This is a genomic window from Nocardiopsis sp. iso_186, from assembly GCF_056173365.1.
Genome location: NZ_CM149670.1, coordinates 4590834 through 4648504 on the forward strand (window position 1 = coordinate 4590834; position 57671 = coordinate 4648504).

Annotated in this window: 51 protein-coding genes and 1 pseudogene (2 of these 52 cut by a window edge); 24 read left to right on the plus strand and 28 right to left on the minus strand. The window is 68.7% G+C overall.

Features of this window, described 5'->3' with window-relative positions; translation table 11 throughout:
• Together AC0VYP_RS20190 and ychF are read right to left on the minus strand one after the other, a co-directional pair.
• A protein-coding gene (locus AC0VYP_RS20190; protein WP_475474313.1) for a conjugal transfer protein crosses the window boundary here: on the minus strand, positions 1–271 show its start. The gene continues 707 nt to the left of window position 1, outside the view; the window shows 271 of its 978 coding nt (coding positions 1–271); it begins with the start codon at positions 269–271; its stop codon lies off the left edge, out of view.
• Between the two features lie 311 nt (positions 272–582).
• On the minus strand, positions 583–1677 hold the full coding sequence (gene ychF, locus AC0VYP_RS20195; RefSeq protein WP_475471248.1) for a redox-regulated ATPase YchF: 1095 nt from the start codon (positions 1675–1677) through the stop codon (positions 583–585).
• A 222-nt stretch (positions 1678–1899) separates the two neighbouring features.
• On the opposite strand from ychF, the gene AC0VYP_RS20200 reads away from it, so the two are divergent.
• From AC0VYP_RS20200 to AC0VYP_RS20210, 3 genes are all read left to right on the plus strand, one after another.
• Positions 1900–2856, plus strand: a complete 957-nt coding sequence (locus tag AC0VYP_RS20200; RefSeq protein WP_285757634.1) for an FkbM family methyltransferase — start codon at positions 1900–1902, stop codon at positions 2854–2856.
• A gap of 108 nt (positions 2857–2964) precedes the next feature.
• Complete coding sequence (locus AC0VYP_RS20205; protein ID WP_475471250.1) at positions 2965–4395, plus strand: DNA recombination protein RmuC; 1431 nt, start codon at positions 2965–2967, stop codon at positions 4393–4395.
• Positions 4396–4427: 32 nt separating this feature from the next.
• Positions 4428–4940 (plus strand): DUF6542 domain-containing protein, encoded by a 513-nt coding sequence (locus tag AC0VYP_RS20210; protein ID WP_285757636.1) that lies wholly within the window; start codon positions 4428–4430, stop codon positions 4938–4940.
• An 8-nt stretch (positions 4941–4948) separates the two neighbouring features.
• Here the strand turns inward: AC0VYP_RS20210 and AC0VYP_RS20215 are convergent, their stop codons facing one another.
• On the minus strand, positions 4949–5947 hold the full coding sequence (locus AC0VYP_RS20215) for a 4-hydroxy-3-methylbut-2-enyl diphosphate reductase (RefSeq protein ID WP_285757637.1): 999 nt from the start codon (positions 5945–5947) through the stop codon (positions 4949–4951).
• A gap of 276 nt (positions 5948–6223) precedes the next feature.
• On the opposite strand from AC0VYP_RS20215, the gene AC0VYP_RS20220 reads away from it, so the two are divergent.
• The 4 genes from AC0VYP_RS20220 (at position 6224) to AC0VYP_RS20235 (ending at position 9104) form a co-directional block, all read left to right on the plus strand.
• Positions 6224–6871 carry a hypothetical protein gene (locus tag AC0VYP_RS20220; protein WP_475471253.1) on the plus strand — a complete coding sequence of 216 codons (648 nt, stop codon included), beginning with the start codon at positions 6224–6226 and terminating at the stop codon, positions 6869–6871.
• 262 nt (positions 6872–7133) lie between these two features.
• Entirely contained in the window at positions 7134–7550 is a 417-nt protein-coding gene (locus AC0VYP_RS20225) for a patatin-like phospholipase family protein (protein ID WP_475471254.1), read from the plus strand.
• A 79-nt stretch (positions 7551–7629) separates the two neighbouring features.
• Positions 7630–8859, plus strand: a complete 1230-nt coding sequence (xseA, locus tag AC0VYP_RS20230) for an exodeoxyribonuclease VII large subunit (protein WP_285757639.1) — start codon at positions 7630–7632, stop codon at positions 8857–8859.
• Positions 8856–9104 (plus strand): exodeoxyribonuclease VII small subunit, encoded by a 249-nt coding sequence (locus AC0VYP_RS20235; RefSeq protein ID WP_475471256.1) that lies wholly within the window; start codon positions 8856–8858, stop codon positions 9102–9104. Before xseA ends, AC0VYP_RS20235 begins: the two co-directional genes overlap by 4 nt.
• 23 nt (positions 9105–9127) lie before the next feature.
• Here the strand turns inward: AC0VYP_RS20235 and AC0VYP_RS20240 are convergent, their stop codons facing one another.
• The 3 genes from AC0VYP_RS20240 to AC0VYP_RS20250 all read right to left on the minus strand — a co-directional run bounded on the left by AC0VYP_RS20240 (position 9128) and on the right by AC0VYP_RS20250 (position 10901).
• Positions 9128–9547: a hypothetical protein gene (locus AC0VYP_RS20240; protein ID WP_285757641.1), complete on the minus strand. Its 420-nt coding sequence runs from the start codon at positions 9545–9547 to the stop codon at positions 9128–9130.
• A gap of 116 nt (positions 9548–9663) precedes the next feature.
• Positions 9664–10227 (minus strand): DUF4245 domain-containing protein, encoded by a 564-nt coding sequence (locus AC0VYP_RS20245; RefSeq protein WP_285757642.1) that lies wholly within the window; start codon positions 10225–10227, stop codon positions 9664–9666.
• 71 nt (positions 10228–10298) lie between these two features.
• The gene (locus AC0VYP_RS20250; RefSeq protein WP_475474314.1) at positions 10299–10901 is read right to left on the minus strand and encodes a TetR/AcrR family transcriptional regulator; all 603 of its coding nucleotides are present in this window, start codon (positions 10899–10901) and stop codon (positions 10299–10301) included.
• 156 nt (positions 10902–11057) lie between these two features.
• Here AC0VYP_RS20250 and glpX point away from each other — a divergent pair, with 156 nt between their 5' ends.
• The gene (gene glpX / locus AC0VYP_RS20255; protein WP_285757643.1) at positions 11058–12083 is read left to right on the plus strand and encodes a class II fructose-bisphosphatase; all 1026 of its coding nucleotides are present in this window, start codon (positions 11058–11060) and stop codon (positions 12081–12083) included.
• A 199-nt stretch (positions 12084–12282) separates the two neighbouring features.
• Positions 12283–13842, plus strand: a complete 1560-nt coding sequence (locus AC0VYP_RS20260; protein WP_285757644.1) for an acyltransferase — start codon at positions 12283–12285, stop codon at positions 13840–13842.
• A 134-nt stretch (positions 13843–13976) separates the two neighbouring features.
• Here the strand turns inward: AC0VYP_RS20260 and AC0VYP_RS20265 are convergent, their stop codons facing one another.
• Entirely contained in the window at positions 13977–14792 is an 816-nt protein-coding gene (locus AC0VYP_RS20265; RefSeq protein WP_432707438.1) for an ABC transporter permease, read from the minus strand.
• A gap of 2 nt (positions 14793–14794) precedes the next feature.
• Positions 14795–15751: an ABC transporter ATP-binding protein gene (locus AC0VYP_RS20270; RefSeq protein WP_475471259.1), complete on the minus strand. Its 957-nt coding sequence runs from the start codon at positions 15749–15751 to the stop codon at positions 14795–14797.
• Positions 15752–16188: 437 nt separating this feature from the next.
• Here AC0VYP_RS20270 and AC0VYP_RS20275 point away from each other — a divergent pair, with 437 nt between their 5' ends.
• The 3 genes from AC0VYP_RS20275 to AC0VYP_RS20285 all read left to right on the plus strand — a co-directional run bounded on the left by AC0VYP_RS20275 (position 16189) and on the right by AC0VYP_RS20285 (position 19367).
• Positions 16189–17241 (plus strand): lytic polysaccharide monooxygenase auxiliary activity family 9 protein, encoded by a 1053-nt coding sequence (locus AC0VYP_RS20275; protein ID WP_475471261.1) that lies wholly within the window; start codon positions 16189–16191, stop codon positions 17239–17241.
• Between the two features lie 86 nt (positions 17242–17327).
• Positions 17328–17924: a DUF1707 SHOCT-like domain-containing protein gene (locus AC0VYP_RS20280; protein WP_285757650.1), complete on the plus strand. Its 597-nt coding sequence runs from the start codon at positions 17328–17330 to the stop codon at positions 17922–17924.
• A 225-nt stretch (positions 17925–18149) separates the two neighbouring features.
• Positions 18150–19367 (plus strand): MFS transporter, encoded by a 1218-nt coding sequence (locus tag AC0VYP_RS20285; RefSeq protein ID WP_475471263.1) that lies wholly within the window; start codon positions 18150–18152, stop codon positions 19365–19367.
• Here the strand turns inward: AC0VYP_RS20285 and AC0VYP_RS20290 are convergent.
• Both AC0VYP_RS20290 and AC0VYP_RS20295 read right to left on the minus strand, forming a co-directional pair.
• The gene (locus AC0VYP_RS20290; protein WP_285757654.1) at positions 19364–20242 is read right to left on the minus strand and encodes an ABC transporter permease; all 879 of its coding nucleotides are present in this window, start codon (positions 20240–20242) and stop codon (positions 19364–19366) included. The two genes, AC0VYP_RS20285 and AC0VYP_RS20290, sit on opposite strands and share 4 nt — an antisense overlap.
• Entirely contained in the window at positions 20239–23232 is a 2994-nt protein-coding gene (locus tag AC0VYP_RS20295) for an alpha/beta fold hydrolase (protein ID WP_475471266.1), read from the minus strand. Before AC0VYP_RS20295 ends, AC0VYP_RS20290 begins: the two co-directional genes overlap by 4 nt.
• A gap of 133 nt (positions 23233–23365) precedes the next feature.
• Here AC0VYP_RS20295 and AC0VYP_RS20300 point away from each other — a divergent pair, with 133 nt between their 5' ends.
• Positions 23366–24754: a class II fumarate hydratase gene (locus AC0VYP_RS20300; protein ID WP_285757658.1), complete on the plus strand. Its 1389-nt coding sequence runs from the start codon at positions 23366–23368 to the stop codon at positions 24752–24754.
• 69 nt (positions 24755–24823) lie between these two features.
• On the opposite strand, the gene AC0VYP_RS20305 is transcribed toward AC0VYP_RS20300, so the two are convergent.
• A complete protein-coding gene (locus AC0VYP_RS20305; protein ID WP_285757659.1) occupies positions 24824–25510 on the minus strand; it encodes an aggregation-promoting factor C-terminal-like domain-containing protein in 687 nt (228 codons plus the stop codon).
• A 446-nt stretch (positions 25511–25956) separates the two neighbouring features.
• Here AC0VYP_RS20305 and AC0VYP_RS20310 point away from each other — a divergent pair, with 446 nt between their 5' ends.
• On the plus strand, positions 25957–31590 hold the full coding sequence (locus AC0VYP_RS20310) for an SCO7613 C-terminal domain-containing membrane protein (RefSeq protein ID WP_475471268.1): 5634 nt from the start codon (positions 25957–25959) through the stop codon (positions 31588–31590).
• An 85-nt stretch (positions 31591–31675) separates the two neighbouring features.
• Here AC0VYP_RS20310 and AC0VYP_RS20315 read toward each other — a convergent pair whose 3' ends face one another.
• The 3 genes from AC0VYP_RS20315 to AC0VYP_RS20325 form a co-directional block, all read right to left on the minus strand.
• On the minus strand, positions 31676–32941 hold the full coding sequence (locus AC0VYP_RS20315; protein WP_475474317.1) for a PhoH family protein: 1266 nt from the start codon (positions 32939–32941) through the stop codon (positions 31676–31678).
• 354 nt (positions 32942–33295) lie between these two features.
• The gene (locus tag AC0VYP_RS20320; protein ID WP_285757662.1) at positions 33296–34057 is read right to left on the minus strand and encodes an isoprenyl transferase; all 762 of its coding nucleotides are present in this window, start codon (positions 34055–34057) and stop codon (positions 33296–33298) included.
• Between the two features lie 192 nt (positions 34058–34249).
• Positions 34250–34843 carry an RNA polymerase sigma factor gene (locus tag AC0VYP_RS20325; protein WP_285757664.1) on the minus strand — a complete coding sequence of 198 codons (594 nt, stop codon included), beginning with the start codon at positions 34841–34843 and terminating at the stop codon, positions 34250–34252.
• 159 nt (positions 34844–35002) lie between these two features.
• Between AC0VYP_RS20325 and AC0VYP_RS20330 the strand changes: the two genes are divergently transcribed.
• The gene (locus tag AC0VYP_RS20330) at positions 35003–36391 is read left to right on the plus strand and encodes a serine/threonine-protein kinase (RefSeq protein WP_475471269.1); all 1389 of its coding nucleotides are present in this window, start codon (positions 35003–35005) and stop codon (positions 36389–36391) included.
• A gap of 56 nt (positions 36392–36447) precedes the next feature.
• Here the strand turns inward: AC0VYP_RS20330 and AC0VYP_RS20335 are convergent, their stop codons facing one another.
• Together AC0VYP_RS20335 and AC0VYP_RS20340 are read right to left on the minus strand one after the other, a co-directional pair.
• Positions 36448–37083, minus strand: coding sequence for a hypothetical protein (locus AC0VYP_RS20335; RefSeq protein ID WP_285757666.1), 636 nt, complete (start codon positions 37081–37083; stop codon positions 36448–36450).
• Between the two features lie 171 nt (positions 37084–37254).
• Positions 37255–39264, minus strand: a complete 2010-nt coding sequence (locus tag AC0VYP_RS20340; protein ID WP_475471271.1) for a thioredoxin domain-containing protein — start codon at positions 39262–39264, stop codon at positions 37255–37257.
• 196 nt (positions 39265–39460) lie between these two features.
• On the opposite strand from AC0VYP_RS20340, the gene AC0VYP_RS20345 reads away from it, so the two are divergent.
• The gene (locus tag AC0VYP_RS20345; protein WP_475471273.1) at positions 39461–39661 is read left to right on the plus strand and encodes a hypothetical protein; all 201 of its coding nucleotides are present in this window, start codon (positions 39461–39463) and stop codon (positions 39659–39661) included.
• Positions 39662–39697: 36 nt separating this feature from the next.
• Entirely contained in the window at positions 39698–39883 is a 186-nt protein-coding gene (locus AC0VYP_RS20350; RefSeq protein WP_475471275.1) for a Uma2 family endonuclease, read from the plus strand.
• A 195-nt stretch (positions 39884–40078) separates the two neighbouring features.
• Here the strand turns inward: AC0VYP_RS20350 and AC0VYP_RS20355 are convergent, their stop codons facing one another.
• From AC0VYP_RS20355 to mca, 7 genes and pseudogenes are all read right to left on the minus strand, one after another.
• Positions 40079–40285, minus strand: coding sequence for a hypothetical protein (locus AC0VYP_RS20355; protein WP_475471277.1), 207 nt, complete (start codon positions 40283–40285; stop codon positions 40079–40081).
• 155 nt (positions 40286–40440) lie between these two features.
• A complete protein-coding gene (locus AC0VYP_RS20360; RefSeq protein WP_475471279.1) occupies positions 40441–41361 on the minus strand; it encodes a nucleotidyl transferase AbiEii/AbiGii toxin family protein in 921 nt (306 codons plus the stop codon).
• A gap of 27 nt (positions 41362–41388) precedes the next feature.
• Complete coding sequence (locus tag AC0VYP_RS20365) at positions 41389–42474, minus strand: type IV toxin-antitoxin system AbiEi family antitoxin domain-containing protein (RefSeq protein WP_475471281.1); 1086 nt, start codon at positions 42472–42474, stop codon at positions 41389–41391.
• Positions 42475–42716: 242 nt separating this feature from the next.
• The gene (locus tag AC0VYP_RS20370) at positions 42717–42866 is read right to left on the minus strand and encodes a transposase (protein WP_475471282.1); all 150 of its coding nucleotides are present in this window, start codon (positions 42864–42866) and stop codon (positions 42717–42719) included.
• A 350-nt stretch (positions 42867–43216) separates the two neighbouring features.
• Positions 43217–43303, minus strand: a pseudogene (locus AC0VYP_RS20375) (DUF255 domain-containing protein); the annotation flags it as partial.
• Between the two features lie 57 nt (positions 43304–43360).
• A complete protein-coding gene (locus AC0VYP_RS20380) occupies positions 43361–43585 on the minus strand; it encodes a hypothetical protein (protein WP_475471284.1) in 225 nt (74 codons plus the stop codon).
• Positions 43582–44460 (minus strand): mycothiol conjugate amidase Mca, encoded by an 879-nt coding sequence (gene mca, locus AC0VYP_RS20385; protein WP_475471285.1) that lies wholly within the window; start codon positions 44458–44460, stop codon positions 43582–43584. Before mca ends, AC0VYP_RS20380 begins: the two co-directional genes overlap by 4 nt.
• A 167-nt stretch (positions 44461–44627) precedes the next feature.
• Between mca and AC0VYP_RS20390 the strand changes: the two genes are divergently transcribed.
• The 3 genes from AC0VYP_RS20390 to AC0VYP_RS20400 all read left to right on the plus strand — a co-directional run bounded on the left by AC0VYP_RS20390 (position 44628) and on the right by AC0VYP_RS20400 (position 46509).
• Positions 44628–45059 (plus strand): DUF4307 domain-containing protein, encoded by a 432-nt coding sequence (locus AC0VYP_RS20390; RefSeq protein ID WP_285757673.1) that lies wholly within the window; start codon positions 44628–44630, stop codon positions 45057–45059.
• A 182-nt stretch (positions 45060–45241) separates the two neighbouring features.
• Positions 45242–45742 (plus strand): transcription elongation factor GreA, encoded by a 501-nt coding sequence (gene greA / locus AC0VYP_RS20395; protein WP_285757674.1) that lies wholly within the window; start codon positions 45242–45244, stop codon positions 45740–45742.
• A 182-nt stretch (positions 45743–45924) separates the two neighbouring features.
• Entirely contained in the window at positions 45925–46509 is a 585-nt protein-coding gene (locus AC0VYP_RS20400; protein ID WP_285757675.1) for an RDD family protein, read from the plus strand.
• A gap of 29 nt (positions 46510–46538) precedes the next feature.
• Here AC0VYP_RS20400 and AC0VYP_RS20405 read toward each other — a convergent pair whose 3' ends face one another.
• Together AC0VYP_RS20405 and AC0VYP_RS20410 are read right to left on the minus strand one after the other, a co-directional pair.
• Positions 46539–47924 (minus strand): hypothetical protein, encoded by a 1386-nt coding sequence (locus AC0VYP_RS20405; RefSeq protein WP_475471287.1) that lies wholly within the window; start codon positions 47922–47924, stop codon positions 46539–46541.
• Between the two features lie 116 nt (positions 47925–48040).
• Positions 48041–49201, minus strand: coding sequence for an FIST signal transduction protein (locus tag AC0VYP_RS20410; RefSeq protein ID WP_475471288.1), 1161 nt, complete (start codon positions 49199–49201; stop codon positions 48041–48043).
• 216 nt (positions 49202–49417) lie between these two features.
• Between AC0VYP_RS20410 and AC0VYP_RS20415 the strand changes: the two genes are divergently transcribed.
• Positions 49418–50833: a sigma 54-interacting transcriptional regulator gene (locus tag AC0VYP_RS20415; protein WP_285757678.1), complete on the plus strand. Its 1416-nt coding sequence runs from the start codon at positions 49418–49420 to the stop codon at positions 50831–50833.
• A gap of 18 nt (positions 50834–50851) precedes the next feature.
• Positions 50852–52816, plus strand: a complete 1965-nt coding sequence (locus AC0VYP_RS20420) for a vWA domain-containing protein (protein ID WP_475471290.1) — start codon at positions 50852–50854, stop codon at positions 52814–52816.
• Positions 52817–52909: 93 nt separating this feature from the next.
• Here the strand turns inward: AC0VYP_RS20420 and AC0VYP_RS20425 are convergent, their stop codons facing one another.
• The 3 genes from AC0VYP_RS20425 to AC0VYP_RS20435 form a co-directional block, all read right to left on the minus strand.
• The gene (locus AC0VYP_RS20425; protein ID WP_285757680.1) at positions 52910–54055 is read right to left on the minus strand and encodes a cystathionine gamma-synthase; all 1146 of its coding nucleotides are present in this window, start codon (positions 54053–54055) and stop codon (positions 52910–52912) included.
• Between the two features lie 71 nt (positions 54056–54126).
• Positions 54127–54774 (minus strand): acyltransferase, encoded by a 648-nt coding sequence (locus tag AC0VYP_RS20430; RefSeq protein ID WP_285757681.1) that lies wholly within the window; start codon positions 54772–54774, stop codon positions 54127–54129.
• A 120-nt stretch (positions 54775–54894) separates the two neighbouring features.
• Entirely contained in the window at positions 54895–56262 is a 1368-nt protein-coding gene (locus AC0VYP_RS20435; protein WP_285757682.1) for a cystathionine beta-synthase, read from the minus strand.
• Between the two features lie 275 nt (positions 56263–56537).
• Here AC0VYP_RS20435 and AC0VYP_RS20440 point away from each other — a divergent pair, with 275 nt between their 5' ends.
• Both AC0VYP_RS20440 and AC0VYP_RS20445 read left to right on the plus strand, forming a co-directional pair.
• Positions 56538–57569, plus strand: coding sequence for an SGNH/GDSL hydrolase family protein (locus AC0VYP_RS20440; protein WP_285757931.1), 1032 nt, complete (start codon positions 56538–56540; stop codon positions 57567–57569).
• 65 nt (positions 57570–57634) lie between these two features.
• Positions 57635–57671, plus strand: partial view of an acetyl-CoA C-acetyltransferase gene (locus tag AC0VYP_RS20445; protein WP_475471293.1) — the start only. Its footprint extends 1187 nt past the window's final position; the window shows 37 of its 1224 coding nt (coding positions 1–37); the start codon lies at positions 57635–57637; its stop codon lies off the right edge, out of view.

The following is a 57671-nucleotide window of genomic DNA, read 5'->3' on the forward strand; positions in this document are numbered from 1 at the left end:
TCACCGTGGCGGTCTCGGGCGGCGCTTCCTGGGCCGGCTGGTTGAAGCCGGCGCGAAACGGCATCCAGATGCCGTTGAAGAGCACGACGAGGATGAACGCCCAGAGCACGGCGCGTCCGACCCACACCCACCAACGGCCGCCCGCCCCCGCCTTGGGCCGCCGTGACCTGCCTCGTTGGGCCGGCTCGGCGTCGAAGGTCTCCTCCGCCTCCACGCCGGGGGTGTCCGCTTCCAGGACACCGCCGCGCCCCGCGGCCGACCTGCGAGCCATCATGCCTCCATCCACCCAAACACGGGCATGCCACTTGGAGCAGTCGAATTCCGTCCTTCGCCTGTCTACCCCATCTTCTATGGTGCGGCATGACTCTGGATCTACGACCGCATTACGGGGCCGTGTTTCCTACCAACCCAATCCATGTACCCGGCCCAGCTTTGCCACAAAGCCGCACAGCTGGGTAATTCCTCACTGAACGGATGTATTCGGTGAGGTCAACTACCGGATTGATGATTGACCGGAAAGGGAGGAATCGCTGTTCAGTTAGGAAGCTGTGGCCTCGGTGGTCGGCGCGGGCCGGACACGGGTCAGACGTTGAAGCGGAATTCCACCACGTCACCGTCGTTCATCACGTACTCTTTGCCCTCCATCCTGACCTTGCCGGCGGCCTTTGCCGCCTGCATCGACCCCGCTCCGACCAGGTCGTCGAAGGACACCGTCTCGGCCTTGATGAAGCCGCGCTGGAAATCGGTGTGGATGACCCCGGCCGCCTCCGGTGCGGTGGCGCCCTTGTCGATGGTCCAGGCGCGCGCCTCTTTGGGGCCGGCCGTGAGATAGGTCTGAAGCCCCAACGTGGCGAACCCGACACGGGCCAACTGGGCCAGTCCTGATTCGGTCTGCCCCAACGACTCCAGGAGCTCGGCCGCTTCGTCGTCGTCCAGTTCCGCGAGCTCGGCCTCGATCTTGGCGTCGAGGAAGATCGCCTCGGCGGGAGCGACCAGCTCCGACAGTTTGGCGCGGAGCGCCTCGTCGGCGAGTTCGTCGGTGTCCAGGTTGAACACGTAGATGAACGGCTTGACGGTCAGCAGGTTGAGCTCGCGCAGGTGAGCGAGTTCGATACCGGCGGCCGGACCGCCCGAGGACAGCGGCTTGCCCTCGTTGAGCACCTGGCTCGCGGCCTCGGCGGCCTCGAGGACCTGCTTGCGCTCCTTGTCCTTGGCGTTGGTGCGGGCTTCCTTGGACAGGCGCGGAAGGGCCTTCTCCAACGTCTGGAGGTCGGCGAGGATGAGCTCGGTGTTGATGGTCTCGATGTCGCGCGAGGCGTCGATCTCACCGTTGACGTGCGTAACGTCCGGGTCCTCGAACTCCCGGATGACCTGACAGATCGCATCGGTCTCGCGAATGTTGGCGAGGAACTTGTTGCCCAGCCCCTCCCCCTCCGAGGCGCCGCGGACGATACCCGCGATATCCACGAAGGTGACGGTTGCCGGAATGATTTTGGCGGAACCGAAGATCCCCGCCAGGGTGTCGAGTCGCGTGTCGGGAACCCCGACCACGCCGACGTTGGGCTCGATGGTGGCGAACGGGTAGTTCGCGGCCAGAGCATCGTTCTTGGTAAGGGCGTTGAACAGCGTGGACTTGCCGACATTCGGCAGGCCGACGATCCCAATAGACAGACTCACGGGGCTTGAGTCTAGGTGCTCGTCCCGCCGGTCCCCAACGGGCCGGGTCAGGATCCGCTGTCCGCCCGACCCGCTTCCACGGGTTCACCGGACGCGAATGTTCTTTGAAAGGATTCGCCTGCGCGTCCGGCCAGCTCAGAGATAGCGTCATTGTCCAGGGCACGGCCAGGAGGCGTGCCGGTGTCCGGACGGTGCGGTCCGGACCGCGAGGTGGGGGGTGGAATGGTTCCCGATCCGGTTCGGGCGTTCGTACGCCGTCATCCGAACGTCAGGTACGCGACGCGCTGCCTGCGCTCACACCTGCCCCAGGTGTTGGGCGGGCTCGACGCCACCCTGCTTCCGCCCAGGGTGCGGTCCTTCGATCTGGTGCTGCCACGGCGCGAAGGCGGCGAATCCCTCGGCCCGGATCTGTTGTCGCTGTCGGTCCCCGGCGATTACTGGGTACCGCGCCGACTCCAGGCATTGGGGTTGGCCGGATACCGGCCGGAGATCGTCAGCTGCTTCCTTTCCGTGCTGGATTACGCCCGCCCCGGAGCGGTGCTCGATATCGGCTCGGGTGTGGGCCTTTACTCACTGTTGGCCGCCGCCCGGAGCCGCCGCCGCGTCTACGCGTTCGAACCGACCCCCGATGTCGCCGCCACCGCCGGCGCGATCGCCGCGGCCAACGGCCTCGCGGTGCGGGTGGAGGAGACCGCGCTGAGCAACCACACCGGAACCGGTTGGCTGCGTCTGTCAGCGGTCTCCGAAGCGTCGAACTCGCTGACATCGGGGTTTCGGCCGGAGCTGGGCCGCGTGGAGGTTCGGGTGGACACGGCCTCCCGTTGGCGGGAGCGCGACAACATCGTGCCTTCCGTCCTGCGCATCGATACCGGCCCCACCGAACCCGACGTCATCGCCGGCGCCCTGGAGATCCTGCGCCGGTTCCGCCCGTGGATCATGTGCGGGGTGGTTCCCGACCACGGGGTCGAGGAGCGGCTGATGGCACTGCTGGAGCCCCTGGACTACAGCTGGCACCATCTGTGTGGCCCTCCGCCCTATCCCGCCGGCACAACCATCACGGCGTCGCGCACACCGCGCGAGCGCACCTGGCTGTTCGCTCCCGAAGCGCCGGAACCGGCTTTCTGGGAGAACGTCCGGTTGTGGGGCGATGCACTGAAAACCTGTACGCCGAACGCCTGAGCGAGCTGCCCGGCAGCGCTCCGGCGCCGACGTGCCCGTCGAACCGGGGCCGGCCCCCTGCGCGTGGCGCGGGGACCAAAAGCTCCGGAGTTGAGACCATGGCGGGTTATGGATGGGTTTTATGTGCTCCTCGTACTGTTCGTGGGCCTGGGTGTCGGTGCGGCACTGGGCTGGTTGCTCGCCCGGTCGCGCACTGCCGGGGCCGAGGCCCGTGCGGAAGCGGCCGACGAGCGGGCGGCCTATATCGAGGAGCAGTTGGCGGAACGGTTCCGGGCCTTGTCGGCACAGGCGTTGGACGCCACCAACCAGCGGTTCATGGAGATCGCCGAGGGACGGCTGCGAGCGGCGAACCTTGAGGCGGGACACGATCTGGACCAGCGCCGCCAGGCCATCGAACACCTGGTGGCCCCGTTGAAGGAAACCCTGTCCCGGGTCGAGGGGCAGTTGCACGAAGCCGATTCCGGGCGGCGTGCCGCGCATGCGGAGCTGGCGAAACAGGTCGAGATGGTCCGGGAGGGCTCGGACCGGTTGCGTGATCAAACCGGTGCCCTGGTCACGGCTCTGCGCCGCCCGGAAGCGCGGGGCCGGTGGGGTGAGTTGCAGTTGCGCCGGGTGGCGGAGCTGGCGGGAATGGCCGCCCACTGCGACTTCGAGGAGCAGGCGAGCGTCACCACCGACAACGGGGTGCAGCGCCCCGACATGGTGGTCCGGTTGGCCGGCGGCAAGAACATCGTCGTGGACTCCAAGGTCTCGTTGGCCGCCTATCTGGAATCCGTCGAGTCACCGGATTCCACCACCCGTTCGAGCCGCTTGGAGGCACACTCCCGGCACGTGCGCACGCATGTGGACCAACTGGCCGCGAAGGCGTACTGGGCGGCGTTCAGTCCGGCACCGGAGTTCGTGGTGCTGTTCATCCCCGGAGAGGCGTTTTTAGCCCCTGCGCTGGAAAGGGATCCCGGCCTGCTGGAGTACGCGATGGCCAAACGGGTCCACATCGCCACCCCCACGACGTTGATCTCGCTGCTTCGCACGGCACAGTACGCGTGGCAGCAGGAGGCACTGAGCGCCAACGCGCGCGAGGTGTTCGAGCTGGGAAAGCAGCTGCACGGACGGTTGGCCACATTGGGTGGGCACGTGGAGACGCTGGGCAAGTCGCTTTCCCGGACCGTGGCGGTCTACAACCAGACCGTGGGCTCCCTGGAGACCCGTGTCCTGGTGACGGCTCGGAAGTTCGGGGAGCTCGGGCTGGTGGAAGGCGAACTGGATCGCCCGCGGGGCGTACAGGATCAGGCCAGGGCGCTCACCGCCGCCGAACTCACCGAAGAGGCCGCACGAGGACGCGGGGACAACCTCGGGGGGTGGCCGAGCGTCGAACACGCAGCAGAGCAGTTCGCCGGAACCACTCCCGAATCGGATGAAGAGGGTTTTTCTCCTCAAGAGGAGTTGTACGGCACGAAGTCGAGCGGTGGTCGCGACGATGAAAACGACGACACGACACACCAGAGAGAGCCGGATTTTTCACATGAGGTGACACACTGAATACCGTGAGTCACACAAGGGAGCGCACGGTGATGACGACACGCGACGTGGACGGCGCACGGACACCGCACCGGACCGAACGTCCGAAACGCCGTAGCGAACACATATCACCCGCCGGAGCGGCGGCCGTACGCCTCACCGCTCGCGGCGCGATCGTCGGCATGGTCCTTTTCAGCTTCGCCTCGGCGCTGGTCGCCAGCCTGACCGAACTGCCCGTGATCAACGGGATCGGCTTCCTGCTGGCCTGCGCATCGGCCGCGTTGCTGGTGCGCTCCGGCGACCTGCTGTCCCTGAGCGTCAGCCCTCCATTGGCCTACTTCACCGCGGCGTTGAGCGCCGAAGCCGTTTTGACCCTGGGCACCGAGGGTTTCGTACGGGGCGTGGCCATCGGCATGGGCACGCGGCTCGCCGAGGTCGCGCCGTGGCTGTTCGCCGGGACCGCACTGGTCCTCGTGGTCACCATCGTGCGCGGCCTGCCCGCCAACGTCCGCGAGCTCGGCGACGAGCTCAGCGGGCGCAGGAACAGGATGGCGCAGCGCAAGTAGGCCCGGGGTCAGGCCGGCGAGAGCGGCAGCAGCTTGTGGGCGATCGAGCCGTCGTTGTTGCGGCGGGGCCGCAGCTCCTTGGGGAGGGCGAAGGTGAGCTTCTCCCGTTCGGTCTCGATCTCCTCGACGTCGGTGTAGCCGTGCTCGGCCAGACGGTCCAGGACTTCCCTGACCAGGATCTCGGGTACCGACGCCCCGCTGCTCAGGCCGACGGTGCGCACTCCCTCGAACCACTCGTCCTTGAGGAACGTGTGGTTGTCCACCAGGTAGGAGGCGTCGGCGCCGGAGTCCAGCGCGACCTCGACCAGGCGCACCGAGTTGGAGGAGTTGGCCGAACCCACCACGATGAACAGGTCGCAGTCGGGCGCGATCTCCTTGACCGCCGCCTGGCGGTTGGAGGTGGCGTAGCAGATGTCGTCGCTGGGCGGGTCGATGAGGTTGGGGAACTTGGCGCGCAGCGCCTCGACCGCCGCGTTGGTCTCGTCAACCGACAGCGTGGTCTGGGACAGCCAGGAGACCCGGTCCGGATCGCGGACCTCGATGGCGGCGACCTCGTCGGGGCCGTCAACGATCTGGATGTGCTCCGGGGCGTGGCCGCTGGTGCCCTCGACCTCCTCGTGACCGGTGTGCCCGATCAGGATGATGTCGAGATCGTCCGCGGCGAAGCGCTGTGCTTCCTTGTGCACCTTGGTGACCAGGGGGCAGGCGGCATCGATGGTCTTGAGGCCGCGCTCGGCGGCTTCCTCGTGCACCATCGGCGAGACCCCGTGGGCGGAGAACACCACGGTGGCCCCCTCGGGCACCTCCGAGGTCTCCTCGACGAAGACGGCACCCCGTTCTTCCAGAGAACGCACGACGTGCGTGTTGTGCACGATCTGCTTGCGCACATAGATCGGGGCGCCGTACTGCTCAAGGGCCTTCTCGACCGTGATGACGGCGCGGTCAACCCCGGCGCAGTAACCACGGGGCTTGGCGAGCAGGACACGGCGGCGATTCGTCGCAGACATGCCACCATCCTACGGGCCCTTCGGGACGCCCGCTGCGAACTGTGACACTGCGCACCGTAGCGGGCGCTGGCCTCGCCGCAAGGACACGGTGTGGAGCCAACCCGGTCCCGAGGTGGTGAATTCACGCCTGCCACCCCTGCTGGCAAGCACGGAACTCCCCTATTCTGAGCTATCTGCTCAGTGAAATCACCGTGTCGGTAGTTCGCGTATCCCGAATGGCGACCGCCCCGCATGCACCCCCACCCAGCCAGCGATTTTCAGGAGTCCCCGAGTCCCATGTCGAAGCCGACCCTCGTCACCAAGATCACCGACGCCCTCAAGCGAGCCTTCGGCGGGTCCAGCCAGCCGGTGGCTTCCAGCAAGCCCGAAGACGCCGCCGCGCCCGGCGCCGTGACTCCTGACACCGCCCCGTCAGGGGCTGTCCCCGCCGACGCCGCGCCTTCCGAGGCGGCCGGCGAGTTCACCACCGAGGCGGCCTCCTCCGAGGGGCAACGGCCCGCTGCCGAGTCCCCGGCCGCCTCGACCGAACCGGTTTCACCCGCCGCTCCGGTGGCCGAGCCCGTCGGCAGTGCCCAGCCTGCGCCCTCGCCCGTGGAGGAGAGCGCGCAGACCGCGCCCGCAGAGGACGCAGAGGACACCGCCTCCCCCGCAGAGACCGTTGCGGAAGAGACTTCCGCCCTGGTCCAGCCGGAGGAGAAGGCGGAGATCGTCGAGGCGCTGGACGTGGCAGAGGCCCCCACCGGCGCATCCGACACCGCGGTCTTCAGCGCGGTCCACGCCGCCGCGGCCGAGGGCGCCCGGATCTCCGAGGGTGACATTCCGCTGCCCGTGCCCAACTACGAGGCGCTGACCCTTCCGTCCGTCCGGGCCCGGTTGCGCAAGCTCACCCTTGAGGAAGTGCGTCAACTTCGCACCTACGAGTGAACGAACGACAACCGCGCCGAGTTCGTGCGCATGTACGACAACCGGATCGCCAAGTTGGAGGCCGAGGCACAGGCCTAGGGAACGTGCCCCCATCGAGGGTCGAACCCTTGCGGGACCCGGTTGCGCGACCGCGCGTCGCCACCGGGTCCCACCGCTTTTTTCGGGCCCGTGTCCTGAAGGGCCTCCGCCTGGTGCGGTCGTCCGCGTTCTCCTGTGGTGGGGCGGGTCGGGCACGTTTCGGAGCGGAAGGGCCGATCTGCTCGTGGGCAAGGCACTCGTACTCGGTGGCGGCGTCATCGGGATCGCATGGGAGCTCGGGCTGCTGGCGGGCCTCCGTGAGACGGGCGTGGACCTGACCGACGCCGACCTCGTGGCCGGCACCTCGGCCGGATCGATCGTCGGAGCACAGATCCTGTCGGGCACAGACCTGGACGACCTCTACCGTTCCCAACTCGTCCCACCCGGGAACGAGCGGCCCGCCCGGATCAGCCGCCTCGCACTCGCCAGATCGGGCTGGGCTGTACTCCGCTCCCCCGCCCCCGAGACCGGCCGCGCGCGTGGGCAGAATCGCCTCACGAACGGCGCGGGTCTCGGAGGCCGAGCGCACAGCGGCCATCGCGGACCGGTTGCCCGGCCCCGCGCGGGTCGCGGCCCGCGCGGCCGAGACGTGGGGGGCTGACTCCGATCCGGCTTCCCGTGCCGGACACCCGGGGCGGCTACCCCTGCGCTGTCGCCACGTGGGCCTAGGCTCGGATGCCATGGGGATGGAGAGCACACCTGAGGCACCGCAGCCGGTCCGCGTCGTCATGCAAGCGGTCGGCGGCTGGGTCGGGCGGCTCGGCCGGATCTGGGTGGAGGGCCAGATCGCGGAGCTGAACCGCCGCGGCTCGATGGTCTACATCACGCTGCGCGACCCGGTCGCCAACGTCTCGGCACGGGTCACCTGTCCGGTACGGGTCCTGGAGGCGGCCGCGCCGGCCCCCCAGGCGGGAGCGCGCGTGGTGATTCACGCCAAACCCGATTTCTACGTGCCGCGGGGCACCTTCGCGCTGCAGGCGTTGGAGATCCGGCACGTCGGTCTGGGCGAGCTGCTGGCCCGGTTGGAGCAACTGCGAACGACGCTCGCGGCGGAGGGGCTGTTCGCGGAGTCCCGCAAACGGCGTCTGCCGTTCCTGCCCGGCGTGGTCGGGCTGGTGTGCGGTCGCGAGTCCGCCGCGGAACGCGATGTCCTGGAGAACGGACGGCGCCGCTGGCCGGCGGTGCGTTTCGAGGTACGCGAGGTCGCGGTCCAGGGTGACCGGGCGGTGGGCGAGGTGATGGCGGCCGTCAAGGATCTCGACGCGCGTCCGGAGGTGGACGTGATCGTCATCGCACGCGGCGGCGGTTCTCTGGAGGACCTGTTGGCGTTCTCCGACGAGGCGCTGGTGCGCGCGGTGTCGGCCACCGGGACCCCTGTGGTCAGTGCGATCGGCCACGAGCAGGACAGTCCGTTATTGGACCTGGTCGCGGACGTGCGGGCCTCCACGCCGACCGACGCCGCCAAGAAGGTCGTACCGGACGTGGGAGAACAACTCCAGCTGATCCGGCAGTTGCGGGACCGCGGACGCCGGGTCCTTCAAGGGGGGGTCGCCCGTGAGGAGGCGTGGCTGGCGGGGATGCGTTCGCGCCCGGTGCTGGCCAGCCCGCTGCGCGAGGTGGACAGGCAGGTGGAACAGGTCCTGGATGCGCGTGACCGTGCCCGACGGGCGTTGACGACGGCACTGGACCGAGCCGCCGACGGCCTCGCTCATACGGGGGCCAGGCTGCACGCACTGTCGCCGGCTACGACGCTGGCGCGCGGCTACGCCATCGTGCAGCGGGCGGACGGGTCCGTGGTCCGTTCTGCAGAAGAGGTGGGGACCGGCGATCCGCTGCGGCTGCGCTTCGCCGAAGACGAACTGACCGTGACCGCCGGCGAGGCGGCACCGGAGGAAGGGGACGATCGATGACGGAGACCACAGAGGCAGGGGCGACCGAGCCTGAGCTCGGCTACGAGGAGGCGCGGGAGGAGTTGAACACGGTCGTGCGGCGCCTTGAGTCGGGCGGCCTGACGTTGAAGGAATCGTTGGCCCTGTGGGAGCGCGGGGAGGAACTGGCCAGGACTTGCGAGTCGTGGCTGGAGGGAGCCCGCGCCAGGCTCGCCGTGGCCTTGGCCGAGGACACCCCTGGTGGGGGGGACGACGCACCGTTCTGACCGTGGGACGAGCCTGGAAGGGGTCACCGTTCGGGGAAGAACTCTCCCAGGTCCTTGGCCGGCTGGGCCGCCTCTTGGGCCTGGGCCTGCGCGGCGGCCGAAAGGTCGGCGGCCTGGCCCTCGACTGCGGCTGCCGGGTCGGCGAAGGCGTCCTGGGCGGTGCCGTACTGCTCGGTCAGCCCCGCCTCGAACTGCCCGGCCTGATCACCGAGTGCGGCCCCGGCATCCGCCGCATAGTCACCCGCCATCGCTCCGGGGTCGGCGAAGGCGTCCTGGGCGGTGCCGTACTGCTCGGTCAGCCCCGCCTCGAACTGCCCGGCCTGGTCACCGACCTGGGCGGCTGCGTCACCGAATCCGGCGGTGGTGGTCTCGGCGGTCTCCCCGACGGTTTCAGCCGCGCCGGTGACCATGCCTTTGAACCAATCGAATAGTGCATCGAACATCTGGAAATCAACTCCGTAATTACTGGTTGACCTCAGATATACCCCGCTGCACCTCAAAGCGAGGTTAAAGCAGATCCGAAACAGGAACCCGAATGGCCGCTAGGGGCAGCGGACCGCTACTCCGGCTTTTGTTGCGCGGCCAGCGACTGCGCGAGTACTTCCAGCTCGTCGTATTGAGAACTGCCCGAAACAACTCGGGTCGCGCCCTCAGCACGTCTGACGATGGCACGCTCGCCCTCTGACTTGCTGTAATAACGCTCCCATTCTTCGCCGTTCACCGTCGATTCACCGTCCGGTGTACCACCGCGGCTGGTCTCGGCGATGAACGTGGCCGGATCGGCGTCACTGATGCTGAATGCGGCATGCCGGTCCCGTGGGGTGGCGAACCCCAGTGACCAGCTGACCGGCTCTTTGGGGTCCTCTCCCGGGAGCGCCCCGCCGGTCTCCAGCCGTGAGCTGGTGGGGACCCATCCGTCCGGCAGGTCCCGCGGCGCGTAGGTACGGTAGGGGGCGACCTCGGCGAGGGTGAGGGCGTCGGCGGTGTAGTCGATGCTCGGGATGTGCTCCACGGAACGGCCGTTGACCACGAAGGCCATGGCGCCCACGATGAGCACGATCACCCCCAGGACAATCGCGTATCCGGTAAAAGTGCTGTTGGCGCGGCTGCCACCACTGCTCATGCGGTGTACTCCGCTTCGTGACTGCGTTCGGTCATGGTCCGACCAGCTTGCCCGATGTCGGCGGGGCGTCCTTACCGGGGTGGGGTGAGGCGTCCGAGCGTGTTGACCACCTGGTCGGCGAGGGCGCGGGCCGCGGTCACGTCCTCCCGGCGCACGACCTCGCTGACGGCGAGGGAGATCGAACCACTGACGATCAGCAGGAGTGCCTCGTTGACGGGCTCATCGGCCTTGCGGTAAAGGGCGACGTTGCGGTCGGTCCACTCGCGCAGCCGGGTGCGCATGGTGGCCTCGAAACCCGGTGGGCTGTCCCCGCTGAAAAACAGCCAGGTGAGCTCACGCTCTTCGATGCAGCCCTCCAGGTAGGCCCGGGCCGAGCGGTTCATCAATCGGGCCGGATCGGTCTCACCGGCGGCTCTCGCCAGGGCTGCGGCCTGGTGCGTGCGTTCCTGCTGCCGCTGCTGGAACTCTTCGTAGAGTGCGATGTAGAGATCGGCCTTGCCCCCGAAATGGTGATAGAGACTGCCGACGCTGGCCCCCGCGTGGGCGACGACCTCGCTGACCCCGGCCCGGTCGAAACCGACCGTGCGGAACACGTGCGACGCCGCTACGAGCAGCGCGCTGCGCGTGGCAGCGCCGCGGTGCGAGATCCGTACCGGCTTTTCCACCTTCTCCACAGTCAACCCAATCGTCCTCGATCGCGTGCGGGGGGCTCGCCTAGGGTTGAGAGTACGCGAGCCGCCTCCCGAGCGAACTCCACCCGGGACCGAAGCTGAGAAAATCAGCAGGTCCCTCGCTTGCCGGGGCGCCCGAGCTGACCCGAAAGGCCGATCATGACCACTCCGAACGCTCCTGTGCCGACCCCCACCGACGCCCCCGATCGCAACCTCGCGTTGGAACTCGTGCGGGTCACCGAGGCCGCGGCGCTCGCCGCCGCCCGTTGGGTCGGCCGCGGGGACAAGAACGGGGCCGACGGTGCCGCAGTACGCGGGATGCGTCACCTGATCAGCACCGTCTCGATGGATGGCACGGTCGTCATCGGCGAGGGTGAGAAGGACAACGCGCCCATGCTCTACAACGGCGAACGCGTGGGCGACGGCACCGGCCCCGAATGCGATGTGGCGGTGGACCCGGTGGACGGCACCCGCCTGACCGCGATGGGAATGCCGAACGCCGTGGCCGTACTGGCCGTGAGCCCACGCGGTTCGATGTTCGACCCTTCTGCCGTGTTCTACATGGAGAAGCTGGTCACCGGGCCTGCCGCGGCGGCGGAGGTGGACATCGACGCGCCCGTCGCCGACAACATCCGGGCCGTCGCCGCGGCCAAGGGCGGCACACCGCAGGACGTCACGGTCGTGATCCTGGACCGGCCGCGGCACGAGCGGCTCGTGCACGAGGTACGCGCCACCGGGGCACGGATCAAGTTCATCATGGACGGCGATGTCGCCGGTGCGATCATGGCTGCCCGGGCCGGCACCGGGGTGGATCTGCTCCTGGGAATCGGCGGTACGCCCGAGGGCATCATCACGGCATGCGCGATCAAGTGCCTGGGCGGTGTGATCCAGGGACGGTTGTGGCCGACCGACGACGACGAGCGCCGCAAGGCGCAGGAGGCCGGGCACGATCTGTCCCGGGTGCTGACCACCGACGACCTCGTCTCCTCCGACGACGTCTTCTTCGCGGCCACCGGGATCACCGACGGCGAGTTGATCGACGGCGTTCGTTACGCAGCGGGCGGGGCGACCACCGACTCCCTGGTCATGCGGGGGCGGAGCGGGACCACCCGCCGGGTCATGAGCGAGCACCGCCTGAGCAAGCTGGCGACCTACAGCGGCATCGATTTCAAGACCGCAAACTAGCGATCGGCAACGGAAGTCCCATCGGTGCGGGCGCCGCCCGCACGTTCGCACTGCGGCTCCACGGACACGCGGGGCCGCAGCGGGTGCGGTCTCTGCCGATCACTTTTCGAAAACGATGTGCGTCCTGGGGGAACCCCGGCCCTCTACGGCGGGTCCTACCGGCCTAGACACGAAAGATCCCGTGCAGTCCGGAGGTTCGATGTCCTACCCCGACCCGCCCAACCAGCCTCCGCAGCAGTGGGGGCAGCAGCCCGTGCAGGGGCAGCCCGGCTACGGATACCCGCCGCAGGGCCCCCCTCCGGGACACGTCTACCAACCGGCTCCCGGGCCGGCACCGCGCAAGAAGAGCATCTGGCTGGTCCCGGCCTCTGTGGTTGTGGCCCTTGCTCTGATGGGGACGACGGTGTGGGCCTCGACCGCACTGGTGAACAACCTGTTCGGTGGCCCGCAGCCCGAGACCGTGCTGCCCGGGTCGTCGCTGATGTTCGCCAAGGTGGACCTCAAGCCCACCGGCGGACAGTGGGCGTCCTACGCGCAGTTCTACAACAAACTCCCCGACTCCGTCCGCGATGAGCTGGGCGGTTCCGAAGAAGACCCCGCGCGCGCCGTCGTCGAGGAGGCGTTCCCAGAGCTGGACTACGTCAACGACGTGGAGCCGTGGCTGGGCCAGCGCTTCGGTTTCGCGGTGTGGGAGGGGCCCGACAGCGCACCGGTGTTCGCGGTGGCCATCGCCGCCGAGAACGAGGGGAAGGCCACGGAAACCCTGGAGAAAGTACACGCGGAGTCCCAGGACTTCTCCTTCGTCGTGAAGAACGGGTTCGCGCTCGTCACGACCGACGACGCCTCCCTGGCCGACCTGGACGGCCAGATCGCCCAGTACGGCACGCTGGACAAGAACGAGACCTTCGCCACCGACATCGACGAGATCGGGGAGGGGGTGGCTACCCTGTGGGGCGACATCGGGGGGTTGAGCAAGAGCGCGCTGGGCGCCTCCAACGGCAGTTTCGACGACTTGGCCCAGGTCGGCGACCTCGATGGGCGTGTTGCCGCCGTCCTGCGCCTGGAAAGCGACTACCTGGAGTTCCGCGCCGACGCCTACGCGTGGACCGTGGACGGCGAAGCCATGCTGTCCGGTGAGGTTCCCGCCGGCGGGATCACCGCGTTGAACGACCTTCCCGACAACTCGGTGATCGCAGTTGGCGGTGACGGGCTGGACGCCCTGGCCCAGCAGGTGTGGGAAACCAACTCCGACACGATCGAATCCTCCCCGGACTTCGCCGATGCGAACGAGGCATTCCAGCAGATGGGAGTGGCGCTTCCCGGCGACTTCACGAAGTTGTTGGGGACAACGACCGCGATCGGTTTCACCGATATCGGCGACGACTTCTTCGGCTCCGGTGACGACGGGTCCTTCGAGGTCCGGCTGGCCGGTGCCGACCAGGGAATCTGGGAGGAATTCGCGGCGGGGACGGCTTCCGGCGGCTACACCACCGGCCCCGGGGTGTCTGCCGACGGCGACACGACCGTGTTGTCCTACGGGACCGCCGGCACCGGACGGCTGGGGGACGATCCAGTGTTCCAGCAGACGATGAAGGGCCTGGAGGGAGCGCACATCGGCTTCTACATGGACGGCCGCTACATCGCCCAAGAGGCCGAGGAGGCCAACCCCGAACAGTGGGGCGGGATCGGCGGTGCGGTGGAACTGAGCGACGGCGGCGGCTCCTCGACCATCCTGCGGTGGGTTCCCAGCCCTTCCTGAGCCAACCGGGGACAGCTGCCGGCCCGGCGCCGGCTCCCCGTGGTCCCGGTCGAGCAGTCGGCGGCCGGGACCACCGGCAGGGGCGCACCCGGGGGGCGCTGATCGCCGTTTCCGGGGTCGCCTCACGCGTGTTACTAGTCGATGAGCCTGCGCTGCATCATCGTGACCGCCAGGATCCAGGCGACAGCAGTGAAGACGCAGAGCGCTGCGGCGTGCCCCAGGAAGGGCAGCAGCCCGATTTCGAAGGCGGTTCCACGCACCAGTTCCACACAGTGGTAGAGCGGGTTCAACGCGGCTATCGTCTGCGCCCAGCCCGGCAACTGGTCGATCGGGAAGAACGTTCCGGCGACGAGGAACAGCGGGGTGATTACGCCCGAGATCAGGTAGTCCATCATCCGGATCGACGAGATCAGGGCCGAGAGCAGGATGCCCAATAGGGCGAAGCCGAATCCGGTGACGAGGGCGATGAACGGGACGAGCAGCATCGCCGGGGTGGGCTTCAACCCGAAACCGATCGCCACCAGGAGCGGAGCGCACCCGTAGACGCCTGCTTTCAGGGCGATCCACAGGGCCTCGGCGGTGATGACCTCTCGGACGTCCACCGGTGCCGCCAGGATTCCCTCATAAGAATGCTGGAACTCGCGTCGCACGAACGTGTTGATCATGCCGGGGAACATCGACGTGAACAGGACGGACATCGCGACGATGCCGGTCCCGAGGAAGTCGATGTAGTCGTAGCCGGCGATGCTGCCCACCAGAGCGCCCATACCGAAGCCGAAGGCGAGCAGGTACAGGATCGGCTCGACGATCGCGGCGAATGTGACCGGCCCCCAGGTGCGCCGGTACAGCGCCCATTCCCGGGCGAGGACACCGGTGATGGGGGCGAGTTCGAAGCGTCCGGGGCGGGACTCGGAGCGGAGGCCGCGCTGGGCTGCCGCGTGTTCGGCCATGGTCATTCGACTCGCTCCCCCGTCAGTGCCACGAACACGTCTTCGAGGTTGCTGACCCGTCGTGTGCCTGCGCCGAGACGGTCGCGAAGCGAGTCGGGCAGGTCTTCGGCGCGCAGGACCGACAGCGCCGATCCGGTGCGTCGGGTGCTGAACCCGGCGGCGTGCACCATGTCCTCCAAGGAGGCGATCTTGTCCAGGCTCACCGCGTACTCCTCGACCAGTTTCCCGGCGAACTCGGTGATGAGTTCGGCGGGGGTGCCACGGTTGATCACCCGTCCTTTGGCCATCAACGCCACCTCGTCGGAGAGCCGTTCGGCCTCCTCGATGTAGTGGGTGGACATCAGGACCGTCACACCGTCGTCGCGCAGTCCCGAGATGAGTCCCCACAGTTCCTGTCGGACCTGGGGGTCGAGACCGACCGTCGGCTCGTCCAGCAGGACCACGCGGGGACGGTGGACCAGCCCGCGGGCGATGAGCAGCCGGCGGCGCATCCCTCCGGAAAGCTTGCCGGTGAAACTGTCCTTCCGGTCCTTTAGATGGGCGAGCCCCAGAGCCTGCTCAACGCACTGGGCGCGTTCGCGGCGCGGGACCCGGTAGAGGTGGGTGAAAACGCGCAGGTTCTCCTCGACGGTCAGTTCCTCGTCGAGGTTGTCGTGCTGGGGGACGACCCCCATGAGCGAGCGCGCCCACTTGGATTCCTGCGGGATCGGGTGGCCCAGGATGCTGATGTGCCCGGAGTCGGCGCGGCTTTGGGCGGTCAGCATCCGCATCGTGGTGGATTTTCCCGCTCCGTTGGGGCCGAGCAGACCGAGCACGATGCCTTCCGGGACGTCGAGGTCGAGTCCGTTGACGGCGGTCAGGGTACCGAAGCGCTTCACCACCCGGCGCAGCGAGATGGCTGCGGGAGGGGTGTCCGCGTGCTCTTCGGAGAACGGTTGGCGTAACCGCGACGAGGTCATGCGCCCCACCGTAGATGGCATGCCCACGAATTTTCCAGCGGTTTCCAGGGGGCCGGGACCACATCCCAGGCCTTTACCCGAAGAGACGGAAAATGCAAATCAGACTCTCGACTTTAAAACACCTCAAAAGGGATAAAAAAATAGGAAACCTCCTTTATCATTAACACTCAAAAAACACAAATATCCTGCTCAAAGCACCCTTTCTTCTTCAGTTACCGCAGAAGATATCGAATGTGTATAGTCCTCTCTCACACCTTTCGGGTGGGCTGGAATCACGTTCGAGCAGTCCCGGATTCCCCGGACCGCTTCCCCTGCCGACGTCACAGGGGGGCGGCGTACACGGCTCGGCACACCCCGGAAGGTTGTCCTCCAGCCCGGACGACCGTGCGGACCCGCTTCCCGCACGGCTCCCCCTAGTCCAACTGAGGAGTCCCCCAATGAATCCGCGACGTGCGACACGAGCCCTGGCCGTACTGGCCACCGCTCCCCTGGCCGTCATCGGCCTGGGCACAGGCGTGGCCCACGCCCACGGAACGATGGGCAGCCCCGCGAGCAGAATCGCGGCCTGCCATGCCGAAGGCCCCGAAAATCCCCAGTCGCAGGCGTGCAAGGACCTGGTCGCGGCCAACGGCTCCCAGGCGCTCTACGACTGGAACGGGGTTCGCGACGGCGAGGCCGACAGCAACCACCGGCAGAACATCCCCGACGGCCAGCTCTGCAGTGGCGGCGACCCCGCTTTCTCCGGCCTGGACAAGCCGGGAAACTGGGCCGCGACCAACCTCGCCACCAGCGGTGACTTCGCTTGGGAGTACACCGTGACCGCCCCGCACAAGGGGTACATCGAGCTGTACGTGACCAAGGACGGCTACGACCCCGGCCAGGCTTTGAAGTGGTCGGACCTGGAAGAAGAACCCTTTCACCGGGTGGACGACCCGCAGCCGGTCGCCGGCACGTACGACCTGACCGGCCCCCTGCCCCAGGGCAAGAGCGGACGGCACGTCATCTACGTGATCTGGCAGCGCACCGACAGCCCCGAGGCGTTCTACTCCTGCTCCGACGTCGATTTCGGCGGAACCGGCCAGGGGCTGCCCACCATCACCCCCGTGGGCGGCATGGACCCGGGCGACGAGCACGCCGAGCACGGCGGACAGGCGGGTGAGGGCACCGGCGGCACGACCCCGGAACCGGTCGGTCCCCCCGCCGAAGAGAAGGAGACGAACGACGGCTCCGGGACGACCGACGGCGGTCAAGCCTCCCCCGAATCTTCGGCATCCCCCGAAGCACCCGCGGGCGACTCCCAGCCGCCGCCCGTTGACAGCCAGGGCACGCATGACGGACACAACGCCGCACACAACGGGGAACAGCTTCCGGTGACGGGATCGACCATTACCGGCCTGTTCCTCAGCGCGCTGGTCGCCATGCTGGGCGGGGCCGGACTCGCGTGGTACGCGCGGCGCCGCCGTGCCGCCGGCGCGCACCGCGCCGCCTGACCGGCCCCGGGCCACCGGCCGACCGGTGACCCTCCGCTGGGTGTGCGGCCTCCCCCGCACACCCAGCGGCACAGTAGGTTGAAGGGGTGAATGAGGGTCTACCCGCTTCCAAGCTGCGCGCCTCCGATGCCGACAGGCAGCGTGTACTGGACGTGCTGCGGGCAGCAGCCGAGGACGGCCGACTGGACCTGGAGGAGTTCACCGAGCGCAGTGACCGGGTGCACGAGGCGCGCACCCTCGGCGAACTCCCCCCGATCACCAGCGACCTGCTACCGGCCGAACGTCAGCCCCTCCGGTTGGAGACCGCCCCCGTCTCCGCGTTCTTCGGAAACGACACCCGTGCGGGACGCTGGGTGGTCGCACCGCAGCAGTATGCCTACGCCCTTTTCGGGACCGCCGAGATCGACCTTCGCGACGCGCTTCTGGTGCGCAACACGGTTCGGATGACGGCCTCCGCGCTGTTCGGCCGTGTCCACGTGCGGGTGCCCGAGGGGATGGAGGTGCGGGTGACCGGGTGGTCGTTTCTCGGCCGGCGCATGACCACGACCCGACCGTCCCCCGTGGCCGACGCTCCGGTTCTGGAGGTGGAAGGATTCTGTTTGTTCGGTTCGGTGCACGTCAGCGCCCCCCGGCGCAGACGGCCCTGGCTACGGCGGGCCAGGAAGCGACCCGAACTCGGCTGACCCCGAACCACTGCTTCCAGGTCGCGGCAGGGGCGGCCCCACCCGGTGCAGCAGAGGGAAGGGCCCGTGACCCGACGTCCAGTACGTACTTCGTGCACTACCGACCGCCCTTCTCCTCCGGCGGCCGAGCAGCGGTGACGCAGGCCCCCTCCTGATTTCTCTGGTCGAGGCGGCCACCACGGGTTAGCTTATGTGAATTAGATTCACATTTACCGTGGAGGTCCGATGGCGAATTCCACGACCGCGGTCGATCGACGCGCCCGGATTGCCGGATACGGAGTCTTCCTCGTCACCGGCCTGTTGTTCGCGACGCTGGTCACCCGGATTCCCACCCTCCAGGATCGGTTTGCCCTCGGTGAGGGCCAGTTGACGGTCGTACTGGCCCTCGTCCCCGTCGTTGCGGGGGTGGGCAGCGCGGTGGCCGGCGTCCTCTCCCCCAGGGTGGGAAGCGCCGCATTGCTGCGCGTGGCCCAACCGGCGTTGGCGCTGGCCATCGTGGGAGTGGGTGCGGCTCCTGGGCTTCCATGGCTCTACACCGCCAATTTCTGCGTCGGTCTTCTCCTCGGTGTGGTGGACGCGGCAATGAACATGCAGGCCGTCGCAGTGGAGCGCGCCTACCGTAGGAGCATGGTGACCGGTTTCCACGGTGTGTGGAGCGTCGGAGCGATTTTGGGTTCCCTGTGGGCGGCCTTCACCGCAGGTCTCGCCCCGACCGGTGCACTCGGGATGTTTGCCGGGGCCGGCCCGGGACTGGCAGGGGCCTTCGCGGTGGTGGCCGGGATCGGCGTACTGGTCAATCTGGCTGCCGGACCTTTGCTGTACCGGGGGCGCGCCGTCCCGCAGGCCGCATCGGGTGGATGTCCTGCGCCCCGTGTCCCGTGGCGACCGATCATTGTGATCGGGACCGCGTTGGCCATCGTCTACATCGCCGACTCCGCGGTGTCCACCTGGAGCGCCGTTTTCATGACCGGAGCTCTGGCTGCTGGGGCACTGGCCCCGCTTGCCTACGGTGCCTACCAGGTGACGACCGTTCTCGGCAGGGCGGTCGGGGACTTCATGATCCGTCGGTACGGTGCACCGTCGGTGGTGCGAACCGGTGCGGTGCTGGCCGTGCTCGGCCTGTTCGCGATCGTGTCCGCCAGCCGGCCCTGGCCCGCCCTGGTGGGGTTCGCACTGGCCGGACTGGGTGCCTCGGTGATCGTGCCGACCAGTTTCTCCGCAGCAGGCGCCCTCGACCCGCATGGCACCGGGGTGGCGGTCGCCCGGGTCAACATCTTCAACTACGTGGGATTCGTCGTGGGAGCGATCCTGATCGGGACGGTTGCCGAACTGGCCGACCTGCGAGCCGCGTTCGCCGTCCCGATGCTGCTGCTGTTGGTGGTCGTCCCATTGGCGCCGCGGTTCTCCCCTTCCCCGTTGCGGGCCTCCCGCGATGAAGGCTAGGAGACCACGTCCTTACGGGAGAAGTGGCGAAACGCCCAGGCGAAAAGAATCAGCGCGTAGGAAACCGAGACGGCTGCCCCTTTGATCATCGAGTCCACCGGGATGTCGGTGAGCATCACGTCGGCCCAGGCGAACGACCAGTAGGCGGGCAGGAATTCTCGGACGGCGCCGAGAGCGTCTACTGCCTCAAGGATGTTGGACATGATGATCAGTCCGACGGCGCCGCCCACCGCCCCCAACGGCGAGTCGGTGGCAACCGTGAGCGCGAATGCCGTCCCCGAGACGACAAGTAGGTTGACCAGCGCGTAAAGGACGATCAGGCCGAGGCGTCCCAACGATTCGGTTGTGGACAGCGGGGGGCCGCCCAAGGGCAGGACCAGGGGGTCGAGGCCGTAGAAGACCGCTCCCGCGAGGAGAGCGGTCAACGGCAGCAGAACGACGGCCATGGTGACCATGGCGAGCGCCACGAGGAGTTTCTGCCGCAGCAATCGCATCCGGGGTACCGGGGCAGCCAGCAGGTAGCGCAGCGACGACCAGTTGGCTTCGCTGGCCACCGTGTCGCCGAAGAACAGCCCGGCAACGACCACCAGCAGGAAGCCGGTGGAGACGAACATCGTGAACACCGCGAAGTTGACCGCGCCGGTCGTGGCGATGTCGGTCATGCTGGTGAACAATCCGGACGACTGCTGATCGGGTTGCTCGTCGGCGGATCCGGTGTCCACCGCGAAGGCGAGCACCAGGATCCAGGGCAGCAGGAACAGGAAACCGAACGCCAACTGCGTGCGACGGCGGCGCAGCTGGCGGGCGAACTCCACTCGAAGCGGCAGGGTGCGGCCCACGCGGTATCCCTGCGTCGGCGTCGTGTGCTCGGTCATGGGCGTTCTCCGGCTGCCGCGTCTGCGATCAGGGACAGGAAGGCGTCCTCCAGGCGACGGTGCGGGGTGACCCGGTCCACGGCGATCCCCATTCCGACGAGTTCGGCGACCAATGCGGCGACGGTGATCCCCTCCAGGTGCACCAGTAGTCCGTCGGCACCGACTTCGGCGGCGCGAACGCCGTCGAGGGCGCGGACCCGGACCAGGGCGTCCTCAGGAGCAGGCGTGCCGACCAGGATCGCCGTACCCGCGCCGACGATCTCCTCGACGCGACCGGCCGCGACCTTGCGCCCCTGGTCCATGACGACCACGTGCGTACAGGTCTGCTCGACCTCGGCGAGCAGATGACTGGACACGATGACGGTGCGCCCGGTGGCCGCATACTTGACCAGGACGTCGCGCATCTCGCGGATCTGGGGTGGGTCGAGGCCGTTGGTGGGTTCGTCGAGCACGAGCAGATCGGGCAGACCGAGCATCGCTTGGGCGATGGACAACCGCTGGCGCATTCCCTGGGAGTAGGTGCGCACCGGACGGTCCAGGGCAGAACCCAGGGCGGCGATCTCGACCGCCTCGGCCATGTGCGCCTCGGTGTCGGGACGCCCGATGGCCTTCCAGTACAGGTCGAGGTTGGCGCGCCCGGACAGGTGCGGGAGATTCCCGGGCCCCTCCACGAACGACCCGAGTCGGGCCAGCGCCGAGGTTCCCGGGACGACCCGGTGTCCGAAGATACGGATCTCGCCGGCATCGGGGCGCACCAGGCCCATGAGCATGCGCAGCGTGGTGGTCTTGCCCGCGCCGTTGGGGCCGAGCAGCCCCAGCACCTGTCCGCGCTCGACCTGGAAGGAAAGGTCGTTCACAGCGAGGTAGCCGTTGGCGTAGCGCTTGGTCAGCCCTTGGATGCGCAGCGGGACGTCGGCGAGGTCGGGATCGGGCCGCCCCGCGCTCCCGGCCCGCCGGGCGGTGGCCAGGAGGCCCATCGCGACGGCCAGAGCGGCGAGGGGGAGGGCCCAGACCCAGACGGGCAACGGGGGCGCGGAGGCGACGAGGTCAGGGCGGACCGGAACCTCGACACCGGCATCGGCCAGTGACACCACCGAGGTGACGCTCTGCGCGGGGACGGCATAGGCCATATCGCTGGTGCTGACCGCGAGGCGCAGTTTGTGGCCGCTGGCGAAGGAGTGGTTGACCCCGGGCAGCTGGATCGGGACCTCGGTGCCTTCGGGGGTGGCCTGGACCCGGACGGGGGCCACGAGCTGGCGGGGAAGGGTGGCCCGTCCGTCGTAGTCCACGTCGTAGAGCTTGGCGAAAAGGACCGTCTCGCCGTCCCCCACCACGTTGACGCGCACCGTCGGGGCTCCGGTGACGTCCACCCCGGCGGCGCCAACAGGCTCGGACTCGAAGAACGCCGTCTGACCGGGCATGTCGAAGGCGAAGCCGCCCAGACCGCCCAGGGATCCCAGGCCGGTCAACGCGGAGAGACCGGGGAGAGCCGAGATCGCGGCCGGCGAACCTCCGGGTGGGGAGGAGACGGGCTGCGGTGTGTTGGACAGTTCGATGCGCTCTCGGTCACCGTCGGCCAGAGGGACGTACTCATCGGACTCGGCGTGCCGGACCTCGGCCGTGCCTCCGCCGGCGGTGAGGCCGCCGGCTCGGCTGACGGTGAAAACGGGCACCGGATCGGCATCGGCGCCGGCGAGGTGGACGTCGAACCAGCGTTGGATGCGCTCCCGTATGTACGGGGCCTCGGCGTCGCCGCCGTCGTGCCCGCCCTCGGTCCACATGACGGAGGTCTCGACACCGTTGGCGCGCAGGTCCGCAACCGTGGCGTCGGCCTGGTCGAGCGGGAACAGCGAGTCGTTCATGCCCTGGACGACCAGGGTCGGGGCGGAGATGTCGGCGGTCGAGGCGGCCGGGCTGTGCCGGGTGAGCAGTTCACGAATCTCGGGGGTGGCCGTCCCCTGCTCGGCGACCTGCTCGTAGAGCGCGCAGATCTCGGGCTGATAGCGGCCGCAGCGCACGGAATTACCCAACTGGTCCAGGTTGACCGGGGTGTCGAGGGTGTCCGCATCGACATCGGGCTGGGGGGTCGGCTGCTGGGCGGCCGGGGTGTCCGATCCTGCGGCCTCGGGGGCACCGTCGTCCTGCTGTGCGGTGGAGTCGGTCGGTGCGTCGAACCCGCCGAAGCCGCCCGCGCTGAAGAGCAGGCCCGTCCACATCCGCTTGTAGACGCCCTCGTCGTCGGTGTCCACCGAGCTCTCGGGGAAGATCGCCTCGGTGAGGTCGTGGTAGGTGCTCTGCGGGGCGATGGCGTCGATGCGGTCGTCAACGCCCGCGGCCATCAAGGTGACCGCGCCGCCGTAGGAGGAGCCGGCCATGCCCACACGGGGGTCGCCCTCGGCGTCCAAGGACACGTCGGGGCGCTTGGCCAGCCAGTCGATCAGATGTGAGACATCTGCCACTTCTCGGTCGGGATCGTTGAGGCCGATCCGTCCCTGCGACTCCCCGAAACCACGCGCCGACCAGGTCAGGACGAGGTAGCCGGCCCGGGCGAGTTCACCGGCCTGGCCGTGGAGGTCGGCTTTGCTGCCGCCGAAACCGTGCGCCAGCAGAACGGCCGGGAACGGTCCGTCCCCCTGCTGCTGGGGCAGGTAGGCGGAGGTGTCCAGCTCGATGCGGTCGGGGCTGCCAGGGGATTCGGGAACCTGGATCTGCTGCTCCGAGACCTGGTAACCGCCCTGGGCGTCGTCGGTCGCGGTCGCGACGGTCCACGACCCCGCCCCGAGCAGGAGGACGGACACGGCGCCGAGCACGACTGGCCAGCGGCGATTCCGCTTCATCCGGGTCTTCACCTCACCGAGAGTACGCAACAACCGGTGGTGCGCTGCCCGGCCGTGCACGGGGACGCACCGGTCGGCGTCCCTTTCCAGGACCTGCAACGGCCGGGGCACGCCGACCGTTCCCGCCTCGGTGATCAAAATCGTCGGCCCCACGTGCCGACACCCCGGGGTACGGCGCACGGGTGAGGTGTGAATCTCTGTGCCGGGGAGCGGGCCCAGGGCACGATCTCACAGCAGGGTCTGACAGTCTTTGACGTGAAAGTTTCCCTGGAGGTGTCTTTTCGCAATGAGTGAATTCCGGATCGAGCACGACTCGATGGGCGAGGTCAAGGTCCCCGCCGACGCCAAGTGGCGGGCGCAGACCCAGCGGGCGGTGGAGAACTTCCCCATCTCCGGTCAGGGACTGGAGCACGCGCACATCGCTGCTCTGGGCCACATCAAGGCCGCAGCGGCGACGGTCAACGCCGAGCTGGGCGTGATCAAACCGGATCTGGCCGAGGCGATTCACGCCGCAGCCCTGGAGGTCGCCGAAGGCCGGTGGAACGACCAGTTCCCCATCGACGTGTTCCAGACCGGCTCCGGCACGTCCAGCAACATGAACACCAACGAGGTCGTGGCCACCCTTGCCACCGCGCGGCTCGGTGAGCCGGTGCACCCCAACGACCACGTGAACGCGTCGCAGTCGTCCAACGACGTCTTCCCATCTTCGATTCACATCGCGGCCACCTCCGCGATCGTGAACGACCTGGTCCCGGCGCTGCGTCACCTTGAAGGCGTGCTCAGTGCCAAGGCCGCGGAGTTCGCGACGGTCGTCAAGAGCGGCCGTACCCACCTGATGGACGCCACTCCGGTCACCCTGGGTCAGGAGTTCGCCGGATACGCCGCACAGGTCCGCTACGGCATCGAGCGGGTCGAAGCCAGCCTGCCGCGCGTCGCCGAGCTGCCTCTGGGCGGGACCGCCGTGGGCACCGGCATCAACACGCCCGAGGGCTTCTCGCCCAAGGTGATCGCCGAGATCGCGCGGGCCACCGGGCTGCCGTTGACCGAAGCCCGCGACCACTTCGAGGCGCAGGGTGCACGGGACGGGTTGGTGGAGCTCTCCGGCCAGCTGCGCACGATCGCCGTGGGCTACGTCAAGATCGCCAACGACATCCGCTGGATGGGCTCCGGTCCGCGGACCGGCCTCACCGAGATCTTCCTGCCCGACCTCCAGCCGGGTTCGTCGATCATGCCAGGCAAGGTCAACCCCGTACTGCCCGAGGCGGTGCTCCAGGTCGCCTCGCAGGTCGTGGGCAACGACGCGGCGGTCGCGTTCGGTGGCGCATCCGGGGTGTTCGAACTGAACGTTCAACTGCCGCTGATCGCGCGCAACGTGCTGGAGTCGATCCGGCTGCTGGCGAACGTCTCCCGTGTGTTCGCCGACCGCTGTGTGGCCGGGATCGCGGCGGATGAGGAACGCTGCCGTGAGTACGCGGAGTCCTCTCCCTCCATCGTGACGCCGCTCAACCGCTACATCGGTTACGAGGAGGCCGCGAAGGTCGCCAAGCAGGCGCTGGCCGAGCGCAAAACGATTCGCCAGGTCGTCATCGAACGGGGCTACGTCACCGACGGCAAGCTCACCGAGGCCCAGTTGGACGAGGCCCTCGACGTGCTGTCGATGACCAACTCGCAGTAGCCGCGGCCCGGCCCCGGAACAACGAAGCGGTCCGCCCCGTCGGTGACGGGGCGGACCGCTTTCCCGGCTCTAGTACCAGCCGTTGTTCTGGGAGTGCTGCCAGGCGTCGCAGGGGGCGCCGTAGCGGTCCTTGATGTAGCCCAGCCCCCACTTGATCTGGGTGGCGGGGTTGGTCTGCCAGTCGGAACCGGCGCTGGCCATCTTGGAACCGGGCAGCGACTGCGGGATCCCGTAGGCTCCCGAGCTGGGGTTCTGGGCGAGGTGGTTCCAGTTGCTTTCCTTCTCCCACAGGGATTCCAGGCAGCTGAACTGGTCGTCGCCCCACCCGCGGGCGGTCAACTGTTCGCGGGCGATGGCTTTGGACTCCGAGGCGGGAACGGGAGAGGTGCTTCCGCCTCCGCCCTGGTCGCCTCCGCCGGAGGTCTCCTCCTCTGCCTCTTCCTCTTCTTCCTCCTTCTCCGGTGCGACCTCGCCCTGGGCTGACGCGGAACCGGCATCGACCGCGGCATCGCGCTCGGTGGTGGCCTGGGCGCGCAGGTTCTGGCGCGCTTCCTGGGTGAGGGGGTCGGAGTCGACGAAGAACGGGATCTCCTCTTCGACCGGTGCGTCCTCCGGCAGAACCGCAGCGGAGGCCGCCTGGTCCGGCACAGCCCCGGTGTCGGCGAATGCGGAGACGCCGAAAGCTGTCCCCGCGACGACGACCGCCGCCGCTCCGGCCGCCGTGGCCACCCGAAGCGAAATCCGGTTTTTCAGCAAGAATCGGCCTTTCAACGGTCGTATGCCCCACAGCTCGCACACGATCGAACGCACCCCGAGGACCTCGTGGTGAGGAGGTGCGGCGACGGGTGGGGGGTCGGGCACGTGGGCCACCCGCATCGCCCGCTGAGGTCTTAGTGCGCGGGGTGATTGGACGGGTTCGTTCACGCAGCGTCCGGCGCACGGTTCTCGGGGTTCTTTCAGGAACGGGCTCCACCCTGCCTCATGATCACGACCAAATAACACCAAAATCACCATGAGGCAGATCACACTACTCAAAGAAATTGTTAATTCACGAAGAGTGATTCTTCTGGCCTTTTCGGCACACGGGCCTGCCGGCCATCGAAGTACCCGGGTGCGCGGAGGGCGGTGAGCAGGTACACCCAGGTCGCGATTGAGTACCCGAGGCGATGGCCAGGGCGTCCCGTTCTGGGATCGTCTGTCCTATGAACGCCTACGGACCCGATGCCCCGTGCCCGGACTGCGGTACCCGGTTGGCGCCATGGAGCGCGATGTGCCACGTGTGCGGCCTTCCCTCCTCAGGGGCGACGGCCAAGAGCCTGGGCAGGGTCCTGGCCCGGATTCGCGCCGTCGAGCAGCGCCGGAGCCGGCTCTACCTGCAACGCGACACCTTGGTCCTTCATCTGCGCAGCCAGCGCGACGCCGCGGCTGCCGCACACCGTGCCCGCATGGCACGCCTCTCCCCCGCGCCGCGCCCGGGCCCCGCGTTCGGTCCACCGCAACCGGCGCCCGCAGAGGTCGGGCCGGCGCCGCACCGCTTCTCGCCCCCGCCCTGGGCCCCCGCCCCCGGCCGGCCCTCCGCCGCACTCGGCTCGCCTGTGGCCGCTTCTCCCCCGGTGGAGCATCAGAGGGGAAGCGGCCCGGCGCACAGCGCTGCGGTAGCCGCACCCTCCGGTCCACGGGCGCGTCCACGGCTCGAACTGTCCAGTTTCTCGGTGCAGAACGTGCTGCTCGCCCTGGGCGGTCTGCTGATCGCCGTGGCCGCAGCCGTATTCACCATCGTCAGCTGGAGCGACTTGGGGGTCGGAACGCGTGCGTTGGTCCTGGGCGGGCTCACCGCGCTCGCCGCCGTCGCCGCGCGGCCTCTGCACCGAAGGGGGATGGGGTCCACCGCAGAGACATTCGGCGTGCTGGCCGCCGTGCTGCTCTGCCTGAACGCGATCGCGCTATGGATCGTCACCGACCTCCCGCTCCCCGTAGCGGGCTATACCGCGGCGGCCCTGGCGGCCATCTGCGCCCTCCTCGTGGCCTATCCGCTGCTGGTCCCATTGCGCGGTCCGCGTGTCGTGGCAGCAGTCCTCGCCCAACCCGTCCCGATCCTTGTCGGCATCGCGGTATGGCCGAGTTTTGAAGTGCTCCCGTTGGCACTGGCGACGACCGCGCTGGGCAACGTCGTGGTTCGTTCGACCCCGCGGGCCGCGGCACAACAGGGGTTGCTGTCCACGGCGGCCGCAATCAGCTGGGTGGCCGCCATCATCACGGCCTCCCTGTTTGCTCTGGTCAACGCCACGATCGGCGCGCTGAGCGGGGAAGCCGGCGAATTCGCGCGATGGCCGACCGTCGCGCTGCTGCTGTGCGGCGCGGTCGCGGTGCTGGAGGCGCGGGCCGGCCGGTGGGCCACGGGCCGCGCCGCGGCGGGCGCGGGGGCCGCCCTGTCCTGGCTCCTGGTCCCCCCGGTCGCCGTGGGCGGGTTCCTCCCCTCCCCGGTGTGGGCACTGCTGTCCCTGGCAGTAGCGGCGATGATCGCCTCTGTCGTGGTGGGGCTTCTGCCGGCCGCCCATCGCCACGGTCCTCGTTTCGTGGTGGTCGGAACTCTCGGCGTGGCCGGGCTGGTCGGCGCCGTCGGGCTGCTCCCGCTACTGGATCTGCTGGGGCCGCTCTCTCGCCCGGGGCAGGGGCATGTCCTGCTGGTGGGGTCGGCCGTGCCTTGGGGGGCGGGGCTCCTGTGGACACTGTCGGCGGTGGTCGCGGGCACGGTTGTGGTGACCGTTTCCCGGGCCCCCGCGTGGAGTGCTGCAACGGGGCTGGCGGGAATCGTCCTCACCGGAACGGGAGCCGGGCACTTGCTGGGGCACACCGCGTCGGTGGTGATCCTGGCGATAACGGCGTCGGTGCTGGTCGGGATCGCGGCGCTGCTGCGTGTTCCGGTCGAGGGCGCTGGGAGCCTCTGGGGCCCTGTTGCTCGTCGCCGCACCGTTGTGACCGCGCTGGTGGTCAGTCTTCCCTTGGGCGTGCTGGCTGCGAGCGGCTCCCTGGCCGACCGCGGGTCGGCGGTCGCCGTGGTGGGTGCGCTGACCGTGGTGGTCGTGGCCGGGGCGGTGCTGTCGGGCGTCCGAGGTGCGCCGCCGGCTGTCCGGGCCTGCTACTCGGTGGCGGCCGTGCTCCTGTCCTCCGGTGCGACGCTGGGGGTGAATGTGTTCTGGCCCCTCCCTCTGGGAATCGTGGTCGGCGTGCTGCTGGGAGTGGCCGGGACGGCAGTGGCTGCGGCCACCGCCCTGGACCGCCGCCGCCCATCCGCACCCGTTTCCCCCTCGGCGGACACCGGGGCAGCCGTGCAGGTCATGGCGGTGGACACCGCACTGTTCGTGCCGTTGGGCCTGGCGGTGGCGCTCGCGGGAACAGCAGGAACGGGACCGGCTGCCCTGGCTCTGGCCCTGGCGGCGGTCCCGGCCCTGGCGGCGGGTAGCCATCATCGCTCGCTTCCGCGCCATGCGCCCGCTGCGGTTGCGTGGGGCGCCGGGATCGCGCTGGCCGCTGTGGGGCTGCTGTCGCTGCCTTTGCTCACACAGGTGGTTCTCGGACCGTTCGCCCAAGTGGGAGCGGTCTGGGCCGGTCCCGTGGGTCCGCTCGTGGCGGGCCAGCCCGAACTCGGGGCCACTCTCTCCCTGCTGGTACTGCTGGGATGTGCCGCCTGGTGGCCGCCGGTTCGCCACCGCGGCGCGGGGCCGATCTCCTCGACCACGGCGGGGACGATGGGTGCGCTGATCGCCACCGCATGGCTTCCCGCCCCTCTGATCCCCATGGCGCTTACCGTCGCCACGGTGCTTTTGGTGACCCTGTCGGTCATCGCGGGACGCCACCGAACCACCACTTTTGTCAACAAATCGACTGAAGTCCGGATGTCGGGGGTCGCTCCTGTCCGCGTTCCGGTGCTGTCGGCAGGAGGTCCGGCACTGGCCCTGGCCGGCCTGACCGGGACTGCGGCGGTTGCGGCCGGTCTGGCCGGCCCCGTGACGACGGTCGTCGTCCTGGGAGTGCTGGCGGCTACCTCCGGAGCGGCGGCGGTGCTGGCCGCGCCTGTCGCCACCCGCGCGGCGACCGCTGTGGCGGGAGTCCTCGCACTGACCGGCCTGGTGTGGGCTGCGCTGGTCTATGCCCAGGCAACAGCAGGGGCAGCGGTACCGGCGTTGCTGAGCGCCGCGGCGATCGCAGTGGGCTGTGCGACCGCCGCGGGCCGGGCAGGCGGGCGCCGCGCACAGGTGATCGCACTGGACACGAGCGGACTCGTGCCTCTGGGGGCCGCGATCGTCTGGGCGCTCGGCGAAGGCCGGGAGCTCACCGCTCTGGCGACCGGGTTGAGCGGGTTGCTCGTTCTGGTGGCCGCGACCCACCCCGTGCGAACCCGGCCGGTGGGAACGGTCCGCGCCGACCAGGCGCTCGGTGCGCTGGCCGGTCTTCTGGGGGCGGGCTCCCTTCTTCTGGTGGGCGACCGGGTCGCGGCGATGCTGCTGGGCCCGCTGACGGTGGCCGGTTCTGCCTGGGACGCCGGGTGGGGAACCGACACCACCCTGGCCACCGCGGCCGGGGGCGGCGCCCCGCTGCTCTTTCTTGCGGCCTGCGCCGTAGCGCTGACCGTGCTGGCGCTGCTCGCCGGCCTGGGCGGAGGACGGGGCTCGGTGGTGAGCGCGGGCTCGGCAGCCGGAGGGGTCATGGTCCTGTTGCTGATCACCCATCTGGCGATACCGGTGCTGCCCGCGTTGACCGCCGCCACGGTTACGGCGGGACTGCTGTTGGGGCGGGCGGCCCGCGCCACTGGCGCAGGTGCGTTTGTGGCGGCGGGGAGCGGACTCCTCGTCGCCGTACTGACCGTCGGCTGGGCGCTGACCACCCCGGCACGCACCGTGGCCGTACTGGGTGCGCTCGGGGTACTGGGCGTCGTGGCGACGCTGGCCGTGTCCGCTCGGACCCGGGCCGATGCGCCGGTTGCCGCTGCGGTACCGGTCGTTGTCGCGGGAACGGGGCTGGCACTGGCCGTCCAGGCCGGGTACGCGGCGCTGCCTCGTGTGGGCGTCGCGGTCGATCCCGCTGGACTCCCCTACGTGGCGCTGGCGCTGGCCGCGGTGCTCGGCGTCGCGGCACAGTTGTCGTCGGCGCGATCGCGGCGCGGTGCCGCAGCATGGCTGCGCACGGCCGTGGCGCCGAATCGGGCCGCGGCACAACGGTGGCACGACCACGCGACGGCCACGGTACGACCGGACGGCACGGAACGACCGGAGCGACGGGGCGGCCTCGTGGTGGCGGCGCTGGCACTGATGGTGAGTGCCGCCCTGGCCACCGGGGCAACGGGGTCGGCTCCGCTGGTGGCGGCCCTCTCCGGGGTGCTGCTGATCGGACTGGCGGGCACCCTGGCGCGTGTTCCCGCGACGGGGGTGGCCGTGCTGGGAGCGCTGTGCGTGGCAGCGGCGATGGTCACCGCGGTACCACGGTTGGGCATGATCCTGCTCGCCCCCTACACCTGGGTCGTGGCAGCCTGGACCGGGACGGGCCCGGAGGGTCTGCTCGCCCCGGCCTCGGGGGTCCTTGCTCCGTGGGGCGGGATCGAGCCCGATCCGCTGACTCTTCCAGTCGTCACGGTGAGCGGCCTGGCGGTGCTGGTTCTGTTGTGGACGCGCGTCCCGAAGGCCGTGGCCCCGGCCGCGGTCCTCATGGCCACACCGGTACTGGCCCCCTATGCGGTGGTCACGAACCTGGGCTACGGCATGGCCCTGGGATGGTTGCTGCTCGTGGCCACCGCGCTGGGCGGGGTCGCGGCGCTGTCCGGGCGCCCCGGATTCGCCGTCTTCACCGGGGTGGTGGCACTGTGGCCGGCCGGCCTGGCCGTGGCCTGGAGCCTGGCCGAGCCGGGCGCGACGCTGGTCGTCACCGGGCTGGTGACGGTCGTGGCCGCCAGTTGCCTTGTCATCGCGGGACACCGTCCGTCGCGTCCGGCCTCCACCGGGGCATCGGACACGGCTTTCGCCGTCGGTGCGGGAGTGGTCGCGGTACTGGCAGGCGGAGGTTTCGCGGCGGCTGTGCCGTTGGCCTTCGGCCATCCCCCGGAGACGGCGGCACTGGCGCTGGTCGTGGTGGTTGCAGGGGTACTGCTGATGCCCTACCTGGTGCGACCGGACCGCGGCATGCTGATGGCCGCCGAGGGTGCGGCGGGGGTCCTCGGGCTGGCCGCTGTCCTGCTGGCGCTGATCGGCGGACGGCCGGAGATGGCCGGCACGGTGCTGGCCGGCCTCGGTGTGATCGCCCTGAGCGCGGCACCGCGCCCCGGACGCGCGCCGCTGGGCGCTGTCGGAGCGATGCTGATGATGGCTTCCGTCTGGGTGTTCCTGGGCTGGCTACAGGTCGGGGCGCCCGAACCCTACACACTGTTGCCTGCTCTCGCGGCACTGGCCGTCGGAAGGGAGTGGCGCGGGCGTCGGCCCGGAACGAGGACCTGGATGGCGTACGGCCCTGGCCTTGCCCTGTTGTTCCTTCCCGGTCTCGGGGCCACCTACCTGGCTTCCGGGGCCGAGCCGTGGCGGATCGGAGTGCTCGCCGCGAGCGCCCTGGCCGCGACGCTGGCCGGGGCTCGGTGGCGACTCCTGGCACCGCTGCTGACGGGGTCGGTCACCCTGGTGCTGGCAGCAGCCCAGGCGTTCGGGCCACCACTGTGGCAGACGGTGCTGACGCTGCCCAACTGGATTCCGGTGGGTGTTGCGGGGGTTCTGCTCCTGGCGGTCGGGGCCCGCTACGAACGGCGCCTGCGCGACCTGCGTCGCCTGGGTCATGCCCTGCGCCGCATGGAGTAGGCGAGGCGGTTGCCGGAGGACGGGGCACACGCGAGGGGGCGGTTCCCTTACCGGAACCGCCCCCTGCGTCTGCTTTCCGAGGGGCTCAGCCCTCCAGCATCTCGGTGACCAGTGCGGCGATCGGAGAGCGCTCCGACCTGGTCAGCGTGACGTGGGCGAAGAGGGGATGGCCCTTGAGCTTCTCGACCACGGCGACCACGCCGTCGTAACGCCCGACCCGAAGGTTGTCGCGCTGGGCGACATCGTGGGTGAGCACCACCCTGGAGTTCTCCCCCAGCCGCGACAACACGGTCAGCAGCACCCCGCGCTCCAGGGACTGGGCCTCGTTGACGATCACGAAGGAGTCGTGGAGCGAGCGGCCCCTGATGTGGGTGAGCGGCAGGACCTCCAGCATCCCCCGTTCCACGACCTCGTTGACGACGTCTTGCGTGGTCACCGCTGAGAGCGTGTCGTGGACCGCCTGCGACCACGGCGACATCTTCTCGTACTCGCTGCCCGGCAGGTAGCCGAGTTCCTGACCGCCGACCGCGTACAAGGGGCGGAACACGACGACCTTGCGGTGCTGCTGCCGTTCGAGGACGGCGTCGAGCCCCGCACAGAGCGCGAGCGCGGACTTACCGGTACCGGCCCTGCCGCCGAGCGACACGATGCCCACATCGGGGTCGGTGAGCAGGTCGAGCGCGATCCGCTGCTCGGCGCTGCGGCCGTGCAGGCCGAACACGTCGCGGTCGCCCCTGACCACCTTCACCGACTTGTCGGGCAGCACCCGGCCCAGTGCCTTGCCCCGCTCCGAGACCAGGACCAACCCGGTGTGGCAGGGCAGGTCCCGGGCCGCCTCGACATCCGTCGAACCGTGCTCGAAGAGGTCCTGGATCTCGTGCGCGGGCACCTCCAGCTCTGCCATCCCGGTCCACCCGTGCTCAATGGCGAGCTCGGCACGGTACTCGTCCGCGGCCAGACCGATCGACGACGCCTTGATCCGCAAGGGGAGATCCTTGCTGACCAGGACGACGTCACAGCCCTCTGCCGAGAGGTTGCGGGCGACCGTCAGTATCCGGGTGTCGTTGTCCCCCAGCCGGAAACCGGCCGGGAGGAGACTCGGATCGCTGTGGTTGAGCTCCACGCGCAGGGTACCGCCGAGCTCGTTGACGGATACCGGGACGTCGAGGCTGCCGAAGGCGACCCTTAGGTCGTCCAGGCGACGCAACGCCTCGCGGGCGAAGTAGCCCAGTTCGGGGTGTTGGCGCTTGCTCTCAAGCTCGGTGATGACAACGATCGGCAGGACCACTTCGTGTTCGGCGAAGCGGGTGATCGACATTGGGTCCGCGAGAAGGACACTGGTGTCGAGCACATAGGTGCGCCGCAATCGCGCCTCGTCTGAGGCACTGGTGTCGAGGTCGCGGCGGGCGGTCGAGGAACTAGCCACTCGTTCTCCCCCTGGGCGCATTCAAGCACCCTAGACTCACGGGATACCAAGGACCGGGACCAGCCCCACGAGGGCCGGGACCGGCCCTCATCACGATGAGTTCCTGATTGACCAGGACCGTCAATGAGTCGGGGCCTCCCGAGCGGCAGGATGCGCACCTGCCACTGGATACCGACGGTACTCGGCTCGGGTGAAAGAGCAAGACCCCAGCGGCACCCAGCGTGTGAACACCGGGTTACGCGTGTCGCTTCCTGGTCCAGGAGAGAACTGGGATCCGGCTCACGAGCCGAAGCGTCGGTTCCGCGCACCGAAGGAGCGGAGCGCGCGCAGGAAGTCCACTTTGCGGAAAGCGGGCCAGAAGACCTCGCAGAAGTAGAACTCCGAGTGCGCGCTCTGCCAGAGCAGGAAGCCGGATAGGCGCTGCTCTCCCGAGGTCCGGATGAGAAGGTCCGGGTCGGGCTGGCCACGGGTGTAGAGATGCTCGGCGATGTGCTCCAGGTCGAGGCGCTCTGCGAGCTCCTCGATCGTGGTGCCTTTGGCCGCCTCCGACTGCAGGAGCGACCGAACCGCATCAGCGATCTCACGCCTACCTCCATACCCCACGGCCACGTTCACAATCAGACCGGGATTCTCGGATGTGGCGCTACCCGCTTCTTTCATGACACGGGAGGTCGCATCGGGCAACAGGTCTAGTGCGCCCATGGGGTTGACCCGGAAGCCTTCGTGTTCGAGGCGGCGAACGGTCTCCTCGATGATGGCCAGTAGGGGTTCGAGCTGCTCGGGTGGGCGGGTGAGGTTCTCCGTGGACAGCAGCCACAGCGTGACCACCTGGACACCCACCTCGTTGCACCAGCTCAGCAGCTCGAAGATCTTGTCGGCGCCGGCCTGGTGTCCCTTGTTGACGTTGGCCAGTCCACTGGTCTTGGCCCACCTGCGGTTGCCGTCGAGGATCACTCCGACGTGCCGGGGGATCTCGAAGGTTCCGAGCTTGCGCTCGATCCGCCGTTCGTACAGCCAGTAAAGGGGGTCACGCAGCCCCATGAGAGTCACCTTTCCACTGCTTTGGGTACCGGGCGGTTCCGAAGGCGCGACGACCACCGCAGCGCTCTCGTCGGGCCGCGGGTCATGCGATCCGGGGGTCGCGGGGCCGCTGCTGGCAACAACCGTAACCAACGAACCGGCCGGCAACGGTCATGCCGACCCGCGCGGTTCCCGGGATCTGCATGTCCCGTCCTACTTGACGGCGAGCGACTTCCGGACCCGTTTGCGCCCCTCGTGGATACGGGACTTGACCGTCCCCAACGCGAGGTCCAACTCAGCGGCGATCTCGCTGTACTCCATCTGGCACAGATCACGCAGTACCAGAGGGGCAACCAGATTGGGGCGATCGCGCTCCAACTGGTCCAGTGCTTCCAGCAGGTCGATCCTGGAACCCGCGATGACGCTGGTGGTGCGCGGGTCGCTCTGGTGCGGAATCCGCTCGGCCTCGGTGGGCAGCTCCGCCGAGCGCCGTTTCATGGAGCGGTAGGTCTGTCGCGCAGAGTTGGAGACCACTGTATAGAGCCACGTCGTGAACAGCGACTCACCACGGAAGCGCTCGATGCTGGCGGCGACCCGCATCAGCGCGTCCTGGCACGCCTCTTCCGCGTCTTGCCTGTAGGGCAGGAAGCGGGCGCATCGCCGCAGCACGTCCGGCTGGATTCGGCGCAGCAGCTCCTCCAGAGCCGGCTGGTCCCCTGCCTTGGCGCGGAGCGCCAGTTGTTCCAGGGACTCCTCCGCGACGGGCTCTGCCCGGTCCGAACCGTAAGGCTGGTCTGCGTTGCGCACGGCAGATGGCTCCCAACTGAGATCGCTGTCCAGGTATTACACACCTCTCACGACAGCAGTGTCGTGTCGCCCGAACGTGTCGCCCGCTTCTCCGGCTCCGCCTCTCGGTCCGAACAAACGTGACGTTTGGCAGGTGAAGACATGGTAAAAGCAGTAGCTGTGGCACAACCGGAGCGTTTCGGACGCTATCGCGTTCTTCGTCGGCTGGGCTCGGGCTCGTTCGCCACCGTTTGGTTGGGACACGACGATCTGCTCGACACACCGGTCGCGATCAAAGTGCTGGCCGAGAACTGGGCCCACCAGTTGGACATTCATCACCGCTTCGTCGAGGAGGCGCGCATTCTGCGCCATGCCGACTCCGAGTGGCTGGTCCGGGTGCACGACATCGGAACGCTTCCCGACGAGCGGCCGTACTTCGTGATGACCTACGCCGACCGCGGCAGTGTCGCCGACCGGATCGCGGCGGGGACGTTGCCGATGGACGAAGCGCTCAGGTTGTTGACCGAAATCGGCCAGGGCGTGACCGTCCTGCACCGGCACGGCACCATTCACCGTGACATCAAACCTTCCAACGTGCTGCTGCAGTCGAGCCCGGTCGGAGAGCGGGTCCTGGTCGCCGACCTCGGCTTCGCCAAGAGCATCGACGAGGCGTCCGGTTTCACTGCTGCCGCGGGCACTCCCGGGTACATGTCCCCCGAGCAGAGTGTGATCGGCGGGGACATCGACGTGCGTGCCGACGTCTACTCGCTGGGCGCGGTGGCCTACGAACTTCTCACCGGCAAGCGTCCACCGCGTCCGCCGGTCCTGGTTCCCCCCAGCCGGTCCCGTCCCGGTCTTCCCCCGGCCCTGGACGAGTTGATCATGTCGGCGATGGCGCAGAACCGCGCGGAGCGCCCACCCGATGCCGCCACCTTCACCTCACGGATCCGCGAGATCCGAATGGCCCCCGACCTCAAACTCGCCGAACCGTGGTGGCACCGCTATCGGGCAATCGGGGCACGGAGTGCCCTGGCAGCGGCGACCGCACTGGCGGTCCTGGCGGGGGCCTCCGCCGCGGCAGCCTCGCCCGGGGTGGAGTTGGTGGACGTCTACGACTCCACCGCCGAGATCCAGATGCTGATCCCATTGCCCTGGGCGCGGGAGATGCAGGTGAACGGCTGGTCCCCGCGCGAGCTGGGCATGCCCGGTGGACACGAGCCGGGGTTGCTGGTGGCCACCGACGTGGCGGCCTGGGGTGATCCGGAAGCCGACGTGTCGGGGGTGTTCGCCGGGCTGGTGAAACAGGACGGCGATCGCGGCCTGGCCGGGCTGGATCGGCTGGTGGGCTCCGCCCTTTGTCCGGGACATCCCCAGCGGCTGCGATTCGGCAACGGGCGCTGGGAGGGCGAGGTCTGGCAGTGGCAGGACTGCCCCTCGGGTGGTGTCTTCACGACGGCAGCGCTCAACCATCGCGCCTACGACCGGACGCTGTATCTGGAGATCCGCCAATCCGGACACCAACCGACCGTGGTCAACGAGATCCTGGCGGGCGCACGCCTCACGGAATGAAACCCTCCCGGGTCCGTCCCCGATCAGGACGGGCGTCCACGGCACGGACCGACGGTTCAGTCGCCCTCGTACCCCGACAGGTCGGCGGAGTGCACGATCGCGGCGTATCCCGGGTAGGCGTCCTCTTGGGCGACCGGGACGTCGAACTCCAGCCCGGCCTCGGCGACGAACCACACCAGGGTGCGGAAGGACACCCCGTCCGTACAGGGCACGGTCCACTCGCTGAACCTGGCCTGCTCGCCACTGACCAGGGCGAAGCCACCGCTGTCGGTGATCGTTGCGTTTCCGGTACGGACCGGACCGTCGGTGGGGGAACCGCCCGGACAGGCCGCCCAGGGGCGCCGCCACTTCTTCGGATCGTCCAGGTCCGCACCTTCCGCATCGATGATGCCGTCCTGGACGGCGTTGGATCGGATGTGCAGGGCCGAGTTGGGGCACTCGCCGCCGGGCTGGGGGTCGGCTCCGGGCGGGACGAGGCAGGACGCGGAGCCGCCGGTGGTCCAACCGGGCGGCAGTACTAGGTTGACGCCTTTGTAGTCGTGCAGACGGGCGTCGCCGACCAGGCGGAACCCCGTTTCCGCGACGGCAGCCGGATGCGCCAGGCCGGGGACGTTGCGCGGCGGGTTTCCCACGCATCCGCCCAGCGGGAGGAGCACCGCGACGAAGAACGCCACACCGGTGCGTCCCCGCATGGCTCCCCTCCCCCGTTTGTCGTGCAGGCGTGTTGCCGGGCTGCGCCGGGTGAACCCGATCGCGCCCTCTCATCCCATCAGACCGAAGGGCGAGAAGACGAGACCCTATCCGTGGCCGGTGACGGCTGGCGGGCACGTGACGCGGGAGAAGGGTGCTCTGCCGGACATCGGTCAGCCCTGGGCGAGCTCCACGGCCAGTTCCTCGGGAGTGGTGACCGGCAGCCGACAGGTGAAGCCACGGCAGACGTAGGCAGCGGCACGGCCATCGACCAGGGGCCGGTCGCGCAGCAGGCCGATCCCGCCGTCATCGCGGCCGTCGCCACGGGTGATGACGGCCCCCGGGGAGGTGGCCAACAGGGCAGCCCGATGCAGCGCGTCGGCGTCCGGATCGCCCGTCGCGCCCACCACTGCGATCTCCAGCGGACCGGCGAGCCTGGCCTCGGCTACGGCCAGGCCCCAGCCGGCGAACCTGGGGGCTCTGCCGGCCAGCAGGGTGACGAGGGACAGTGCCGACTCCGCGGCCTCGCGGTGACGGTGCGACCCGGTAAGGGCGGCGTAGCTCAGGAGCGCGCCCGCAGCGGCGAACCGGCCGGAGGGGGTGGCGTTGTCCGTGGGGTCCTGAGGGCGGTTGAACAGTTCCTCGGCGTCGTCCGCGGTGTCGTAGAAACCACCGTGGCCGTCGGGGAAGCGTTTCAGGACCGTGTCCAGCAGCGCACCGGCCACCCGCACCCACTCGGGCTCCCCGGTGACCGCGTGCAGGGCGAGCAGTCCTTCGGCGACGTCGGCGTAGTCCTCCAGAACGCCTGCGCTGCGCCCGGCCGCACCGTCACGGGAGGTGCGCACCAGACGGCCGTCGGCGTAGTGCACGTCCACGAGGAGACGAGCCGCACCACGGGCGCTCTCGACCAGGTCGGGGCGGTCCAGCAGGGCTCCGGTCTCGGCCAGGGCAGCGATCGCGAGGCCGTTCCAGGCCGCCACGACCTTGTCGTCGCGTGCCGGGGCCTCCCGCAGGGAGCGGGCCGTGTGCAAGGTCGCGCGGACCCGGGAGTACCGGTCCGGGTCGTCGGCGTCGGTACGCAACTGGAGGACGGAGGCACCGTTCTCGAAGGTGCCTTGGGCGGTGACACCGAACAGGTGGGCGGCCCACTGCCCGTCTTCGGCTCCGAGGGCCTCGTCCAACTGTTCAGGCGTCCAGACGTAGAACAGCCCCTCTTCGCCTTCGGTGTCGGCGTCGAGCGCGGAAGCGAAACCGCCTTCGTCGGTGGCGAGTTCCGCGACGAGCCAGTCGGCGGTCTCCAGCGCGACCCTGCGGGCCAGCCCGTCCCCGGTCCGGCGCCACAGATGGGTGTAGGCGCGCAGGAGCAGGGCGTTGTCGTAGAGCATCTTCTCGAAGTGCGGGACCACCCAGCCCGCGTCCACCGAGTAGCGGGCGAACCCTCCACCGAGCTGATCGTAGATACCGCCACGGGCCATGGCCGTCGTGGTGTGGGTAGCCAGCCGCAGTGCCTCCCCCGCGGCTTCGGGCCGCTCCCCCGTACGGGAGAGGCGGTCGTGATGGCGCAGGAGGAATTCGATGATCATGGACGGCGGGAACTTGGGCGCGCTGCCGTATCCGCCGTTGACGCCGTCGTAGGCATCGGCCAGCGCGGCCGCGGCCGCCGACAGGACGTCGGCGTCGGGGCACTCCCCGCTCGGGGGGACTCGCGGCCCGCTGAGCGCGTCCACCACTCGTCTGCCTTGGTCGAGGACACCGTCCCGGTCCTCGTTCCACGCCTGGGAGACCCCGAGCAGCAGCCGTTGGAAGTGGTCGCGGGGAAAGTAGGTGCCGCAGTAGAAGGGCGCCCCTTCGGGGCTGAGGAAGACCGTCATGGGCCAACCGCCTTGGCCGGTCATGGCCTGGGTGGCCTCCATATAGACGGTGTCCACATCGGGGCGTTCCTCACGATCGACCTTGACGGCGACGAACCCGGCATTCATGAGCTGGGCGGTTCGCTCGTCCTCGAAGGACTCGTGCGCCATGACGTGGCACCAGTGGCAGGCGGAGTAGCCGATGGACAGCAGGACCGGGACGTCGCGGCGGCGGGCCGCGGCGAACGCCTCCTCACCCCAGGGGAACCAGTTGACCGGGTTGTCGGCATGCTGAAGTAGATAAGGCGAGGTCGCACCAGCCAACCGGTTCATGAAAGTCAGCCTCTCACAGCGTCTGCCGCGACCGGTGAATCACTGACGAGCCCACCTCACTTGGCCGAATTGCACTTATGCGCCATGACGTGGCGGGCGGCTCCTTCCCTTCCGAGTCGGGCATCCCGGCACCTCGAAACAGTAGGCTTGGCGCAGCAGCGCCGCACCTGCCAAGGCCTCTCGAAGGAGGTACACCATGGCCTCCGAGATGGCAGCGCCTGCGTGGATGCATACGCAGATCAGCGCGGAACAGTACGAATCCTGGTCCGAGGAGCAGTGCGCCGGCATTGAGATCGTGGACGGGATGGTCGTCGTGAGCCCGAGCGCTTCCAAGCGGCGCAACCGGCTGGCTCAACTCCTGGCCAATGCCCTGGACGCCGCCGCGGGCCCGGACTGAAAAGGCGACACGGACTTCGACGTCCGCTTGCCGGACGTGCCGCTCACCAACCGCCGTCCAGCCGTCACCGTATACCGGGCGGAGACCATCGACCTCACACCCACCCGCCCAGAGCACGTCCTCCTGGTCGTCGAGGTCGTGTCCCCAGGGCCAGAAACCACAGACCGGATCGTGAAGGCGGACCAGTACACCAAGGCTGGCATTCCGATCGTCCACATCTAGCGTCCTCGACCCCGCCGACAAGCCCTACCGGGACAGCGAGATCTTCACCGGCACTGTGAAAGCCATCGCCCCGTTCTCCGTCACGACCGACCTCAGGACCCTCTGAGGAGCCAAGAGCCGACCACGGTCAGCACCGAAACGATCCCGGCGCTGGCCTCAATCACGCAGACTGCAAAGTCCCTCTGACACTGCAGTTCAGAAGGTGCTCCCCGCGCGAACAAAGGTGGTCCGTTCCAGTATCTGTTCGTCGGTGCCGCCCCGAGCACAGGTGAAGGCGTAGCCGATCTGCACGGGCAGGTGGAGATCCTCCAAGGTGAGCGCGTCGGGGGCACCGAGGGCGCATTGCAGCGTCTCGGCCGCAGTCCAGGGACCGATGCCCGGGATGAGGTGGAGCCGGACCATCGCCCCCCGCCAGTCCCATGGACGCGGCTTCTTCCAGGCACGGCGCGCAGGATCGTGGCTGCTCGGGACCGGTCAACTCCGGCCCGGTGCCATTCGCAACTCGACTCCATCCACCAGGTGGCCGCCGACGGCGGGATCCGCATCCCACCCAAGATCTAGATCCAGGCGGTGGCGCTCGGGCTCCAGCTGCCGCTGGCGGTGCCGCTCAGCAGGGGACCGACGAAGGCGGCAGCAAGAACAGCTGCCTCGGAAAGGGTCGCGCAGCCGTTCAGTCCCAGAACCAATTTGGCTTGTTTGGGGTAGCCCTCGTGCCAATCGGTTCCGGGTATCTGGAAGGCGTCGGGGAGGGGTAGGTGAGTGCCGCAGCCGCGGCGTCTGTGAGCTTCGCGCTGCAGAGCTCGGAGAGCAGCTTGGCTGGGGACCGTCTCCTGTTGGCCGATGAGAAGAAGGTCCGCGAGATCGCGGTAACGATTGGATCCGTGCTGCCCGCTTGCGCCATGTCGTTCGTACATGGCGCAGATCTTGTCGGCGACGTGGTCAACAACCGGGTACAGACGAACCTCGGGCCAGTCCACGGGCCATTCGAGGTTGACAGCAGACCTAAGCGTGCGCACTTCGACCGCCCCGGTGAGCGGGCGACCGACGACGAGGTCAACCTTGATAGTCATCACCTCGGCGGTCCCGAGGTACACCTTGAAGGACTGGGAGCCGCCACGACCGTCCTCTGCGGCATCGGTGTACTTAGTGGGGGCGTAACGAAGAAAGTCGCCGAGGTCTAAGGCGGCCGCGTCTATGACCAGTTGCCGGACATCATCAGCCGTGAGGTCGAGGTTGGTGCTCTGAAGGTCGATGTCCTGGCTGAGGCGGGCGGCACCTCGGTAGCGGACAAGAAGGGCTTGCCCGCCTTTGATGAGCCAGCCGCTTGGGTCCCTAGTGAACACACGGGCAGCTAGCCGGTTGAAGTAGAAGATCTTCATGAGGTCGTTGACACTCATGCCAGTCTCACGGGACATTTTGCGCGCCGCCTGGCCCAAAGCCGATCGGAAGGCTCCAGGTGTGGCGTAGGTCTTCTCCAAGTGGGCATTCCCCGGCAGTCAGTTGGATCACTGATCGTACTCGGAGTCCGGTCTGCCGCCCGTGTCTTTTTGAACATCGTCCGTGCCACGGATCTGGGCTGGTTGGTCCGTAGATGTCTCGTGAGCCGCCCGGTCGCTTGATGAGTCTTGTTGTTCGACCGCGGGACAGCTTCGGACAGTTTCGGCGCGGCTTCCTGGTTCGAGAGCTCGGGGATTCGCGGTCTGCTTGTGCAAGCGCCGCACCTCCTGCAGAGGAGCGTTCGTCGCCGCAAGCTGCTCATTCATCCGCCGCGCAAACTCCTGCAGAGCACTGTTCGGCAACGCCATCTGCTCACTCATCCGCCGCATGGCCTGGATTGACTGCCGGAGGTCAGGACTAGGTTCGTAGTCGTCCCGAGTCATGAGTTCGAGGGCGGCGGCGAAGCCTTCTCTGCTGGCTCTGGCGACTTCCTGGGATCTCAGGTGCTTGCTGGCTTGATCAACCAGGTGCTCGATGAGGTCCTGCCCTGTGGCCTGGGCGGGAAGACCATAGTTGCGGGCAAAGGGCTCGACGGCTTCCTGGAGATCCTGGATCTCGATGAGGTCGAGACGTTCCGCGTCGGCGATTACTCCGCCGAGGTGGCCGCCGTCGGCTTTGGTGCGGAGCAGGTCGAGAATGGTGCGGCGAGCTGTAGTCACCGGTAGTCCTTGGACGAGGGTAATGTCGTCCGGTTCTAGTTGCACAGTGCGCAGGTGGACGAATGGCTCGGTGGTCGTGCGTCGTCGGGGCACGCTGATCTCGGCATTGGGAGCGGGAATGTCCCCCAGACCGTGGAGCTGGCATGCGGAGGCGTGGGAAACGACACCGGAGTCCCTGTCCCCCAGCGGGCGCTCCGAGGCAAAGGCCGCAGGTTGCAGGCGCAGCCAAGCAACCTTGATCTCCAGGTGCAGGGGGAAGCCTGCCGCTTGAAGGAGGTAGACACCTCTGCCGACGTTCTCGATCAGTCCCGTCTCGGCCAGGCGCATGATCTGCACGGCGCTCAGGCCGATCCGCTTCGCTTGGGCAGCAGTTACAAGGCCCCATTGGTCAGCGGCGTGCTCAGCGATACGCCTCAGCTGCTCTCCACGGTCCATGCAGCCATAGTTACACATGATTTTAAAATCTCGCAGAGTTAGTTACACGCAGATGCAACTAACTCTGCAGCGTCAGTCCACCCAAACGTAACTAACTCTGCAAGAATCACTACGGAACCGGTTCCGTTCGTTCGGACCGCCGGTCCGGTCCGCTGGCCCAGCCGATCGAGGACACGCAGCTGTAGCCCTAATAGCCCGATCCGATCAGTTCCAGGAACTCGTCTCACACCGCGTCCGGGTCGTCATCCATCCACACGTCCACCGCCTAGTAGCGGGCGAAGTGCCCGTAGGACGGTCTGCCAGAGTTTGAACCGCTCCGACAGGTCCCTCCAGGGCAGCCCGGTGCGGAACTTGAACACGATGCCCTCGAGGACCTGGCGATGGTCCCGCAATCTGCCTCGGGCGGCCCACAGGCGGCAACAACGACTCGATCACCGACCACGCCGCGTCGCCTTTCCCCACCCCTCACGACCAACCCAACGAACGGATGACCGGAAAGGCACTGCCTAGTACCTGCGGAGATCGGAAGCTTTCCCTCCCCTCCTGAGCCGCACCGAAGGTCGTCAACTTACTCAAGAAGGGCCGTCCAGCTCCAAGGTCGTCACGATGGTGTCCCACTTCTCCTTGGACCAGACAGGCGGGGCGGCAAGCTGCTCTTGCCTTCCAGGCATCAATCTTCGCTTCAACGTCGTGACCATCAGCATTCTCGATGGAACCCTATGTCGTCACAGCTGGTCGGCTCTTATGGGTTCAAATAAGTGCACTGGCACCAGTGGCAGGCGGAGTAGCCGACGGACAAGAGGAACGGGACGTCGCGGCGGTGGGCCTCGGCGAAGCACGCGCGGGCGTCACCGTGCGCCGGCCCGCCACGGGCCGGCGCACCGCGTTACTCGGTCTTGTCCTTGTCGTCGCCGGCGGTCGGGGCGGGCTCTGCCCCGAAGTCGCTGGCGCGCATGACGGCCAGATGCTTGTTCATGTTGCGCATCAGGAAGTACAGGGCACCCCCGATCAGCGCGATGACGATGAAGCCGAGCACCCCGGGGGTGACGGTGCTGGCGACGATGTTGGCGGACTGGGCGAGCTGGGGCGCTTGGGTCTGCATACCGATCATGTTCTCACCGCCTCGTGCACGCCCGCGAAGAGGTCAACCTCGGGGAGCTCGGTGTCCACCAGGGAACGGGCCAGGTGGTAGTCCTCGGTGGGCCATGCCTCGCCCTGGATCTCGTTGGGGACCGCGAACCAGAAGCTGTTGGGGTCGATCTGGGTGGCGTGCGCGATGAGGGCGCGGTCCCTGGTGTCGAAGTATTCGTCACAGGTGACCCGGGTGGTGATGTCCCACTGGGGGACGTCCCGGTCGCGCATCCGCTGCAGCCACTCGGGGAACGGGTTCTCCATGCCGCGTTCGGCGAGGACGGCCGCGATCGCCTCGAAACGCTGGGGCGGGAAGGACACGTGGTAGTAGAGCTTGAGCGGCTGCCAAGGGTCACCGGTCCCGGGATAGCGTCCCGGGTCTCCTGCGGCCTCGAACGCCTCGACCGAGACCTTGTTGCACATGATGTGGTCGGGGTGAGGGTATCCGCCCTGCTCGTCGTAGGTGAGGATGACATGCGGACGGAAACTGCGCACGGAGCGCACCAGCGGCTCCGCCGCCGTCTCCAGGGGCTGGAGGGCGAAACAGCCCTCGGGGAGCGGAGGCAGCGGATCGCCTTCGGGCAGCCCGGAATCGGTGAAGCCGGAAAACTCCTGCTCCACCCCCAGGATGGCGCGGGCCTCCGCCATCTCCTTGCGCCGAACCTCGCCGATGTTGGCCAGGATCTCCGGCCGGTCCATGGCAGGGTTCAGGATGGAGCCGCGCTCACCGCCGGTGAGCGTGACGACCAGGACTTCGACGCCTTCTTTCGCATAGCGCACCATGGTGGCGGCGCCCTTGCTCGACTCGTCGTCTGGGTGGGCATGAACGGCCATGAGCCGCAAACGCTCGGACAATGGAGATGACCCCTTGGTGATCTTTGGGCGGCTGGTGGAGGCCGCTTCGGCACCGGGTGGTGACGGTGCCCACACGCGCGGGAGGGGCGGTATGTGGGGGCGAAGCGGGAGCCTGTCGAGACAGGGCTATCTTAGACAACGTCGATCCCACGTTCGGAGATTCCCGTATGCCGCCCACGCCTGATGAAGCCACGGCCGATGCCGCGCCCACCGCGGCTCCCGCACGGCGACGGCTGGGCAACAAGCCGTTCTTCTTCGTCCTGGGCGTCCTCGCCGCGGCGGTTTTCACGGTCGGCTGGGGGCTGGCCCTGTTGAGTTACAGCGGCAACGGCCCCGGTCAGGTCCACTACCAGACCGTTGCCTGGAAGGTCGTCTCCGACTCCGAGGCGCACATCAGTTTCCAGGTCAACAGCAAGGCAGGGGCGCTGTGCCTGATCACGGCGACCGATGCGCAGCACGTCCAGGTGGGCCAGACCGAGGTGTCGGTCGGCAGCGGCGTACAGGACACCGGAACCACGATCGACACAGTTCGTCGCGCTTCGGCGGTAGAAGTGGCCTCCTGCAGGGAACAAGGTCTTTCGACCGACTCCACCGAGTAGCCTGAGCCGCCCACACCCCGAACCAGAACACCTGTCGCCCTGACCCGCACGGACCAGCCCGAGTGCATGCCGCGTGCGGGCTTTTCACGGCCCCGACACCTCAGGCTCTCGGTGCTAATCTCGTAAGTTCATCTACCGCACCCATAGGTGGCGCGGTCCCTAGACGCACTAAGGGAGTTCCCGTGACCGAGACCCGTGATGACAACGTCACCTGGCTCACCCAGGAGGCGTATGACCGGCTCACAGCGGAGCTGGAGCACCTGTCAGGGCCTGGTCGCATCGAGATCGCCGACCGGATCGAAGCCGCCCGGGAAGAGGGGGACCTGAAGGAGAACGGCGGTTACCACGCCGCAAAGGAGGAGCAGGGCAAGATCGAGGCCCGCATCGTGCATCTCCAGTCGATCCTGAACAACGCGCGCGTGGGCGAGGCCCCCCGCAGCGAGGGTGTGGTCGGCCCGGGCATGACGGTCACGATCAAGTTCGACGGCGACGACGAGGAAGTCACCTTCCTGCTCGCTTCCCGCGAGGAGAGCGGTGCGCCGATCGACGTCTACTCCCCCAAGTCCCCTCTGGGTGCGGCCATCAACGGCAAGCGTCCCGGCGAGAAGGCCAGCTACACGCTCCCCAACGGCCGGAGCAACACGGTCGAGATCATCGATGCCGTCCCCTACGGCGGGTTGTAACCCCTAGGCGATACGCGGAAGGGGTGGCCAGGGGCCACCCCTTCCGCGTTGCGCGGGTCCTCCGGCGGGCACGCGGGGAATCGGGCGCACGGCACCGGCTGACGGAAAGGGTCCACGGTTCCGCGGACTGCGAAATAGCCGGGGAAGCACGGCGGATCCGCAAAAAGCGTCATAATGCTGGAGTGAACGTTCCACACTGGCAGAACCCCCAGCCCTACGGAGGCGTTCCAGGCCCCTACCCGGGCGGACCACCGGCCCACTACGGAGGCGCCGGGTTCCCCGACAACGGGCCGGTGGACAGCCGGACCGGCCTCCGGTTGGCCGGGTTCGGGCGCAGGGTGACGGCAAGGATCATCGACTACGTCGTACTCTCCTTCGTGCTGTTCCTGTTGTTCGTCTTCATCTCGATCTTCCTCGGCGTGATCTCTTCGGACGGGGAGATCTCCGACAGTTCCGCCGGCGTGCTGGCCTGGGTGGTCCTCTTCGGCTGGGGCGTCGCGCTGTTCCTGTACGACTGGCTGTTCCTCATCGGCTCCGGCCGGACCCTGGGCCAGATGGCGCTCTCCGTCCGCGTGGTGCGCACCGACGGCGGGCCGTTGCGCCAGGGCCAGACGATCCTGCGCAGCGCTTTCTTCGGGCTCCCGCAGTCGGTGCTGTGCCTGGGGCAGTTCTGGACGCTGGTGGACTGTCTTGCTTCGTTGACCGACGCCCAGCGCTCCCAGTCACTGCACGACCGGGCGGCCGGAACCATCGTGGTGAGGACCTGACCACGGTCCGGCTCCTTGAAACGGCCGGCCTAGTAGGTCGGAGCGGATCCGCCGCAGGGACGAACGGGTTCGACCGGCGCGACCGGTTTCGGCGCTGCCGGGCAGGACGGGGCATACCCGGTCGGTTCCTCGGGCTCCACTGCCGCCTCCGCACAGGACGGCGCCTCACTGCCCCCGGACACGAACGAGGCCGGCAGGTAGTCGGCCGTTCCGATCCGATACCAGGTGTCACTGGTGCCCTGCGGACCGGTCACCTCGGTTCCCGTCGCCTGGCAGGCGACGTCCACGTTGGCCCGGTGCGCGGCCAGACCGATGTCGTCGTGGGACGTACTGGGACCTGAGCGCACGATCACCGGGTCGGAGCCGTTGGCAGACCCCACTTCCGCGCGGTGGGCGTAACGACCGGTCCACAGGTAGTCCACGGTGACCCAGGCGTTGGTGCGCAGCCGCAGTCCCTCCCAGAAGGCACCGTCGGCGAGGTCGATGCCCGCAGGGTTGGCGACCCTGCGCCCGAATCCGTCCAGCCCCCTGTTGTAGCCCTCCTGGTTGGCCGCCTGGGCCTGGGGCTTGCCCTGCGGCAGGTCGGTCCAGCTCTCCCGCGGGTTGTTCCAGTAGTCGTCCTTGATGTTCCACGGCCCGACGTCCCACACGGGGACGTAGACGCAACGGGGCTCAGCGGAATCGGGGGTGCACACCCGGACCGTGTAGTCACCGGTTCCTTTGGGTGCCAGGCCCCGTCTGGACGGCAGCGCGGCGAAGTGGGCATTGGGGCGGATGGTGTCCCCGTTCGCGGTGCGGTCTCCGACCAGTCCGATACGCGTGGTGAAGACCCGGGAGGATTGGGGGGCGCCCGGAGTCGCACGCCGTTCGGCACCACCCTCGATCGGGCGTACCCGCACCCCTGAGACGTGGGCGGCGGGCCCCGCGGCGGGGTCGATCGCCACCCGTACCTGAACCTGGTCAACCTGGTCGGGCAACTCGAATCGGCTGGTGGCCGTAGGGTCGGGCGCTTGCCGCCATTCGGTCCAGATCCCGTCGGAACGCACTCCGCGCGCCTCCACTGTGAGGTCGGCGCGCCCGGCGTCGGTGTCAACCTCGATCTCCACGGCGCCTGCCCTGTGCTGGAGATGGTGTGCGGGGAAGACCGCCAGTGCGGAAGGCACTCCCCCGTGGATATCGCGTGCGGTGGAAGGGTCGGGGGCGAATCCGCCGACGGGCCCGACCGGGGTCAGTCCCGTGTCGCTCAGGGTGACGCCCGACAGATCGGCCGCGGCCAGGTCCTCGCGGATCCAGGAGTCCGTGGCGTGGTCTTCTTCCCCGACCACGGCCTGCGCCGGTTCCGGGCGCGGCAGAACCGCCAGCGTCACGGCTCCTGCCGCGGCGACGGCACCGAGTCTCATCCAGGCGTGCGGCATGTCCGTGCCCTCCATGTCGTTTTGACCACCCCCAGTAAGCACCCGGAGTCGGACGGTCACGAAGAGGGCGCGCCGGACAATGTCGGACACGCCGGTAAAGAAACCCCCATCGGGGGTCAGCCGGTGAAAGCGAGGACGCAGGCGGTAAAACCGTGCAGGTGGTTGCGGCCGGCGACGGGACCGATCTCCCCGGCGGCGAAGAAGCCGCCGACCGCGTTGACCCCCAAGGTCTGACGCACGCAGGCGACGTCGTGGTCGGCGCTGGAGAACATCTGGGTCCCGCGGCCGTTGCAGGAGAACAGCAGCGCTGCTTCGGCGCCTGCCCCGGGCCCTTCGGCGAACTCGCGCAACTGTTCCACCAGGTCGCTGTCGGCGCTGTCGTGGTCGCGGACCTGGAACCGTACGGTCTGCCCGACCTCGACCATGTCACCGATGGTGATCGCGCCGTGGTCGGGGTCCGCCTCGACCACGCCGCGGATGAGGAAGTCCCCTTGTTCGTGGCGTTCGGCGTATTCGTCCATGGCGATACCGATGTGCAGCCCTTGTGCCACCAGGTCCTGTTCCTCGGTGGGAATCGCGTTGACGATGTCCTCGAGCTTGTCGTAGGCGGGGGTACCGGCAAGCTCCAGGATGACGTTGTCCTCGGCCTTGGTGACGGCCATGGACGGCCCGATGGGGCGGCAGCCCTGACTGACGGCGGTTCCCGCCACCCCCTCGCCCCCGAGCAGCAGGCCCACGGCGCCTGCCCGGACCGTCTCTCCCTGGAGGAACAGTCGGACGTCCTCGGCGCCGTGCGCGCCGTCCGCGAGCCCGCCGACTATGGGCAGTTCGCCGAGTACCGGGTGGGAGCGCTGCACGAAGGAATGCGTGGGGAAGACGTAGGGGTCGGCCAGCAGCAGGGCCGCGCGGTCGGCCGGGGCGGGCTCGGTCATCCCGACGATGGCGAGACGCTCGCCCTCCGGCACTGCGTCAAGGCCGAAAGGGGTCAGGGTCACTCCGGGAAGCATCGCCGCCCACACGCTCACCGCGCCTTGACCCTCGACCCCGCGACCGCCGCCGATGACCCCGTTGCCACTGCACCCGATGGTGGTCGCCGTCTCGGCGAGGGCCATCACCCGCTCCCCGGCGAGCCCCACCTCCTCGGCATCGGTTCCGCTGACGAAGACGCAGACAAGGTCCGCCGGACCGTCGAGCTTGCCGAGTGCGAGTTCCGCGGCACGCTCGGCCGCACTCACCAGATCGGCCCCGGTCGCCAGGGCATCGCCGAACCGGGCCACTCGCCAGCCTCCTTGTTGAGTAGTGCAAGGTATCTGCTTCATTGTCCCAGCAACGCACGGACGCGCGCCGACGACCCGGTTCCGCCGGGGTCGTGGTCCGCCCGGACGTGCTTCCCCACCTTCTCGGGCCCTACCCTGCGCACTCACCGAGCAGCCAGGACAAAGTTGTGGTGCGCGTCACTACCGCAGTGGGCGTCACGCAATAGACTCGCCCCTGTGTCAGATCACGCAGACCTCCCCCCGACCCTGGGTGCGCTGCGCGCCTCCGGGCACGTCCACCGCACCGTCAAGGACGAGATCCGCGCGAACCTGCTGGAACGCATGCGGACCGGCCGGGAGCGCTTTCCCGGGATCGTCGGATTCGACGACACGGTGCTTCCCCAGCTGGAACGGGCCCTTCTGGCGGGGCACGACGTGGTGCTGCTCGGCGAGCGCGGCCAGGGCAAGACCCGGCTCATCCGGACGGTCGCCGGCTTGCTCGACGAGTGGACCCCCGTCGTCACCGGGTGCGCCCTCAACGACCACCCCTACGCACCGGTCTCCCCCGAGGCGCGTCGCCTGGCGGCCGAGCACGGCGACGACCTCCCGATCTCCTGGCGGCACCGGGGTGAGCGCTACGGCGAGAAGTTGGCGACCCCCGACACCGGCGTCGGTGACCTGATCGGTGACGTCGATCCGGTCCGGCTGGCCGAGGGACGGAGCCTGGGCGATCCCGAGACCGTGCACTATGGTCTGGTCCCGCGCTCCAACCGGGGTGTCTTCTGCCTCAACGAGCTGCCCGACCTGGCCGCCCGGATCCAGGTGGCGATGCTCAACGTGCTGGAGGAGCGCGACGTCCAGATTCGCGGCTACCAGTTGCGGCTGCCGCTGGACATGCTCGTCATCGCCAGCGCCAACCCCGAGGACTACACCAACCGGGGGCGGATCATCACCCCGCTCAAAGACCGGTTCGGGGCGCAGATTCGCACCCACTACCCCCCGGATCTGGCCGACGAAGTGGCCCTGATCGCCCAGGAGAGCGACGTCAAGGGCACCGTAGTGGTACCGCCGCACCTGGTGGAGATCGTTGCCCGCTTCACCCGCCTGGTGCGCGAGTCCTCCTCCGTGGACGAACGCTCGGGCGTGTCGGCACGGTTCGCCATCGCGGCCTTGGAGACCGCTGCGGCATCGGCGGAGCGCCGGGCAGCCCTGGTGTCGGAGAAGCGCCCGGTGGCACGGGTGTGCGACCTGCTTCCTGCCGTGGGGACACTGCGCGGCAAGGTCGAGTTCGAGGTGAGCGAGGAGGGCCGGGAGGCGGAGGTGCTGACGCACCTGCTGCGCCGCGCCGTCTACGACGCCTTCCGCGACACACTGGGCGGGGTGGACCTCGGTCCTCTCGTGGAACGGTTCAGCGAGGGCTCGACGGTCGAGTCCGGCGAACTGGTCTCAGCGGGGGAGCTCCTGGAGCGGGTGGGGCCCGTGCGCGGCCTGTCCGAGCTCCTGGACCGGGTGCGTCCCGAGGACGAGGACGACCCGGCGGTCGAACCCGGGTACGCCGCGGCAGCCCTAGAGTTCGCCTTGGAGGGCCTCTACCTGAACCGGCGACTGTCCAAGGACACCGTCGCCGGTGGCGGAGCCCGTTACCGCACCTGATCGACGAGGACGTGGGCGATGAGCGGGTTTCGCTACGGGGAGTACGAAGACGGGCCCGACCCTCTTCGTGCGCCCTATGACGTGCGCGCGGCGTTGGACGAGCTGGGACGGTCCATCATGGCCGGTGAAAGACCGGGCCAGGCACTGCGCGAGCTGCTCCGACGCGGTGTACGCGGATTGGGTGGTCTTGAGGACCTGCGGCGTCGGGCCTCGGAACGGGCCGGGCGGCTCCGATCGTCGGGCCGGTTGTCGGGCACCTTGGAGGAGGCCCGACGGCTGCTGGACCGCGCCGTGGGCGAGGAGCGCGCCGCGCTCTTTCCCGACCCCGGAGACGAGGCGAGGTTGCGCGAGGCCCAACTCGATGACCTGCCGGCCGACGCCGCAGCCGCGGTGCGCGGCCTCGCCGGGTACGAGTGGCGGTCCGACACCGCGCGGGCAACGTTCGAGGAACTGCGCAGCCTGCTGCGGCGCGAGGTGCTGGACGCGCAGTTCCGTGGGATGAAACAGGCTCTCTCCGGGGGGTCCCCCGAAGAGCTGCGGCGCGTGGCGACGATGCTGGACGCGTTGAACGCGATGCTGGCGGCTGACGATCGCGGCGAACACGGCCGGGTCAACTTCGAGCGTTTCATGGCCGAATACGGCGACCTCTTCCCCGACCAGCCCCGCGACCTCAGGGAACTCGTGGATTCGTTGGCGCGGCGGTCCGCGGCGGCACGGCGGGTGCTGAACTCGCTGACCCCGGCTCAGCGTGCCGAACTCGATGCGCTGGGCCGTCAGGCAGCCATCGACTCCGGCTTGGCAGACCGGCTCGACCGGCTGGGGCAATCGCTGCGTTCGCGCCGCCCCGACCTCGACTGGTCCGGTGGTGAGGCGGTGGACGGCGGGACCGCGCTGGGGATGGGCGACGCCACCGGCGTGCTGGAAGAGCTGGCCGAACTCGCCGAACTCGACTCCGCCTTGGGACAGGACTACCCCGGTGCCCGCCTGGACGACGTGGACTCCGCTGCGGTGCGTCGGTCCTTGGGGACGGGCGCGGCCGAGGAGCTAAAGCGCCTGCGGGAACTCGACCGGCAGCTGCGCGATCAGGGGTACCTCTCGGGTTCGCGCAACAAGCTGGAGCTCACGCCCAAGGCGGTGCGGCGGCTGGCCGACACAGCGTTGCGCGACGTTCTCTCCGATCGCTCTGCGCCCCGCCCGGGCGCTCACTCCGTCTCGGACACGGGTGCTTCCGGCGAGCGCACCGGCACGACCCGTCCCTGGCGCTTCGGTGACGAGCAGCCGCTGGATGTGGTGCGAACGGTCGTCAATGCTGCTGCTCGCCCTGCGGGGCCGGCCGGGCGGGTGCGACTGCGGCCCGAGGACTTCGAGGTGGCCGAGACCGAGCGGCGCGATGCGGCAGCGGTGTGCCTGCTGGTGGATCTGTCCTACTCGATGGTGGGCCGCGACCTGTGGGGGACAGCCAAACAGACCGCGATGGCACTGCACTCGCTGGTCAGCACGCGCTTCCCCCAGGACGCCGTGCAGATCATCGGGTTCAACGACTACGCACGGGTGTTGGCCCCGGGTGAACTGGCGGAGCTTTCCCTGGACTGGGTGCAGGGCACCAACCTGCACCAGGCGCTGGCCCTGGCCGGACGGCACCTGGACCGCCATCCGGAGTTCGACCCGGTTGTACTGGTCGTGACCGACGGCGAGCCCACCGCCCATCTGGATTCCGAGGGGACGGCCCGGTTCGCCTATCCCCCGGCGGCCGAGACGACCGAGGCGACCATGGCCGAGGTGGACCGGATGACTCGGCGTGGGGCACGGCTCACCGTGTTCATGTTGGCCGACGACCCGCGGTTGACCGCTTTCGTGACAGAGGTGGTGGATCGCAACGGTGGCCGGATGCTTCGGCCCGACCCCGACCGGTTGGGCGCGTTCGTGGTGGACGCCCTGCTGACCCGGCGCGGTTCCGGAAGACGCGCCCGGCGTCGCCCCTGACCCGCGCCGCTTGGCGGGCGGGCCGGGGCGATCGCGTCGTCGCCGCGTCGCCGGACGTCTCCTGACACGTCGTCGCGGACGGCACCCTGCGGTCTACTCCCCCAGAGCGGTCAGCAGGTCGGCGACGAGGTCGTCACCGGACTCGATTCCCACGGAGATCCGCACCAGGTCGGCGGGAACCTCCAGCGGTGACCCCGCGGTGGAGGCGTGTGTCATGCGTCCCGGGTGTTCGATGAGGGACTCCACGCCTCCCAGCGACTCCGCCAGGGTGAACAGTTCGGTCCGATCGCACACCCGCAACGCCGCCTCCTCGCCGCCGCGCAGCCGGAAGGAGACCATCCCTCCGAAAGCGCTCATCTGGGCTGCGGCGACCTTGTGGCCGGGGTGCTCGGACAAACCGGGGTACAGGACCTGAGCGACGGCGGGGTGCTCGACCAGTTCGGCGACGACGCGCTCGGCGTTGGCGCAGTGACGGTCCATGCGCACGCCCAGCGTCTTGATCCCGCGCAGGGTCAGCCACGCGTCGAAGGGACCGGCCACCGCTCCCATCGTGTTCTGGTGGAAGGCGACACGCTCCCCCAGCTCGGCGTCGGCCGTGACCAGCGCCCCGCCGACCACGTCGGAGTGCCCTCCCAGGTACTTGGTGGTGGAGTGCACGACCGCGTCCGCGCCCAGCGTGATGGGACGTTGCAGGTAGGGCGAGGCGAAGGTGTTGTCCACGATCAGCAGCGCGCCCGCCGCGTGCGCGATCTCGCCCAGCGCCCCGATGTCGGCGATGTTGAGGAGCGGGTTGGTGGGCGTCTCGACCCAGACCGCGACCGTTTCCGGGCGGATCGCGGCGCGTACGGCGTCCAGGTCGGACAGGTCCACGGCATCCCAGCCGACGCCCCAGCGCTGTAGGACCTTGGACACCAGTCGGAAAGTACCCCCATAGGCGTCGCCCGGGATGATCAGGTGGTCCCCGGGCTTGGCGATGGTGCGCAGCAGGGTGTCCTCTGCCGCCATGCCCGAAGCGAAAGCCAGTCCGCGCGCCCCCGACTCCAGTGCCGCCACGCACTCCTCCAGGGCGGCGCGCGTGGGGTTGCCGGTCCGGGAGTACTCGTAGCCCCCACGCAGCCCACCCACGCCGTCCTGGCGGTAGGTGCTTGTCTGGTAGATGGGGACCACAACCGCACCGGTCTCGGCGTCGGCCTCCTGACCAGCGTGGATGGCCAGTGTTTCAAAACCCTCGTAAGTCATGGGCTCAGGGTAGTGCCGCCGCCGCACCGATTCCGCGCGCTTTCCACGGATCGGGCGGGTGAGGTGTGCCCTCAGTCGGCGGGCGGAGCCGCGTTCTCACGGAGGGGCGGCGACCAGCCGTCTTGCGCATCGTAACGGCGGACGACCCGACCGGGGACCCCCGCGATGACGCTGTGGTCGGGGTAGTCGCCCGGCCGCACGACCGAACCGGCCGCAACCACGCAGTTGCGCCCCAGATGCACCCCCGGGAGGATCACCGCGTTCGCACCGATCCAGGTACCCGCACCGATACGCACGGGGCTTTCCGCGGGCCACTGGTGCCCCACAGGGGTCTCGGTGTCGGCGTAGACGTGGTTCTGGTCGGTGATGTAGACGTAGGGGCCGGTGAAGACGTTGTCCTCGATGACGATGGACCGGTGTGCGACCACGTGCGAACCGCGGCCGATGGTGCAGCCGTCGCCAATGGTGACGAGCGGTACCGGGCCGAGGTCCAGGCCGGGGACGAATCCGGCGGTGAGGGTGATGTCGCCGCCCAGGAGCGTGTGGGCGCCGAGGCGGATCCAGGGTTCGCCGAAAACGGTGGCCGGCGGGAATGCTATCGAGGTTCCCTCCCCGTAGGCCGCGAAGCGCGCCGCAGCATGCGACCCCCGTTTGATGTCGGCCTTGCGTCTGGCCCATGACCAGGCCGCGCGCACCGCCCAGGAAATCAGCCGTGACACCGCTCCCCTCCTCCGCTCGCCGGCACTACCGAGGGGCATCAGTCAACCAGTGCCGGGCAAGCCCCCTGTCCCGGGGGCGCCGTCCGGGGGCCGGCCGCGGCGGGCCGACCCCGGACCGGGTCAGCCCGCGAGGTGGGCGAGCAGGTCCTGGCGGGTCAGCAGCCCGGCGGGCTTCCCGTCCACGAGGACGACCACGGCGCCGGCCTGCTGAAGCAGCTCGACGCACCGGCTCACCGGCTCACCGGATCCCGCCAGCGGCAATGGGGCGCTCATGTGCGACTCGACCGGGTCGCTCAGCTCGGCGCGCCCGTTGAACAGGGCGTCGAGAAGGTCCCGCTCGGCAATCGCGCCGACGACCTCGGCCGCCATGACCGGAGGCTCTTCCTTCATCACCGGCAGCTGGGACACCCCGTACTCGCGCATGATGGCCACCGCGGTGCCGACGGTCTCGTCCGGGTGCGTGTGCACGAACTCGGGCAGCGAGGCGCCCTTGCCCGCGAGGACCTGTCCCGCGGTCGCCTCCTCGGTCTCGGCGGAAAGGAAGCCGTAGTCGGCCATCCACTCGTCGTTGAAGATCTTGCCGAGGTAACCGCGACCGCCGTCGGGCAGCAGGACCACGATGACGTCGTCGGGCGCGGCGGTGGCCGCCACCTTGAGCGCGGCGGCGACAGCAAGCCCGCAGGAGCCGCCGACCAGCAGTGACTCGTCCTTGGCGAGCTGACGGGTCATGAGGAAGGACTCTTTGTCGCTGACCGCGATGACCTCGTCGCAGATCTCGGTGTCATAGGTCTGGGGCCAGATGTCCTCGCCGACACCCTCGACGAGGTAGGGGCGTCCGCTTCCCCCGGAGTAGACCGATCCTTCGGGGTCGGCCCCGATGACCTTGACCTTTCCTCCGGAGACCTCCTTGAGGTAGCGTCCCGCGCCGGAGATGGTGCCGCCGGTGCCGATCCCCGCGACGAAGTGGGTGATGCGGCCTTCGGTCTGCTCCCACAGTTCCGGGCCGGTGCTCTCGTAGTGCGACTGGGGGTTGTTGGGGTTGGTGTACTGGTCGGGCTTCCAGGCGTCCGGAGTGCTCTCGGCGAGGCGGTCGGACACCGAGTAGTAGGAGTCGGGGTGGTCGGGGGCGACCGTGGTGGGGCAGACCACGACCTCTGCACCGTAGGCGCGCAGCACGGCGAGCTTGTCGTTGCTGACCTTGTCCGGGCAGACGAAGATGCAGCGGTACCCCTTCTCCGCCGCCACGATGGCAAGTCCCACGCCGGTGTTGCCCGAGGTGGGCTCGACGATGGTCCCACCCGGTTTGAGCAGGCCCTTCTTTTCCGCATCCTCGACCATGCTCAGGGCGATCCGGTCCTTGACCGACCCGCCGGGGTTGAAGTATTCGACCTTGGCCAGGACGGTCGGTGCGAGTCCTTTGGCGACCTTGCGCAACCGAACCAGCGGGGTGTCGCCGACCAATTCGATCAGAGAGTTGTAGACCCGCATCAGCGGCTCCCCCTTGCTTTCTAGCGTGCTCCTGCAACCGTGGATCTCACGGCGCTCACTGTCAGCAGCGGTCATTTCACCGCCACAGAGCCGGTCGAGCCGGTTTTCATTCGACCTTAACGCGGGCTTCGGGCTCCACGACCTCACTCGCACAGTTCACGCGAGGTTCGTCGTGTCGCGCACCCTCCCGGCATAACCTGACTGTTTGGATGACGTGGCGGGGATAAGCCTTCACCCCCGCACCCGGCAGCTCGACGCAGGAGGCGAAAGGCATGGTGCTGCGCGCCGCACGCGCACGGAGGATCGCGACCGCCACGGCGTTCGGGGGCGGTGGACTGACACTGTTGGGCGCCAGCACCCTGGTCCTGCTGTATGTGCAGGTCCGCGCAGCCTACCGGTCGATCGGGCAGACCGAGTGGAAGCGCCCCAAGGACAACGGGCTCTACGGCACCGGCGACGGCGAGCCAATCCGATTCGTGATGATGGGCGACTCCACCGCCGCCGGCTTCGCGGTGACCGATGCGTTGCAGACACCGGCGGCGTTGATCGCCTCGGGCCTGGCGGCAGCCGCGGATCGGCCTGTCCGGTTGCGCAACGTGGCGAGGGTGGGGGCGACCTCGCGCGACCTCCTGGCGCAGTTGGAGAAGATCCGCCCCCTTTCACCGCGCCTGGCCGTCGTCTTCGTCGGGGCCAACGACGTGACGCACCGGATTCGCCCTGCCGACGCGGTCGCCCACCTGCAGTACGTGGTCCGAGAACTGGTCGGCGCCGGCACAGCGGTGGTGGTGGGCACCTGCCCCGACCTGGGGACGGTGCAGCCGTTCGCGCAGCCGCTGCGGTACATCGCCCGTCGGGCTTCACGTCAGCTGGCCGCGGCGCAGACCATCGCGGTGGTCGAGGAAGGCGGTCGCACGGTATCGCTGAGCGACCTGCTCTCCGACGACTTCCAGCTGTACCCGGATGAAATGTTCGGCCCGGACCGCTTCCACCCCTCTGCGCGTGGCTACGCCCAGGCCGCGACCGCGGTCCTTCCTTCCGCGTGCGCGGCGCTGGGCCTGCTTCCCGAGCCCGTTGATCCCGCAACCGGGCGAGGCGAAGGCGTACTGCCGGTGCACCGCGCAGCGGCGGCCGCGGCCGAACGGGCCGGGACCGAGGTCAGCGGCGCGCGCGTGGCCGGAGTCGAGCACGGTCCACGGGGCCGCTGGGCGCGGCTGCTGCGCCGCGAGGCCCAACCGGACGCCACCGGTTTCCAGCAGGATCCGACCAATGAGACCCCGCAGGCCGACAGCGGACCCGCCAAGCGTTAACGTGCGAGTAACCAAGCAGGCACTACGGGTCTGCTCGGCACCGCTTCGACAGAAAGGCCGCGAACATGCCCGAGGCAGTCATCGTCGCAACGGCGCGCTCCC

Coding starts and splice junctions, on each gene's coding strand:
- AC0VYP_RS20200 (WP_285757634.1), top strand. CDS start 1,900: ATGGTTCCCGATCCGGTTCGGGCGTTCGTACGCCGTCATCCGAACGTC.
- AC0VYP_RS20205 (WP_475471250.1), top strand. CDS start 2,965: ATGGATGGGTTTTATGTGCTCCTCGTACTGTTCGTGGGCCTGGGTGTC.
- AC0VYP_RS20210 (WP_285757636.1), top strand. CDS start 4,428: ATGACGACACGCGACGTGGACGGCGCACGGACACCGCACCGGACCGAA.
- AC0VYP_RS20215 (WP_285757637.1), bottom strand. CDS start 5,947: ATGTCTGCGACGAATCGCCGCCGTGTCCTGCTCGCCAAGCCCCGTGGT.
- AC0VYP_RS20220 (WP_475471253.1), top strand. CDS start 6,224: ATGTCGAAGCCGACCCTCGTCACCAAGATCACCGACGCCCTCAAGCGA.
- xseA (WP_285757639.1), top strand. CDS start 7,630: ATGGGGATGGAGAGCACACCTGAGGCACCGCAGCCGGTCCGCGTCGTC.
- AC0VYP_RS20235 (WP_475471256.1), top strand. CDS start 8,856: ATGACGGAGACCACAGAGGCAGGGGCGACCGAGCCTGAGCTCGGCTAC.
- AC0VYP_RS20240 (WP_285757641.1), bottom strand. CDS start 9,547: ATGTTCGATGCACTATTCGATTGGTTCAAAGGCATGGTCACCGGCGCG.
- AC0VYP_RS20245 (WP_285757642.1), bottom strand. CDS start 10,227: ATGAGCAGTGGTGGCAGCCGCGCCAACAGCACTTTTACCGGATACGCG.
- glpX (WP_285757643.1), top strand. CDS start 11,058: ATGACCACTCCGAACGCTCCTGTGCCGACCCCCACCGACGCCCCCGAT.
- AC0VYP_RS20260 (WP_285757644.1), top strand. CDS start 12,283: ATGTCCTACCCCGACCCGCCCAACCAGCCTCCGCAGCAGTGGGGGCAG.
- AC0VYP_RS20265 (WP_432707438.1), bottom strand. CDS start 14,792: ATGGCCGAACACGCGGCAGCCCAGCGCGGCCTCCGCTCCGAGTCCCGC.
- AC0VYP_RS20270 (WP_475471259.1), bottom strand. CDS start 15,751: ATGACCTCGTCGCGGTTACGCCAACCGTTCTCCGAAGAGCACGCGGAC.
- AC0VYP_RS20275 (WP_475471261.1), top strand. CDS start 16,189: ATGAATCCGCGACGTGCGACACGAGCCCTGGCCGTACTGGCCACCGCT.
- AC0VYP_RS20285 (WP_475471263.1), top strand. CDS start 18,150: ATGGCGAATTCCACGACCGCGGTCGATCGACGCGCCCGGATTGCCGGA.
- AC0VYP_RS20290 (WP_285757654.1), bottom strand. CDS start 20,242: ATGACCGAGCACACGACGCCGACGCAGGGATACCGCGTGGGCCGCACC.
- AC0VYP_RS20300 (WP_285757658.1), top strand. CDS start 23,366: ATGAGTGAATTCCGGATCGAGCACGACTCGATGGGCGAGGTCAAGGTC.
- AC0VYP_RS20310 (WP_475471268.1), top strand. CDS start 25,957: ATGAACGCCTACGGACCCGATGCCCCGTGCCCGGACTGCGGTACCCGG.
- AC0VYP_RS20320 (WP_285757662.1), bottom strand. CDS start 34,057: ATGGGGCTGCGTGACCCCCTTTACTGGCTGTACGAACGGCGGATCGAG.
- AC0VYP_RS20335 (WP_285757666.1), bottom strand. CDS start 37,083: ATGCGGGGACGCACCGGTGTGGCGTTCTTCGTCGCGGTGCTCCTCCCG.
- AC0VYP_RS20340 (WP_475471271.1), bottom strand. CDS start 39,264: ATGAACCGGTTGGCTGGTGCGACCTCGCCTTATCTACTTCAGCATGCC.
- AC0VYP_RS20345 (WP_475471273.1), top strand. CDS start 39,461: ATGGCCTCCGAGATGGCAGCGCCTGCGTGGATGCATACGCAGATCAGC.
- AC0VYP_RS20355 (WP_475471277.1), bottom strand. CDS start 40,285: ATGGTCCGGCTCCACCTCATCCCGGGCATCGGTCCCTGGACTGCGGCC.
- AC0VYP_RS20365 (WP_475471281.1), bottom strand. CDS start 42,474: ATGGACCGTGGAGAGCAGCTGAGGCGTATCGCTGAGCACGCCGCTGAC.
- AC0VYP_RS20380 (WP_475471284.1), bottom strand. CDS start 43,585: ATGATCGGTATGCAGACCCAAGCGCCCCAGCTCGCCCAGTCCGCCAAC.
- AC0VYP_RS20390 (WP_285757673.1), top strand. CDS start 44,628: ATGCCGCCCACGCCTGATGAAGCCACGGCCGATGCCGCGCCCACCGCG.
- AC0VYP_RS20405 (WP_475471287.1), bottom strand. CDS start 47,924: ATGCCGCACGCCTGGATGAGACTCGGTGCCGTCGCCGCGGCAGGAGCC.
- AC0VYP_RS20420 (WP_475471290.1), top strand. CDS start 50,852: ATGAGCGGGTTTCGCTACGGGGAGTACGAAGACGGGCCCGACCCTCTT.
- AC0VYP_RS20425 (WP_285757680.1), bottom strand. CDS start 54,055: ATGACTTACGAGGGTTTTGAAACACTGGCCATCCACGCTGGTCAGGAG.
- AC0VYP_RS20435 (WP_285757682.1), bottom strand. CDS start 56,262: ATGCGGGTCTACAACTCTCTGATCGAATTGGTCGGCGACACCCCGCTG.